General features: G+C 65.6%; 62 protein-coding genes, 2 tRNA genes and 1 pseudogene (1 of these 65 only partly in view). 40 read left to right on the forward strand and 25 right to left on the reverse strand.

Annotation, left to right across the window (positions count from 1 at the left end):
* Positions 1–124: 124 nt before the first annotated feature.
* Both RH831_RS00005 and RH831_RS00010 read right to left on the reverse strand, forming a co-directional pair.
* Positions 125–199 (reverse strand) — tRNA-Glu (locus tag RH831_RS00005).
* A 62-nt stretch (positions 200–261) separates the two neighbouring features.
* A complete protein-coding gene (locus tag RH831_RS00010; protein ID WP_310552256.1) occupies positions 262–1,614 on the reverse strand; it encodes a RimK/LysX family protein in 1,353 nt (450 codons plus the stop codon).
* Between the two features lie 93 nt (positions 1,615–1,707).
* On the opposite strand from RH831_RS00010, the gene RH831_RS00015 reads away from it, so the two are divergent.
* Genes RH831_RS00015 through RH831_RS00035 form a run of 5 tightly spaced genes read left to right on the forward strand, consistent with a single transcriptional unit; the run spans position 1,708 to position 6,198 of the window.
* Complete coding sequence (locus tag RH831_RS00015) at positions 1,708–2,730, forward strand: succinylglutamate desuccinylase/aspartoacylase family protein (RefSeq protein ID WP_310552257.1); 1,023 nt, start codon at positions 1,708–1,710, stop codon at positions 2,728–2,730.
* 45 nt (positions 2,731–2,775) lie between these two features.
* Positions 2,776–3,207 (forward strand): succinate dehydrogenase, cytochrome b556 subunit, encoded by a 432-nt coding sequence (sdhC, locus tag RH831_RS00020; RefSeq protein WP_310552258.1) that lies wholly within the window; start codon positions 2,776–2,778, stop codon positions 3,205–3,207.
* Positions 3,207–3,575 carry a succinate dehydrogenase gene (locus RH831_RS00025; RefSeq protein ID WP_310552259.1) on the forward strand — a complete coding sequence of 123 codons (369 nt, stop codon included), beginning with the start codon at positions 3,207–3,209 and terminating at the stop codon, positions 3,573–3,575. The genes sdhC and RH831_RS00025 overlap by 1 nt, the downstream gene beginning before the upstream one ends.
* Complete coding sequence (locus RH831_RS00030; RefSeq protein ID WP_310552260.1) at positions 3,575–4,369, forward strand: succinate dehydrogenase/fumarate reductase iron-sulfur subunit; 795 nt, start codon at positions 3,575–3,577, stop codon at positions 4,367–4,369. The genes RH831_RS00025 and RH831_RS00030 overlap by 1 nt, the downstream gene beginning before the upstream one ends.
* Before the next feature lie 2 nt (positions 4,370–4,371).
* Complete coding sequence (locus tag RH831_RS00035; RefSeq protein ID WP_310552261.1) at positions 4,372–6,198, forward strand: FAD-binding protein; 1,827 nt, start codon at positions 4,372–4,374, stop codon at positions 6,196–6,198.
* On the opposite strand, the gene RH831_RS00040 is transcribed toward RH831_RS00035, so the two are convergent.
* The 7 genes from RH831_RS00040 to RH831_RS00070 form a co-directional block, all read right to left on the reverse strand.
* On the reverse strand, positions 6,199–6,396 hold the full coding sequence (locus tag RH831_RS00040; protein WP_310552262.1) for a XapX domain-containing protein: 198 nt from the start codon (positions 6,394–6,396) through the stop codon (positions 6,199–6,201). It lies immediately after the preceding gene.
* Between the two features lie 38 nt (positions 6,397–6,434).
* Positions 6,435–7,721: a phosphoribosylamine--glycine ligase gene (gene purD / locus RH831_RS00045; protein WP_310552263.1), complete on the reverse strand. Its 1,287-nt coding sequence runs from the start codon at positions 7,719–7,721 to the stop codon at positions 6,435–6,437.
* Between the two features lie 72 nt (positions 7,722–7,793).
* Entirely contained in the window at positions 7,794–8,249 is a 456-nt protein-coding gene (locus RH831_RS00050; RefSeq protein WP_310552264.1) for a DUF5804 family protein, read from the reverse strand.
* Entirely contained in the window at positions 8,246–9,442 is a 1,197-nt protein-coding gene (locus tag RH831_RS00055; protein ID WP_310552265.1) for a tRNA sulfurtransferase, read from the reverse strand. Before RH831_RS00055 ends, RH831_RS00050 begins: the two co-directional genes overlap by 4 nt.
* A gap of 41 nt (positions 9,443–9,483) precedes the next feature.
* Complete coding sequence (locus RH831_RS00060; protein WP_310552266.1) at positions 9,484–10,689, reverse strand: methionine adenosyltransferase; 1,206 nt, start codon at positions 10,687–10,689, stop codon at positions 9,484–9,486.
* A gap of 72 nt (positions 10,690–10,761) precedes the next feature.
* The gene (gene cyaB, locus RH831_RS00065) at positions 10,762–11,298 is read right to left on the reverse strand and encodes a class IV adenylate cyclase (protein WP_310552267.1); all 537 of its coding nucleotides are present in this window, start codon (positions 11,296–11,298) and stop codon (positions 10,762–10,764) included.
* Between the two features lie 42 nt (positions 11,299–11,340).
* Positions 11,341–12,702, reverse strand: a complete 1,362-nt coding sequence (locus tag RH831_RS00070; protein WP_310552268.1) for an Nramp family divalent metal transporter — start codon at positions 12,700–12,702, stop codon at positions 11,341–11,343.
* A gap of 106 nt (positions 12,703–12,808) precedes the next feature.
* Here RH831_RS00070 and RH831_RS00075 point away from each other — a divergent pair, with 106 nt between their 5' ends.
* A complete protein-coding gene (locus tag RH831_RS00075; RefSeq protein ID WP_310552269.1) occupies positions 12,809–13,729 on the forward strand; it encodes a peptidylprolyl isomerase in 921 nt (306 codons plus the stop codon).
* Here the strand turns inward: RH831_RS00075 and RH831_RS00080 are convergent, their stop codons facing one another.
* Positions 13,730–14,383: a transcriptional regulator gene (locus RH831_RS00080; RefSeq protein WP_310552270.1), complete on the reverse strand. Its 654-nt coding sequence runs from the start codon at positions 14,381–14,383 to the stop codon at positions 13,730–13,732.
* Positions 14,383–14,994 (reverse strand): P-loop NTPase, encoded by a 612-nt coding sequence (locus RH831_RS00085; RefSeq protein ID WP_310552271.1) that lies wholly within the window; start codon positions 14,992–14,994, stop codon positions 14,383–14,385. The genes RH831_RS00080 and RH831_RS00085 overlap by 1 nt, the downstream gene beginning before the upstream one ends.
* 95 nt (positions 14,995–15,089) lie before the next feature.
* On the opposite strand from RH831_RS00085, the gene pyrB reads away from it, so the two are divergent.
* From pyrB to RH831_RS00125, 8 genes are all read left to right on the forward strand, one after another.
* On the forward strand, positions 15,090–15,989 hold the full coding sequence (pyrB, locus tag RH831_RS00090) for an aspartate carbamoyltransferase (protein ID WP_310552272.1): 900 nt from the start codon (positions 15,090–15,092) through the stop codon (positions 15,987–15,989).
* Entirely contained in the window at positions 15,986–16,450 is a 465-nt protein-coding gene (pyrI, locus tag RH831_RS00095; RefSeq protein ID WP_310552273.1) for an aspartate carbamoyltransferase regulatory subunit, read from the forward strand. Before pyrB ends, pyrI begins: the two co-directional genes overlap by 4 nt.
* Before the next feature lie 294 nt (positions 16,451–16,744).
* Positions 16,745–16,939 carry a DUF1918 domain-containing protein gene (locus RH831_RS00100; RefSeq protein ID WP_070364537.1) on the forward strand — a complete coding sequence of 65 codons (195 nt, stop codon included), beginning with the start codon at positions 16,745–16,747 and terminating at the stop codon, positions 16,937–16,939.
* A 6-nt stretch (positions 16,940–16,945) separates the two neighbouring features.
* A complete protein-coding gene (locus RH831_RS00105) occupies positions 16,946–17,362 on the forward strand; it encodes an RNA-binding protein (RefSeq protein ID WP_310552274.1) in 417 nt (138 codons plus the stop codon).
* 1 nt (position 17,363) lies between these two features.
* A complete protein-coding gene (locus tag RH831_RS00110; RefSeq protein WP_310552275.1) occupies positions 17,364–18,062 on the forward strand; it encodes an RNase P subunit p30 family protein in 699 nt (232 codons plus the stop codon).
* Positions 18,063–18,111: 49 nt separating this feature from the next.
* The gene (locus RH831_RS00115) at positions 18,112–18,588 is read left to right on the forward strand and encodes an Rpp14/Pop5 family protein (protein ID WP_310552276.1); all 477 of its coding nucleotides are present in this window, start codon (positions 18,112–18,114) and stop codon (positions 18,586–18,588) included.
* The gene (gene psmA, locus RH831_RS00120; RefSeq protein ID WP_310552277.1) at positions 18,589–19,302 is read left to right on the forward strand and encodes an archaeal proteasome endopeptidase complex subunit alpha; all 714 of its coding nucleotides are present in this window, start codon (positions 18,589–18,591) and stop codon (positions 19,300–19,302) included.
* Positions 19,303–19,341: 39 nt separating this feature from the next.
* Entirely contained in the window at positions 19,342–20,067 is a 726-nt protein-coding gene (locus RH831_RS00125; protein ID WP_310552278.1) for a ribosome assembly factor SBDS, read from the forward strand.
* Positions 20,068–20,071: 4 nt separating this feature from the next.
* Here the strand turns inward: RH831_RS00125 and RH831_RS00130 are convergent, their stop codons facing one another.
* Entirely contained in the window at positions 20,072–20,392 is a 321-nt protein-coding gene (locus RH831_RS00130; protein ID WP_310552279.1) for an FUN14 domain-containing protein, read from the reverse strand.
* A gap of 81 nt (positions 20,393–20,473) precedes the next feature.
* On the opposite strand from RH831_RS00130, the gene hflX reads away from it, so the two are divergent.
* Entirely contained in the window at positions 20,474–21,775 is a 1,302-nt protein-coding gene (gene hflX, locus RH831_RS00135; protein ID WP_310552280.1) for a GTPase HflX, read from the forward strand.
* On the opposite strand, the gene moaC is transcribed toward hflX, so the two are convergent.
* From moaC to RH831_RS00150, 3 genes are read right to left on the reverse strand one after another with little or no spacing between them, the layout of a single operon-like run.
* Entirely contained in the window at positions 21,776–22,261 is a 486-nt protein-coding gene (gene moaC / locus RH831_RS00140; RefSeq protein ID WP_071932745.1) for a cyclic pyranopterin monophosphate synthase MoaC, read from the reverse strand.
* On the reverse strand, positions 22,258–23,691 hold the full coding sequence (locus RH831_RS00145) for an NAD(P)H-hydrate dehydratase (RefSeq protein WP_310552281.1): 1,434 nt from the start codon (positions 23,689–23,691) through the stop codon (positions 22,258–22,260). The genes moaC and RH831_RS00145 overlap by 4 nt, the downstream gene beginning before the upstream one ends.
* Before the next feature lie 49 nt (positions 23,692–23,740).
* Positions 23,741–24,604, reverse strand: coding sequence for a DNA glycosylase (locus tag RH831_RS00150; RefSeq protein ID WP_310552282.1), 864 nt, complete (start codon positions 24,602–24,604; stop codon positions 23,741–23,743).
* An 86-nt stretch (positions 24,605–24,690) separates the two neighbouring features.
* On the opposite strand from RH831_RS00150, the gene RH831_RS00155 reads away from it, so the two are divergent.
* Positions 24,691–25,128, forward strand: a complete 438-nt coding sequence (locus tag RH831_RS00155) for a DUF555 domain-containing protein (RefSeq protein ID WP_310552283.1) — start codon at positions 24,691–24,693, stop codon at positions 25,126–25,128.
* 74 nt (positions 25,129–25,202) lie between these two features.
* Here RH831_RS00155 and RH831_RS00160 read toward each other — a convergent pair whose 3' ends face one another.
* Positions 25,203–25,445 carry a UPF0058 family protein gene (locus tag RH831_RS00160; RefSeq protein WP_070364526.1) on the reverse strand — a complete coding sequence of 81 codons (243 nt, stop codon included), beginning with the start codon at positions 25,443–25,445 and terminating at the stop codon, positions 25,203–25,205.
* A gap of 127 nt (positions 25,446–25,572) precedes the next feature.
* On the opposite strand from RH831_RS00160, the gene RH831_RS00165 reads away from it, so the two are divergent.
* Entirely contained in the window at positions 25,573–25,971 is a 399-nt protein-coding gene (locus tag RH831_RS00165) for a translation initiation factor IF-2 subunit beta (RefSeq protein WP_310552284.1), read from the forward strand.
* Between the two features lie 6 nt (positions 25,972–25,977).
* On the opposite strand, the gene RH831_RS00170 is transcribed toward RH831_RS00165, so the two are convergent.
* Genes RH831_RS00170 through RH831_RS00180 form a run of 3 tightly spaced genes read right to left on the reverse strand, consistent with a single transcriptional unit; the run spans position 25,978 to position 26,642 of the window.
* Entirely contained in the window at positions 25,978–26,160 is a 183-nt protein-coding gene (locus RH831_RS00170) for a hypothetical protein (protein ID WP_070364524.1), read from the reverse strand.
* Positions 26,161–26,200: 40 nt separating this feature from the next.
* Positions 26,201–26,467 (reverse strand): elongation factor 1-beta, encoded by a 267-nt coding sequence (locus RH831_RS00175; RefSeq protein WP_070364523.1) that lies wholly within the window; start codon positions 26,465–26,467, stop codon positions 26,201–26,203.
* A 1-nt stretch (position 26,468) separates the two neighbouring features.
* Entirely contained in the window at positions 26,469–26,642 is a 174-nt protein-coding gene (locus RH831_RS00180; RefSeq protein WP_070364522.1) for an HVO_2753 family zinc finger protein, read from the reverse strand.
* 99 nt (positions 26,643–26,741) lie between these two features.
* Here RH831_RS00180 and RH831_RS00185 point away from each other — a divergent pair, with 99 nt between their 5' ends.
* Genes RH831_RS00185 through RH831_RS00205 form a run of 5 tightly spaced genes read left to right on the forward strand, consistent with a single transcriptional unit; the run spans position 26,742 to position 30,517 of the window.
* The gene (locus RH831_RS00185) at positions 26,742–27,572 is read left to right on the forward strand and encodes an NOP5/NOP56 family protein (RefSeq protein WP_310552285.1); all 831 of its coding nucleotides are present in this window, start codon (positions 26,742–26,744) and stop codon (positions 27,570–27,572) included.
* The gene (locus RH831_RS00190) at positions 27,569–28,213 is read left to right on the forward strand and encodes a fibrillarin-like rRNA/tRNA 2'-O-methyltransferase (RefSeq protein ID WP_310552286.1); all 645 of its coding nucleotides are present in this window, start codon (positions 27,569–27,571) and stop codon (positions 28,211–28,213) included. Before RH831_RS00185 ends, RH831_RS00190 begins: the two co-directional genes overlap by 4 nt.
* A 45-nt stretch (positions 28,214–28,258) precedes the next feature.
* On the forward strand, positions 28,259–29,341 hold the full coding sequence (locus tag RH831_RS00195; RefSeq protein WP_310552287.1) for a glutamate--cysteine ligase: 1,083 nt from the start codon (positions 28,259–28,261) through the stop codon (positions 29,339–29,341).
* A gap of 34 nt (positions 29,342–29,375) precedes the next feature.
* Positions 29,376–29,981 carry a winged helix-turn-helix transcriptional regulator gene (locus RH831_RS00200; RefSeq protein ID WP_396275403.1) on the forward strand — a complete coding sequence of 202 codons (606 nt, stop codon included), beginning with the start codon at positions 29,376–29,378 and terminating at the stop codon, positions 29,979–29,981.
* Between the two features lie 44 nt (positions 29,982–30,025).
* Positions 30,026–30,517 carry a phosphopantetheine adenylyltransferase gene (locus RH831_RS00205; RefSeq protein ID WP_310552288.1) on the forward strand — a complete coding sequence of 164 codons (492 nt, stop codon included), beginning with the start codon at positions 30,026–30,028 and terminating at the stop codon, positions 30,515–30,517.
* Here RH831_RS00205 and RH831_RS00210 read toward each other — a convergent pair whose 3' ends face one another.
* Positions 30,518–30,826 (reverse strand): transcription initiation factor IIB family protein, encoded by a 309-nt coding sequence (locus tag RH831_RS00210; RefSeq protein WP_310552289.1) that lies wholly within the window; start codon positions 30,824–30,826, stop codon positions 30,518–30,520. It abuts the gene before it with no gap.
* A gap of 88 nt (positions 30,827–30,914) precedes the next feature.
* On the opposite strand from RH831_RS00210, the gene RH831_RS00215 reads away from it, so the two are divergent.
* The 10 genes from RH831_RS00215 to RH831_RS00260 all read left to right on the forward strand — a co-directional run bounded on the left by RH831_RS00215 (position 30,915) and on the right by RH831_RS00260 (position 42,283).
* A tRNA-Leu gene (locus RH831_RS00215) sits at positions 30,915–30,997 on the forward strand.
* A gap of 369 nt (positions 30,998–31,366) precedes the next feature.
* Positions 31,367–33,934, forward strand: coding sequence for a cation-translocating P-type ATPase (locus RH831_RS00220; protein WP_310552290.1), 2,568 nt, complete (start codon positions 31,367–31,369; stop codon positions 33,932–33,934).
* Positions 33,934–34,848, forward strand: a complete 915-nt coding sequence (locus tag RH831_RS00225) for a sodium:calcium antiporter (RefSeq protein ID WP_310552291.1) — start codon at positions 33,934–33,936, stop codon at positions 34,846–34,848. Before RH831_RS00220 ends, RH831_RS00225 begins: the two co-directional genes overlap by 1 nt.
* A 105-nt stretch (positions 34,849–34,953) precedes the next feature.
* Positions 34,954–36,765: a methyl-accepting chemotaxis protein gene (locus tag RH831_RS00230; protein ID WP_310552292.1), complete on the forward strand. Its 1,812-nt coding sequence runs from the start codon at positions 34,954–34,956 to the stop codon at positions 36,763–36,765.
* 49 nt (positions 36,766–36,814) lie between these two features.
* Complete coding sequence (locus tag RH831_RS00235) at positions 36,815–37,327, forward strand: multiprotein-bridging factor 1 family protein (RefSeq protein WP_070364513.1); 513 nt, start codon at positions 36,815–36,817, stop codon at positions 37,325–37,327.
* Positions 37,328–37,373: 46 nt separating this feature from the next.
* Complete coding sequence (locus RH831_RS00240; RefSeq protein WP_310552293.1) at positions 37,374–38,570, forward strand: alanine--tRNA ligase-related protein; 1,197 nt, start codon at positions 37,374–37,376, stop codon at positions 38,568–38,570.
* 68 nt (positions 38,571–38,638) lie between these two features.
* Positions 38,639–38,788, forward strand: a complete 150-nt coding sequence (locus RH831_RS00245) for a hypothetical protein (protein ID WP_310552294.1) — start codon at positions 38,639–38,641, stop codon at positions 38,786–38,788.
* A 38-nt stretch (positions 38,789–38,826) separates the two neighbouring features.
* Positions 38,827–39,600: a 3-methyl-2-oxobutanoate hydroxymethyltransferase gene (gene panB, locus RH831_RS00250; RefSeq protein ID WP_310552295.1), complete on the forward strand. Its 774-nt coding sequence runs from the start codon at positions 38,827–38,829 to the stop codon at positions 39,598–39,600.
* Between the two features lie 143 nt (positions 39,601–39,743).
* Positions 39,744–39,998, forward strand: coding sequence for an Hsp20/alpha crystallin family protein (locus RH831_RS00255; RefSeq protein WP_310552296.1), 255 nt, complete (start codon positions 39,744–39,746; stop codon positions 39,996–39,998).
* Entirely contained in the window at positions 39,995–42,283 is a 2,289-nt protein-coding gene (locus RH831_RS00260) for a CDC48 family AAA ATPase (RefSeq protein WP_310552297.1), read from the forward strand. The genes RH831_RS00255 and RH831_RS00260 overlap by 4 nt, the downstream gene beginning before the upstream one ends.
* A 1-nt stretch (position 42,284) precedes the next feature.
* Here the strand turns inward: RH831_RS00260 and RH831_RS00265 are convergent, their stop codons facing one another.
* The 3 genes from RH831_RS00265 to RH831_RS00275 are packed head-to-tail and all read right to left on the reverse strand — an operon-like array spanning position 42,285 to position 44,756.
* Positions 42,285–43,055 (reverse strand): hypothetical protein, encoded by a 771-nt coding sequence (locus tag RH831_RS00265; protein WP_310552298.1) that lies wholly within the window; start codon positions 43,053–43,055, stop codon positions 42,285–42,287.
* Position 43,056: 1 nt separating this feature from the next.
* Entirely contained in the window at positions 43,057–44,232 is a 1,176-nt protein-coding gene (priS, locus tag RH831_RS00270) for a DNA primase small subunit PriS (RefSeq protein ID WP_310552299.1), read from the reverse strand.
* A gap of 47 nt (positions 44,233–44,279) precedes the next feature.
* The gene (locus RH831_RS00275; protein ID WP_310552300.1) at positions 44,280–44,756 is read right to left on the reverse strand and encodes an N-acetyltransferase; all 477 of its coding nucleotides are present in this window, start codon (positions 44,754–44,756) and stop codon (positions 44,280–44,282) included.
* 56 nt (positions 44,757–44,812) lie between these two features.
* Between RH831_RS00275 and RH831_RS00280 the strand changes: the two genes are divergently transcribed.
* The 8 genes and pseudogenes from RH831_RS00280 (at position 44,813) to RH831_RS00310 (ending at position 51,661) form a co-directional block, all read left to right on the forward strand.
* Positions 44,813–45,268: an archease gene (locus RH831_RS00280; protein WP_310552301.1), complete on the forward strand. Its 456-nt coding sequence runs from the start codon at positions 44,813–44,815 to the stop codon at positions 45,266–45,268.
* A gap of 50 nt (positions 45,269–45,318) precedes the next feature.
* Positions 45,319–45,627: pseudogene (locus RH831_RS11860) on the forward strand (RtcB family protein); the annotation flags it as partial.
* Positions 45,607–48,204 (forward strand): RtcB family protein, encoded by a 2,598-nt coding sequence (locus RH831_RS00285; RefSeq protein WP_396275450.1) that lies wholly within the window; start codon positions 45,607–45,609, stop codon positions 48,202–48,204. The pseudogene RH831_RS11860 and the gene RH831_RS00285, both read left to right, overlap by 21 nt.
* Before the next feature lie 42 nt (positions 48,205–48,246).
* Positions 48,247–49,098 (forward strand): translation initiation factor eIF-2B, encoded by an 852-nt coding sequence (locus RH831_RS00290; RefSeq protein WP_310552302.1) that lies wholly within the window; start codon positions 48,247–48,249, stop codon positions 49,096–49,098.
* Positions 49,099–49,150: 52 nt separating this feature from the next.
* Positions 49,151–50,056, forward strand: coding sequence for a metal-dependent hydrolase (locus RH831_RS00295; protein ID WP_310552303.1), 906 nt, complete (start codon positions 49,151–49,153; stop codon positions 50,054–50,056).
* Between the two features lie 39 nt (positions 50,057–50,095).
* The gene (locus tag RH831_RS00300; RefSeq protein WP_310552304.1) at positions 50,096–50,740 is read left to right on the forward strand and encodes a hypothetical protein; all 645 of its coding nucleotides are present in this window, start codon (positions 50,096–50,098) and stop codon (positions 50,738–50,740) included.
* Complete coding sequence (locus RH831_RS00305; RefSeq protein WP_071932724.1) at positions 50,737–51,390, forward strand: hypothetical protein; 654 nt, start codon at positions 50,737–50,739, stop codon at positions 51,388–51,390. The genes RH831_RS00300 and RH831_RS00305 overlap by 4 nt, the downstream gene beginning before the upstream one ends.
* Positions 51,391–51,451: 61 nt before the next feature.
* Positions 51,452–51,661, forward strand: coding sequence for a dodecin (locus tag RH831_RS00310; RefSeq protein ID WP_070364500.1), 210 nt, complete (start codon positions 51,452–51,454; stop codon positions 51,659–51,661).
* On the opposite strand, the gene hisD is transcribed toward RH831_RS00310, so the two are convergent.
* Complete coding sequence (gene hisD, locus RH831_RS00315) at positions 51,658–52,929, reverse strand: histidinol dehydrogenase (RefSeq protein WP_310554123.1); 1,272 nt, start codon at positions 52,927–52,929, stop codon at positions 51,658–51,660. The two genes, RH831_RS00310 and hisD, sit on opposite strands and share 4 nt — an antisense overlap.
* Before the next feature lie 61 nt (positions 52,930–52,990).
* On the reverse strand, positions 52,991–53,367 hold the 3' portion of the coding sequence (locus RH831_RS00320) for a hypothetical protein (protein WP_310552305.1). Its footprint extends 193 nt past the window's final position; 377 of the gene's 570 nt are visible here — the last part of the coding sequence; its start codon lies beyond the right edge, outside the window — the gene reads right to left on this strand; it ends in the stop codon at positions 52,991–52,993.

Raw genomic sequence — 53,367 nt, forward strand, 5'->3', positions numbered from 1 at the left:
AGCGTCTCGCATGCTCTTCGGGATTTGAACCCGATGGCAAACGCTCACTTGCGTTCGCGTTTCTCTACTTCAAATCCCTTCCGTGTGCGCTTCACTCGGGGCAAAAACGCGCCCCTCGTTGCAGTGCTCCGTCAGGGATTTGAACCCTGGTCCTCGGCTCGAAAGGCCAAGATGATTGGCCGGACTACACCAACGGAGCGCATCCGATCATATCCAGGGTTTAGGTTTAAAACCGTCGAATCGGATCCTCGTCGCCGTTCCTCACTCCTCTCCAGTCTCCTCCTCTTCCTCCTCTGTCGTCCCGTTTCCGCTGTCAATGGTCCGCTTCACGTCGATCTGGTAGTGCTCCAGAATGTCCCGGCCGAGCAACAGCGAGTAGTCCATGTGGGACCGATCCTCCAGGCTGGCTGCCACGGTGTGCCGATCGCCACCGATCCCGACCACGATGTCCACGATGGGCCGTGACTTCCCCGTCTTCGTACTGCCCGAACGGACCCGCGTCATGCTCTTGATCGGCCCCGCGCCGATCTCGGCCGCCAGCCGGGTGTCGATGCTGGTGCGGGCGGCCCCGGTGTCGGACTTCGCCACGACCCGCTCGGTGCCGGACGTGCCGCTGACGAGCACCTCCTCGGTGTAGCCGATTACTTCCATCGGCTCCCGGGTGGTGGGTTTGGTCTGGGTGACGGTCTCGGGCATCGAATCGTCGAGGACGCCGGCCAACTGCTCGACCTGATCAGGATCGACCGATCCGCCCGCGGTCTCGATGGCCAGCGTCGCGATCGAAGCCGCGGGGTTGTGGCCGGTCGCCCTGAAGAGGCCTCTGAATCCGGCGGTGGGGTTGACCTCCAAGAGATGCCAGCCGTCGACGCCCTCGACGAGATCGACACCTGCGTAGTCCAGTCCGATCATGTCGGCGGCCTCGACGGCCATCGAAGCCGCTTGATCGGGAAGGTCCGGCACTGCTTCGACCTCGCCACCCAGTGCCACGTTCGTCCGCCAGTCGTTGTCCGGGGCCCACCGGCGCATCGCACCTTCGATCTCCCCGTCGACCACGTAGACTCGCAGATCGGACTGTCGCTGTTCGTCGGTCTGTTCGATGAGTTCCTGGAGGAACGCGTAGCGATCACCGACCCGGGGGTTGACCGACTCGTCGCGGCCGATCTTCCAGGTCCCACCGCCGTGGGTCCCGATCGCCGTCTTGTAAACCGCCTCGTCGCCGAACTTCTCGCGGAGCGCGTTCAGCCGGTCGGCATCCAGTGCCAGGGCCGCGTCCGGAATCTGGACCGCGGAATCGGCCAGCAGGGTCGCCGTCGAGAACTTGTGAAAGGCCGTGAGGACGTTCTCCGGGCGATTTAACATTGGCCGGAGCCGGCCGAGACTCTTTGCCAGCCCCAGCAGTTCGGCCGGCTGTTCCGTATTCGAGAGCAGCAGTCGGTTCACGATCACGTCCACGTCAGGTTCCAGGGTCGCCTGCCCGTCCTCGATCTCGACGACCAGGTTGTTCTGGCGGAGCCAGTACCCCTCGTGACCAAGGGCGTTGACGGTGTTGAGAATGGATTTCGTTTCTTTGCTGTTGTGAAGACCCAGAACGCCGACGGAAACGGGTTCGGTCATACGTCGACGACGACGCCAGGGATTATAAACCAACCCGCCGGCAGTGCCCCGAAACGGGGCAACGGCTTAACCCGTGCCGGGCGAAAGGCCGGCATGACAGCGGGCGCGTTCACCTACAGTGGTGGGAAAGTTGATCCGGGCGAGTCGAGTACCATCCGCTACCGGATCAGCGAGACCTACCTCGGCGATCCCGTCAAGATTCCAGTCTCCATCGTCAACGGGGCGGAACCGGGCCCAACACTGTTCATGACTGCGGCCGCCCACGGGGACGAACTCAACGGCATCGAGGTCGTTCGCGAGGTGGCACTCGACTGGGACCACTCGAAGCTCCACGGGACGTTGATTCTCCTTCCCGTGCTCAACGTCCCGGCCTTCCTGGCCCAGCAACGGTACCTCCCGATCTACGACCGGGACCTCAACCGATCCTTTCCCGGCGATCAGGAGAGCACGAGTGCCAAGCGGATGGCCCACACCATCTTCACGAACTTCATCGAGCCGGCGGATCTGGGACTCGACTTTCACACCTCGACTCGCGGCCGGACGAACATGCTTCACGCCCGCGGTGACATGGCCCGTGAAGACGTCTTCCGGCTCGCACACGCCTTCGGTTCACACGTGATCATCGACACGGAAGGGTCGGAGGGTACACTTCGGCGGGAGGCGACTGCGAGTGGCGCGCCGACGATTACCGTCGAGATGGGCGAGGCCCACCGATTCCAGCGCGGACTGATCGATCGGGCCCTCGAAGGCGTGGCGAGCGTGCTCGCCGAGTTCGAGATGTGGCCGGACGAAACGGTTCACTGGCCAGGGTGGCGCACGACAATTACCGCCGAGGAGAAAACCTGGCTCAGGGCCGAGAGCGGTGGCATCGTCGAGATGCACGCCGAACGGGGCGAACTGGTGGAGACGGGTGAGACGATCGCCACCATCACGAACCCGTTCAAGACCGAGCGGACCACAGTCGAGTCCCCCTGGACCGGGCTGCTGGTCGGCGTGCTGGAGAATCCGGTCGTCTACCCTGGAAACCCACTCTGTCACCTGGTCGAAGTGGACGAGGCCACCCAGGCAGTCATCGAACAGGGCGTCGCCGACACCCACGCCGCGGGCGAGGAGTAACACTCGGGAGAAAGTTCTTTGTGCGCTGCCGTCGCCGTAGCAGGTATGTCAGCGCCTTACGACCGTGGCCGGATCGAGGACTTCGGCCGCTTCCGGCGATTCTCGGCGGGGATGTGGGCCTGGGTCCTTCACAAGGCCACCGGCTGGGTTCTCATCGGGTACCTCTTCGCCCACATTGCGGTCCTCAGCACGGCGATTCCGGCGGCGGGGAACGCGGAGGCCATCGCTGCCGAGGCAGACCTCTACACGCGCACGCTCCAGGGACTGGAGGGGATTTTCCTGGTTCGCGTCCTGGAAGTCGGCCTGCTCACGGCGGCGGTCTTTCACATGGTAAACGGGATTCGGCTCCTGCTGGTGGATCTGGGAATCGGCCTCGAACGACAGGTCCAGACCTTCTACGCGTCACTCGTGGTGACGGCAGTGATCGTGCTCGCGAGTATCCCCGTCTTCCTTCCGCCGGAGGTCGTTCCCTGGTAATGACGGGGTCACGACCCACGTTCCGCCACGGATCTCTCGCCTGGTTCCTCCAGCGTGTCACCGCCGTGGTGCTCCTGTTCACGCTCGCCTTTCACTTCCTCTGGCTACACTTCGTGAACCACGCCGCCGAGGTCACGCTCTGGGGGTCGGCGCTCCGCATGGACCGGCTCTCCTATCTCCTGTTGATGGTCGTCTTCCTGCTGACAGCGGCCTTTCACGGGATCAACGGGATCTACAACGCGCTGGTCAACGAGGGTCTCTCCGGGCGGGCACGACGTGTCACCGCCTGGGTGCTGGCCATCGCTGGAACGATCCTGGTCGTCCAGGGACTCCGGGTTTCGGTTGCACTCGCGGGGGTGGTGAACTGATGGCGGAATCGGTCGACCCGGACACGAGCGGGCTCCAGGGTGGGGACACACAGCCCAAATCAGAGGGCGAGACGGTCGAGTTGCAGATTTTCCGGTACGATCCGGAGATCGAGTCCAAGACCGAGGCCCACTTCGAGGGGTTCCGTGTCCAGACCCACGAGGGGATGACAGTCCTCGACGCCCTGATCGAGGCCCGGGACGAACAGGACCCCTCGCTCACCTTCAGACACTCCTGTCGGCAAGGGGTCTGCGGGTCGGACGCGTTGTTCATCAACGGCAGGCAACGCCTCGGGTGCAAGACCCAGATCGACGAGCTCTCGACGCCGATCCGAATCGAACCGCTACCCCATCACCCGGTCGTCAAGGACCTCGTCGTGGACATGGACGACTTCTACGAGCGAATGCGGGCGGTCGAACCGTACTTCGACCCCGACGATCCACCACCCGGTGAACTCGAAGAGCGCAAACAGACCCGGGAGAACCGCGAGGCGGTCAAGCTGAGTACCCGGTGTATCTGGTGTGGGGCCTGTACCTCCTCCTGTTCCATCGCCGCCGACGAGGACGTCTATCTGGGACCGGCGGCCATCAACAAGGGGTATCGCTTCTACGCCGACGAGCGGGAGGGCGAGGATCGCAAAGCAAAGCGACTGGAGCTGTTGACCGAGACCGACGGCGTCTGGCGGTGTCAGACCCAGTTCTCCTGCACGACGGTCTGTCCCCAGGAGATCCCGCTCACCGAACACATCCAGCAACTCAAACGCGACGCGACGAAGGCGGACCTGAAATTCTGGTAACCATGTACGAACACGACGTACTCGTGATCGGCGGCGGCGGAGCCGGCCTGCGGGCAGCCATCGCGGCCCAGGAGGCCGGGGCTGACGTGGCCATCGTCTCGAAACTCCACCCGGTGCGGAGCCACACGGGGGCCGCCGAAGGCGGGATCAACGCCGCGCTGCAGGCCGGGGACTCCTGGGAGGCCCACGCGACGGACACGATGAAGGGCGCGGACTATCTGGCAGACGCCCCCGCAGTCGAGACCTTCGCCCGGCGAGCGCCCAAAGAAGTGATGCAACTCGAACACTGGGGGATGCCCTTCTCCAGGGACGAGGACGGGACGGTCTCCCAGCGCCCCTTTGGTGGGCTCTCCTTCCCCCGGACAACCTACGCCGGCGCGGAAACCGGCCACCATCTCCTGCACACCCTCTACGAGCAGGTCATCAAGCGCGGGATCACCGTCTACGAGGAGTACTTCGTCACTCGACTCGCGGTGACCGACGAGCCCGACCCGAACGAGCGAACCTGTCACGGCGTGACCGCGCTGGACCTCAAAACTGGAGCCGTGGAGGGGTTCAAAGCTACCGGCGGGGTGATTCTCGCCACGGGCGGCCTCGGGCAGGTGTACGACCACACGACCAACGCCGTGGCGAACACCGGCGACGGGATGGCGATGGCCTACCGGGTTGGCGTCCCCCTGGAGGACATGGAGATGATCCAGTTCCACCCGACGACCCTGCCCTCGACCGGCGTGCTCATCACTGAGGGCGTCCGCGGCGAGGGGGGCCGCCTCTTCAACAGCGAGGGCGAGCGGTTCATGTTCGAGCGCGGGTACGCCGCCGACGAGGGCGAACTCGCCTCCCGTGACGTGGTCTCCCGGGCGGAACTGACCGAGATCCAGGAGGGACGTGGCTTCGGCGATGGCCACGTCAAACTCGACATGCGTCACCTGGGCGAAGAGCGGATCATGGACCGGCTTGAGAACATCGTCGGCCTGGCCCGGCACTTCGAGGGCGTCGATCCGCTCGAAGAGCCCATGCCGGTGAAGCCAGGCCAGCACTACGCCATGGGTGGCATCGAGACCGACGAGTACGGTTCGACCTGTATCGAGGGACTCTATGCGGCCGGCGAGGCGGCCTGCGTGAGCCTCCACGGGGCGAACCGGCTGGGCGGGAACGCGCTCCCGGAACTGTTCGTCTTCGGGGCCGAAGCCGGCCGACACGCCGCGGGCGTGGCTCTGGACCCGCCAGCGATCGGGGTCGGGCCCGACCCGGACGCGGATCGGGAGGACCGCGAGTGGCCAACCGACCTGGGTACGGCAGGAGCCGAAACCGACGTCGTCCCGGACGGCCGGGATCTCGAACCCGGCGAACTCCTCGGCGAGGCCGTCGCTGCCGAGCGGGAACGCGTCGAGGAGTTATTAGAAGGCGACGGCGACCGGAGCCACGTCGAGGTCCGCGAGCAGGTCCAGGAGACCATGACCGCCCACGTCAACGTCTTCCGGGAGGCCGAGGGCCTGGAGACGGCCCTGGAGGACATCAGCGCCGCACGTGAAGCATACGAGGACGTCACGGTCACGGACCCATCACGAACCTTCAACACCGACCTCCAGCAGACGATCGAGACGCGGAACGTCATCGACCTCGCGGAGGTCATCACGATGGGCGCACTCGCTCGGCCCGAGTCACGAGGCGCTCACTGGCGGGCCGAACATCAAACGCGTCGCGACGAGGAGTGGCTCCGCCACACGCTCGTGAACTGGCGGGACGGCGACCCGGAACTCTTCTATCGGCCAGCGATCCTCGAAAGCGAGTCGGTCACCTACGAACCGGAAGAACGGTCCTACTGATCAGCGGAGGCCGAGGATCGCCAGCAGGTCCACGCCAATTTCGGTCCCCTCGATGGCGACGTAGCCGAGATAGATCCCCAGAATGCCCAGCACGCCGGAGATGCTCGGCGGCGCGGGAATCGGGGCCTTGAGCAGTCCGAAGACGACACCCGTGAGCAAGCCGGTGAGTAATGCCAGGACGGGAACGGCGGCGTTCATACCTCATCTGGACCATGACTCCCAAAAAGCGGTTCGGCTCAGCTATCGCCGCGAAGCGAGCGCATGTGCTCGATACGCGTCTGGATCAGGGCCTCGGTGCCGATGTCGTGGCGGACGTGAAAGCCCTCGCCGACAGCAGCGAGTGCGACCTCGGCCCGGTTTTCGGCGGCCGAGATGGTCTCGCCCCGCCCGAGCACCGCAAAGGACCGTGAAGTCGTCGTGTAGAGGCCGTCCTCGCGCTCGTCGACGGAAGCATAGAAGAGATCCGTGTCCTCGACTGTGTCCACGTCGACGGTCACCCTGGCCCCCGCGGTGGGGTCGGTCGGATAGCCCTCGGGGACGGCGTACTTGCACACCGTCGCCTGGTTCGCAAAGGAGAGGGGCGGCAGCGAGTCGCCCTCCCGGGCCGCCGTCAGAACGTCGAGGAAATCGGTTTTGAGCACCGGGAGCGTATTCATGGCCTCCGGGTCACCGAACCGAACGTTGTACTCGATCACTTTCGGGCCGTCGGCGGTGAGCATGAACTGTCCGTAGAGGACCCCGCGATAGTCGGCCATCGCGTTGACAGTCTCCCGGAGGACCTCGACGGCGGCCTCGTAGTCCGCCGCCTCCATGAACGGCAAGATGGCGCGGGCATCGCTGTACGACCCCATGCCGCCCGTATTGGGCCCCTCGTCGCCCTCGTAGGCGCGTTTGTGGTCCTGGACGGCCGGTGTCGGCCGGAGCGTCCCGTTGGCGACGAAGGCCTGAATCGTGAACTCCTCGCCCACCAGTCGCTCCTCGATGACCCACTCGTCGTACCCGCTCTCCCGCATGTACTCGAGTGCTTCGGCTTTCGAGACCTGATCGCCGGTCACTCGAACGCCCTTCCCACCCGTGAGCCCGCGGGGCTTGACAGCCACGTCGCCGTCGACCCGTTCGACGTACTCGACAGCCGCTTCCACCGATTCGAAACTCTCGAATTCGGGCCGGGCGTCGATCCCGTGCTCGACCATGAACTCCCGCTGGTAGGCCTTGTCCGTCTCCAGCCGGGCCTGGGCAGCGCGAGGGCCGAACGCGTAGATCCCGGCGTCTTCCAGCGCGTCCACCACGCCGGCAGCCAGCGCCGCCTCGGGCCCGATGATCGCCAGGGTCGCCTCGATCTCGGTTGCGAAGTCGACGATTGCCTCGGTGTCGGTCTCCGAGCCGATTTGAACCTCGCTCGCGAGGTCGGCGATACCCGGGTTCCGATTGCTACTGTACGCAAACAGCGTGGCCGTCGAGAGGGCCCGGGCGATCGCGTGTTCCCGGCCGCCACCGCCGACGAGAAGCACTCGCTCTTCCATGGGCGAGGAATGGACCCACGCTCGTGTAAGTTTTATCCTGTCGAACGGGTCGAAATGTCCACGATCTCGCAACTATCCTCGCTCGAACTCCCGCTCGGTCACCCTGACCACGACGGTCGCCTCGACGTCTGCGAGGTCGTACTCCGGGATCGAATCCGCCCGGCGGGTCACATACATCGGCTCGATGAGTTCCCGGTCCGCGAGGCCGTACACTTTGAGGTACTGGCCGGTGTCGTCCGGCGGGATCTCGCCGTTTCGAACCTGTTCGGCCAGGTCACGCGAGAGCCACTCCGAAGCCGAGACGGAGGGATCCCGGAGCAGCGTCCCTCGGGTGGTGCGGGCGAGATACCAGTCGAGGTCGTTCAGCAGCGAGATCGCCGCGCCCAGGCTCACGGTCTCGACGGCGATGGTGTTCTCGAAGGGGTGGTGGTGCTGGTAGGGGGCCAGCGCCGAGCGCGCGGTCTCGTAGGCCAACAGCGCCTCCTGGATGTCAGTATCGGGCTGGCCGCGGAGACAGACCTCGGTCATGGCTTGTGCAGGTCGACCGACGGCTCGATGGACTGTATGTCTGCTGCCGCCGCGGCCTGTCTCGCCCAGCCCGGCAGTTCGTCTGGTTCGGCTCCCTCGACGCGTTCGATGGGAGCCTGGGTCTCGGGCTGGTCGGGCGCGATCCGATTACATCCCGCGTCGACGGTTGCAGTTTCGTAGGTGCCGATGGCCCGGGCTTTCGCGATGATCTCCTGTTTGTCCAGCGCGAGCAGCGGGCGGTGGACTGGCCAGTCGGTCACCCGATCGGTAACCTGGAGATTGGTCACCGTCTGACTGGACTTCTGACCGATCGACTCCCCGGTGACGATTCCGCGGGCCCCGGTCTCGGCAGCGATCTCCCCCGCGACCATGAGCATGAGCCGCCGGACTGAGAGCATCCGGGTGTCGCCAACCCGGGCGTCGAGGGCCTGGAGTGGCTCGCCGATCGGCGCGATCCGCAGCGACCAATCCTGGCCAGGTGCAAAGGCGGCCAGCCGCGAGACGGTCTCGATGGCTCGGGCGCGGTGGTCGGCCCCACCGTACGGCCCGAGATCGAGATAGACGGGTATGACGGGTGCGCCACGCTTCATCGCGAGCCAGGCCGCCACTGGCGAGTCGATCCCGCCGCTCACCAGCGCGACCAGCGGTGCCTGGGTGCCGACGGGGAGCCCACCCGGCCCGTCGACCCGCTCGGTGAAGACGTAGGCCTCGCCGTCCCGCACTTCGACCTCGAAACGGTGATCGGGGTCGTCCAGATCGACTTCGGGCTCGAACTCGTCCGCGACGGCCGTCCAGATCGCGTCGCCCCCGACCCGGCCGACGTCCTGGCTCGTAAAGTCGTGGTCGCCGGCCCGGCTCGCGTCGACGGCAAACGAGCCCCCGTCGTAGGTCGCCCGCGCGGTCTCGGCCAGGGCCTCGCCAATCGCGTCGAGGGTCGGCTCGACGGTGCGTGCGGGGCTGGCCGACACGATCCCGAAAACGGTCGCCGCCGCCCTGGCGGCCATCTCGGGGTCCCGAGTCCGGACGAAGAGCCGGCCCCAGTGCTGCTCGACGCGGCCGGGAACGTCCCAGACGTCGAGGGTCGCCTCGAGGTTCGCTGCCAAGGTCTCCTCCATCCAGGACTGGACCCGACTGGACTTGACCCCGATATCCCCGTGACGGACGATGACCACGTCCGCTCCCGGTACCTGCATACCCCAAGAAAGACCCCGCGGTTAAAGCGCCCTTCGAAGGCTCAGAACGTGGATAGCTCGCCGCGGATGACCGCCGCGGTCAGGTCCTCCACGCTGGCCAGGGCGTCGTCCACGATCTGGCGAATCTCGGGGTCCACGTCGCCCAGTTCGTAGCCCGCCTCGGTAATGACGTGGAGGTCGGCGACGTGTGGCTGGTCGATCGGGCTCCCGATCTGACTGAGCAGCCGGACCCGGAGATCACGGATGCCCTCGACCTCTTCGACGACCTCCATGGCGATCTTCGTGGAGAGGAGGTTGTAGATCTTCCCGATGTGGTTGACCGGGTTCTTGCCGCTCGTGGCCTCCATGGACATCGACCGGTTCGGCGTGATCAGCCCGTTGGCCCGGTTCCCCCGGCCGACTGACCCATCGTCACCCTGTTCGGCGCTGGTGCCGGTCGTCGTGAGATAGATCGCCCCCGAAGCGGTGTCGTCCGCGGTGTTGACGTGCACCCGGACCTCCCGGTCCGTGTACTCGTAGGCCAGGTCGGTGACGTACGCCCGGATCGCGTCGATCTCGGCCTCGTAGGCCTCCATGTTCGGAACGTAAGTGTCCACGAGCGCCGCGGCGACGGTGAGATCGATCGTCGACCCCTCGCGCTTGCCCATCACCTTGATGTCCTGGCCCAGCGCGGGGTGGTCCTCGCCGAAGTCCTCGATCAGCCGTCGCTCGGTGTTGTACACGATCTGTTCGGTTTCCGAGAGCGGGGCGTGACCGACGCCGAAACTCGTGTCGTTGGCCATCGGAACGGTTCCGCCGTCCTCGGAGAAGACCTCCTGGAGGTCCCCCGAGCCCTCGCCGAGTCGAACGTCCACGATGACGTCCGTTTCGAGATCGAGGTTGGGCAGGTTCTCCCGGAGGTAGTTCCGGGCCGCCTTCAGGGCGATCGAGTCGACGGGGATCTCCTGGCCCTCGTAGCGTTTCGTGGCGCGGCCGACGATGAGGATGTAGATCGGCTCGACGACCTCGCCACCGCCGAAGGCCGGGGCGGCGTCACCGGCGACCAGCTGGGTCTCGTCGGTGTTGTAGTGAAGGACTTTCCCGACGCGGTCGAGATACGCCTGCGCAAGCGCCCGAGAGACGGCCTCGGCGATGCCGTCACAGATCGAGTCGGGGTGGCCGATCCCCTTTCGTTCGACGATCTCGATCTCCTGGTCCTCGACCGCGCCCCGGTCGAGGGACTGGATGCGGATGTTCCGATCGGTCATTGGAGAACCTATCCGATGGCCGCTCCTATAACTTGCGAAAACTTATTTGTCGGCGCTTATGTCCCTGGTGCATCAGTCGTCCAGGAGCATTCCGAGGTACGAACGGCGGATCTGAGCCTCGGGGTCGAGATCGAGGCGCGAGAGGACCGCTGCGACGGCCTCCCGGGTCGCTGCGAGGTCGGCTTCCCTGGCCTCGGCTTCGGCCTCCACGAACTCTCCGAGTCCCGAGACCGTATCGAGGGAGACGACGATCCCGTCGAGTTCGAAGCGTTCGCGGGTCTTCTCGACGGTCGCAGCCGGTTCGAATCCCAGGGCCGAAAGGGCCGCCTGCATCTCCTCGCGGGAGCCGACGGTCGTCTCGAACTCCTGGCGGGTTTTCGACGTGGCATCGACCTTCGGCCCCTTGTAGGTGAGTGCCGTGGTCGTCCCCTCGGGATCAGTCTCCTCGCGCAATCGGAGGGCTTCGTCCCGGGCCGCAAAATCGCGGTGCGGGGCGTCGAAGTACACGTCGACCTGCTCCACACGCCCCAGGGAGCGGGCTCCTTCCCGCTCCAGGGCCGCCCGAACAGGCTCGTGGGCTGCCTGTACCTTCATCTCGACTTCGTACATGCCCGGCCGGAGGGGCCCGGGGTAGAAAAGTGCGGGTTTCGATCAGCCGACGAGGCCGAGTCGACTCATTCCGCCCATGATGCCAAAGCCGAGCACGAGCAACATTGTGACGGCATAATAGATCGTGTGGGCCCGGTCGGGCTGGAAGGCCTCGGGGAGGTGTTTCCGGACGATGTAGTAGTTCGCGAAGTAGAAGAAGACCTGGAGGATCGCCATCAGCGCGGCGGAGAACACCATCAGGGTGACCGGCAACTGCCCGATGACCAGGATCGGAATCACACTCGCCGTCCCCATGAGCAGGATGAACCCGCGACGGAGGCGGTCGGTGTCCATCTCACGTTCCAGCACGAGCGGGAGCGTGTCGGCGTTGACCCGAGCGGCTCCGTCCATGACCGTGATGACGGTGGAGTAAAGCGCCGCGAACGCGCCGACGACCACCAGGTAGAACGTCCAGTCACCGAAGCCCTCCTGGAGAATGCTCCCGATCGCGATCGCGAGGTTCTGATCCTGTGGCGGCGTGGGATAGAGGACGGAGGTCGCCAAGAGAATCATGCTCACGAGGAGGAGGAAGCTAAAGCCGAAGGCGACCCGGAAGTCCCGGGTCCCGGTCCGCATCCAGCTCGCGATGTACTCCCGGAAGCGCTCGTCGGTCGGGTCATAATCCTTGCGGCGCAGGGCCCGTGCGCCCTGCTCTTTCGCGAGACTCCAGCTCCCGATCGTGACGGTGGTGCTCAGCCCGGTCGGGGCGTACCCCGCGAGGGCGGCGAAGATGCCCAGGAAGGCCGGCGCGGTCAGATCGGGCACCGAGAAGGCCGTCTCGGCGACCAGGGATGGCGACGGGGGCGAGACGAACACGCCCAGGACGATGAGGCCGCCGAGCACGAGGACGAAGAGTTTCATCAGGTTCTCGATCCAGGCATAGCGGGAGACGATGGTCAGGGCCACCGCGAAGCCGATCAACAGGAGATACAGTTGAATGGCCGAAAGCGAGGGCACCAGTGCCGCGAGGAAGGTCGCCGCGCTGAAGCCGACCGAGGCGAGGATGACCGTCCAGCCCACCAGGTAGACCAGCATCGTGAAGACCTGTCCCCAGTGGTCCGGCCCGGGGAGGTCCCCGTAGCCCTCAACTGGATTGCGCCCGATCCCGTAGTTGTACCGGATGCCCAGTTCCCAGCCCCCGTACTTCGCCAGGTAGATGATCGCGATAACCCAGACCCCGAACATCCCGTAGAGGCCACCGAGGGTCGGCGCCAGGACGATGTGACTGCCGCCGATTCCAAGCAGCGCCCAGAGAAGCGACGGGCCCAGGTGCTCGCGGATAAATCCGGGCCAGTCCTCCTCGGGATACGTAAGTTCGGGCATGTCCTCGGCTGTGGACTCACCCGACGCGTCGGCTGATGACATGAGTGTCTGTGACCTTGTCACGGGCAGGGGTCTAAACGTTGCGATGCGACGGAGCGGCTGTGGTCGGACCGTGATTCTTAAGGGTCGAACGGGACTCCCTTGGGGTATGAGTGACGAACAGACGGCCGAATCGGCCGATGATGCGGCGGAGACCGCCGAGGAGTCGGGACTCCAGAACGGCGACTTCGTAAAAGTGGCGTACACCGCCCGAACAGTCGAGGGCGGCGACCTCGTGGACACGACCGACGAAGAGATTGCAGAAGAAGAGGGCGTCGACACGGAGGGCCAGGAGTTCGCCCCGCGTACGATCGTGCTGGGTGACGGTCACCTCTTCCCCGCCGTCGAGTCCGACATCGTGGGCCAGGAGGTCGGTGACTCCGGCAGCGTCGTCGTGCCCGCCACCGAAGCCTTCGGCGAGTACAACGAGGACGAAGTCCGGACGGTCAGCGCCGAGAAGATCCCGGAGGACGACCGTTACCCCGGCGCACACGTCGACGTCGACGGACAGCACGGCCACGTCGAGACGATCATCGGCGGCCGCGCCCGCGTGGACTTCAACCACCCGCTGGCCGGCGAGGACGTCGAGTACGAGTACGAGATCCTCGACACCGTCGAGGACCAGGTCGAACAGGCCACGGGCCTGCTCCAGACCTTCTTCGACGTCGAACTGGACATGCACCTCGCGACCGACGAGGTCGAGGAGGAAGTCGAAGTCGAGGACGACGACGGCGAGACCGAAACGGAGCTCCAGACCGTCGAGAAGGAGACCCTCTACATCGAGAGCAACCCACAACTGCAGTTCAACCAGCAGTGGATGATGTCCAAACAGCAGATCCTCGGTGACGTCATCGAGAAGCTGGACATCGATCGGGTCATCGTCCAGGAGATCATCGACGGCGCGCCCGCGATGCCCGGCATGGGTGGCATGGGCGGCGGACTCGGCGACATCGAGGCGTCCCTCGAAGACGCCGACGTCGACGCCGACGAGATCATGGACGAACTCGACGTGGACGAACTCGAGGAGTAATCAGGCGATATCCCGGCTCGTATCGACCCGCACCCGCTCGGTGAGGTCGAGTTTGATCGACTCGCTGGGAATCTTCCCGCCGCGATACTTCTGCACGGTGAGCCGACTGTCTATCTCGCTGCCCTTTCGATCGACATCGAGATCCAGCACCACGTCCGCCATGTGCTGGGTGGTCTCCCGGTGTGCGGGCGGGTTCGGCCCCTCCAGGGCGTGCAGGAAGGCGATCCCGCCCGTGTTGATCATGTGGTTTCGAATCTCGTTGAGCAGTTGCTCGTAGCGGGCCCGATCGGCCCGTTCGAGGGGGTCGATGGGATCGATGATCACCGTCATGCCCTCGAAGGCGTTGCGAACGGCCCGGCGAGTCGAGTCGATCGGATCCTCGCCAGTCACGAGTTCGATCTTCGGCTCGCCAGTCGGTGCCTTGGCGGCCTCGATCGCGTCCGCGACGGCGTCCTCGGTCCGAATGGTGGTGAGATACAGCGTCTCCCGAGGCCGGGTCAACTCGTAGAGAAGCAACTCTCCCTGGCTCGCGGCGGGGGCCTGGTAGGCGACGACGCTCCCGGCCGGGAGCCCGCCGGCGAGTTCGCGGTCGAGGACCTCGACCCCGGTGGAGAGTTTCTCCGCCATCCCCTGAACCGTCGGTTCCCTGGACATTAAGCGTTCGCCCACTCGTCGAGGAGTCGATCGTACGCCACGCGAGCCTGCTCGTGGGCGATCGGGTCCGATACCGACGGGATGGGCAACAGCGGCTCCACCCCAAGTGCTTTTTCGACCGACGCCGGCACGTCCGCGGCACGGCTGAGAATTGCCCCGGCGACGGGCGCATCGACGGCGCGACTCATTCGGATCGACTTCACGCTATCCGTAACGGCCGCGGGGGTCTGCCGGGCGACGACGACCGCAGCGTCGGCGTGTCGCAGCGGCGTCACCGCGCGCTCGTCGGCCCCGGCAGCCCCATCGAGAATCACTGGGCGGTCGGTCCGGACCTGTCGGAGCGCGCGTTCCAGATCGGTCCCGGGGGTGGCCCCGACGATCGACACGCCGGGATAGCGTTCGGCGGGCGTGGCCGCCTCCTCGATCGGCGTGCCCGCTGCGAGAGCGGTCAGCCCGGAATCATCAGTACCCGCCCGAATATGCAAGTTCGGCATGTCCACGTCCGCGTCGAGGACGATCGGATCGCGACGGCGCTCGGCGAGCGCGACGGCCAGTCCCAGCGCGGTCGTCGTCTTGCCGGTGCCACCCTTTCCCCCAGTCACGGCGAGCATGAACCCCACTGGCCCGGTCCTCCCTGAAAAAGGGCCGGCCGGGGCGTGCCCACCAAACGGGAGATTCAAGACCGTTCCACGAGCGAGTGAGAGTAATGCGTCACGAGCACGTGATCTCCGCGAAACAGTTCTCGCGGGCGGATATCGAGGCGGTGTTGGACCGGGCCGCCGACTTCGCCGCCGACCCGCAGGCAGCAAGCGGACACGAGGGGGCCCTGCTCGCACTCGCCTTCTTCGAACCCAGCACCCGAACGAAGATGAGTTTCGAGACGGCCATCAAGCGCCTGGGCGGGGACACGATCGACATGGGACCGGTCGAGTTCTCGAGTGTGAGCAAAGGGGAAACGCTCGCGGATACGCTCCGGGTCATCGAGGGGTATGCCGACGGGATCGTGTTGCGTCATCCGATGGAGGGGGCGGCAACGATGGCCTCGGAGTTCGTCGACGTCCCGCTTTTCAATGCGGGAGACGGCGCCGGCCAGCACCCGACCCAGACGTTGCTCGACCTGTTCACCATCCGGGAGGAAGTCGGACTCGATGATCTCACTATCGGGATCATGGGCGACCTGAAGTACGGCCGCACCGTCCACTCCCTCGCCCAGTCGCTGACGAACTTCGACACCCGACAGCACTTCATCAGCCCCGACTCCCTTCGACTCCCCAGGAGTGTCCGATATGACCTCCACGAACAGGGTGCGCAGGTCCGCGAACACGAGGGCTACGAGGAGATCCTCTCGGAACTCGACGTGCTCTATGTCACCCGGATCCAGCGCGAGCGGTTCCCCGACGAGGACGAGTACCACGCCGTCGCCGGCAAGTACCGTCTCGACGCCGAGACCATCCGCGAGTACAACGAAGACCTGACCGTCCTCCACCCGCTTCCCCGGGTCGACGAGATCGCAGCGGACGTGGATGACCTGCCAGGTGCGACGTACTTCGAACAGGCCCACAACGGCGTGCCAGTCCGAATGGCACTCCTGGATATGCTACTATGACCCAGCCAGACACCGAACTCCGCGTGAGCAAGATCGAGAACGGGACCGTCATCGACCACGTCACCGCCGGCGAAGCCCTCCGGGTACTTGGCATCCTCGGCATCGACGGCACCGAGGGGGAGACAGTGAGTGTCGGCATCAACGTCCCGAGCGATCGTCTCGGGCGCAAAGACGTGGTGAAAGTCGAGGGGATGGAACTCAGCCAGGACGAGGTGGACGTGCTCTCCCTGATCGCGCCGGATGCCACCATCAACATCATCCGGGAGTACGAGGTCATCGAGAAGTCCCGGGTCGATCGGCCCGAATCAGTGGTCGGCGTGCTCACCTGTCCGAACACCAACTGCATCACCAACGCGGGCGAACCGGTGAACACACACTTTGACGTGCTTGATACCGGCGTACAGTGTCGCTACTGCGAGACCATCATTCGGGAGAACATCACCGACCACATCGAGACCTAGGCGACCCCGCTCGCCAGAAAGTGTATAACGTATTACCACTTAGTAAGTGGTATGGGACGCACAATCCTCAAAGTCGGCGTCGCGCTCATCCTGATCGCCCTGGTCTGGAAGCTTGTACTGGGCCGAGAAGACGAAGAGACCATCGACCGCATCGACTGACGACCACGGCGACGGACGAGTTCGAATTTTCACCCGGTTCTCGAGCCACGAGTCCCCGACCAGCACCAGCAGTTCGAATCGGTCACCGGAAAAGAGACCGGTTGACTTTAATGAGCCGGGGAAATATCCCGTGATATGCCATTCGAAGAAGACGACGAGGTGCTCCTGCACGACGAGCACAGCGAGTTCGACGGCGAGATCGGGACCGTGACACAGGTCGTCGAGACCATGTTCGGCGACGCCAACTACACCGTGTCCTTCGAGGACGGCCAGGAGGCCGGCGTCCCCGAGGACCACCTCGAGGCCGCCCCCGAGGAGACCGACGACTGAGCGGGCATGGGCCTTCCCTTCCACTACGTCGACCTCCGGGCCTTCTGCTACGAGACGGAGGCCGAGGACCGCGTGCGTTCGGCACTCCGGACGTTACTCCCGCCGGACGCCGAAATCGAGTCCTCGGTCGGGGAGGGCCATCACGGCGATCGAATCGTCGTCCTCAGCGCCCGACTGGAACGCACCGACGAGATCAAACACGTCTTCGACCGGCTCCAGGACGGCGTGAACATGACCGTTCTCCTGGACGAACTGGGGGATCGACTCGACGACAACAACGCCTTCTACGTGACACTGGACAAGCAGGCCGCCGCCCGTGGCGAGGTCACACGTGGCGACGGCATCACCCTCCGGGCGAAGGTCGAGGCCTACCCGGCCAACCGGGAGAACGCCCTCGAAAACGCCCGGGAGGCACTCTCCTGAGATGTACGAATCCGTCCGCGTTCACGAGGACGGGCCGACGACCCCCGACAGGTTCGGGCTGACCGTCAAAAACGCCGGGTTCGAGGGGCTGGTCGTCCGGAACCGTCAGTCGGTTCCGGCGGCCGTCGATCACGAGGCCATCGCAAAGAGACACGGCATCGACGTGGTCCAGGGCATCGAGATCACCGCCGACGAACCGCGGACGGCAAGCGGCGCGATCGGGAATCGCCGGCCCGAAGCCGAGGTGCTTCTCGTCCAGGGTCGCGATCCGGAGATGAACCGCTTCGTGGTCGAGCGAGCGCAGGTGGACGTCCTCGCCGACCCCATGGGCGGGGCCGGGGACATCAACCACGTAATCGCCCAGACCGCCGCCGAGAACGACGTCGCACTGGAGCTAAATCTCGGTCCCGTGCTCCGATCGAGTGGCGGCGACCGGGTCCGAGCGATCAAAGGCCTCCGAAAACTCCACGAACTCGTCGCTGACGCGGGCGCGCCGTTCGTCGTTTCTGGAGCCCCATCGAGCCATCTTCAGGTTCGCGGGCCGCGGGAGTTGTTCGCGGTGGGGGCCCAGATCGGCTTCGACCGCGAGACGATCCAGCAGGGACTGGCGACCTGGCGAACCATCGCCGAGCGGAATCGACACCGGCGGGACCCGGACACCGTGGGGCCGGGGGTCACCGTCTCAGAGCCCGAGAACTGAGACCACCTCGATCCGTGGAGTTACAACAGTCCACGTGTAACCCCTTGCCGTGCGCCACCTCCCGAAACACCTCCGACCGCGCTATCGCTATCTCGCCGTCGAGATAGAGACGTGGCCGGATGTCACCCTCGCGGAGCGACCCCTCCAGGAGAGAATCTGGACGGCGACACGGACGCTTTTGGGCGATCCCGGAAGCGCCGAGGCTGATCCGCGTGTCCTGGAGACCGACCTGTATCCCGGCGGTGGCTGGGCGCTCGTTCGGGTCCGGCGAGGGACCGTCGAGCAGGCCCGGGCGGCACTCGCCTGTGTCGATTCCGTGCAGGACCATCCGGTTCGGGTCGGCGTTCGGGGGGTGGGCGGAACAGTTCGAGCCACCAGGCGGTCGTTCCTGCAGGGACCGCCGGCCGTGACCGACTCGACGGCCGTGACCTTTCGTGACGGTGAGGCGGTCGCTCACCTGCGGGAGGACCGCGTCGACGTCGAGTGCGCGGACACCTTCGTCGGGGCAACACCCCGGGATCTCTAAATGCAAGGACAACAACAGCAAGCGTACGATCGTGGCATCACCATCTTCTCCCCGGACGGCCGACTCTACCAGGTCGAGTACGCCCGGGAGGCAGTCAAGCGAGGCACGGCGAGCATCGGGGTGCGAGCCAGCGACGGGGTTGCACTGATCGTCGACAAGCCGGTTCGATCCCCGCTGGTCGAACAGGACTCCGTGGAGAAACTCCACAAGGTCGACGATCACATCGGGACCGCGAGTGCGGGCCACGTCGCGGACGCACGCCGACTCATCGACTTCGCCCGCCGGGACGCCCAGGTGGAGCGACTGCGGTACGAACAGGCCATCGGGGTCGAAACCCTGACCAAGGACGTGACCGATCACATCCAGCAGTTCACCCAGATCGGCGGGGCCCGGCCCTTCGGCGTGGCCCTGCTGGTCGGTGGACTGGACGACGGCCAGCCGCGCCTCTTCGAGACGGACCCGAGTGGTACGCCCTACGAGTGGCAGGCGATCGCCATCGGCTCCGACCGGGAGGAGATCCAGTCGTATCTCGAAGCCGAGTACGATCCCGAGATCGAACTGGCCGAAGCCGTCGAACTCGGGCTCGAGGCCCTCGCGTCGGTCCAGGAGGAGCCACTCGATCCCGCTGGCGTGGGCGCGGCGACGGTCGACGCCGAGTCCGAGCAGTACATAACACTCACCGAGGAAGAGATCCGGGCGGCCCGCCCGGAGTGACGTGCTACATTTTTCACCCTCCACGCCGTAGCGCAGGCCATGATATCACTTGACGATGCAGTGACGGCGCGGCTCGAGTCCCACGGGGCGCGTTTCGAAGTCCTCGTCGATCCGGACGCGGCCCTCGCGATCAAACGCGGGGAGTTCGACGGCGACCTCGAGGACGTGATCGCCGCCCGGGACGTGTTCGAGAACGCCTCGCGGGGCGATCGACCGGCCGAGTCGGACGTCGAGAAGGTCTTTGACACCACAGATCCCATGGAGATCATCCCCCAGGTGATCGAGCGCGGGGAGATCCAGATCACCGCCGAGCAGCGCCGGGAGATGCTCGAACGCAAGCGACGCGAACTCATCGACCGCATCGCGCGCAACGCCGTGAACCCCCAGATGGACGACGCCCCACACCCCCCGGATCGAATCGAAAACGCCCTGGAGGAGGCCGGGTTCGACGTCGATCCGATGGAGCGTGTCGAATCGCAGGTCGAAGACGCCCTGGACGCGTTGCGACCCGTCATTCCGATCCGGTTCGACGAGGTAACGATGGCCGTCCAGGTCCCGCCGGACTATGCCGGGAGCGCCCAGGCCCAGATCCGACAGTTCGGAGAACTAGAACGGGAGGAGTGGCAGGCTGATGGCTCCTGGATCGGGGTCCTGACCTTCCCGGCGGGGCTGCAAAACGACTTCTACGATCTGGTCAACGAGCACACGAGCGGCGAGGCGGAGGTCCAGATCATTCGGGACGAGGACGAGATCGCCCGCCGCTGAAGAATTATCCCTTCTTGAAGCCGACGAGGAAGCCGCCGGTGAAGCCGGCCCCAACGGAGAGTGTCGAGAGGAAGGTGTTCACCCAGGGCGGCGGGGTCTCCATCGAGGCAGTCTGTGTCAGATCCAGGACCCCGCCCGTGAGGCGGTCCCAGTCCACGGTCAAGATGCCCCGCGATTCGAGGAACTTGAACAGCGCGAGTTCGAGGCCCACGATGACCGCGATCACCTTCGCGATCTTCTTGAAGGCAAACCCGATAATTGCGCCGATCACGGCCCCGCTACCGAATTCGAGGCCGAGTTGCGTCGGGTCCAGTTCGAGCGCCATACCACTCGTTGGGCCGTTCTCCGGTAAGTCCTTTGTGCCCCGCCTGGCCCTTAAGTGATCTCGGCCCCTACGAAGCGGCGAGTGACGGAAACCGACCGGGCGATCATCGCGAAGCGAGTCAGGGACGGCCAGCCGGACACGACCGAGATCCGACAGTTAGCGGCTGCAGCCGGCTACGAGGTCGTCGGCGAGTGCACACAGCGTCGAAAACCAGATCCGGCCCTGCAACTGGGCGCTGGCAAGGTCGAGGAACTCACCGAGCAGGTCGAGGCAACTGGCGCAAAGACGGTGATCTTCGACAACCGACTCGGCCCCTATCAGGTGTACAACCTCGGGAACGAACTCCCCGAGGGCGTGGCGGTCAAGGACCGGTTCCGGCTGATACTGGACATCTTCGGGCAGCGGGCCCAGACCCGGAAAGCCCAGCTCCAGGTCGAACTCGCCGAACTGCGCTATGAACTCCCGCGAGCCGAGGCCAAGACCAGCCTCGCCAAACGCGAGGAACGACCGGGGTTCATGGGCCTGGGCGAGTACGACGAGAGCCGCGAGCAGGACATCAAATCCCGGATCAGCCGGATCCGGGACGAACTCGAACGGATCGAGGAGACCGAGCAGGACCGACGCGAGAAACGCCGGGAGTCCGGGTTCGACCTGGTCGCCCTGGCAGGCTATACGAACGCCGGGAAATCGACCCTGATGCAGGCCCTGGCAGAGGATCTGGAGGTCGGGGAGAACGAGTCGATCCACCCCGACCTCGATCCGACGGCTGAGCGCGAAGACCGGCTGTTCACCACCCTCGGGACGACCACCCGGCGACTCGATCTCGAACGACGGGACGCCCTGCTCACCGACACGGTCGGGTTCATCAGCGATTTACCCCACTGGCTGGTCGAGTCCTTCAAATCGACCCTCGAATCGGTCTACCGGGCCGATCTCGTGCTGCTCGTCGTGGACGTGAGCGAGCCGATCGCGGAGATCCGCAAGAAGCTCATGACCAGCCACGACACGCTCTACGAGCGTAACGAAGCGCCGATCGTAACGGTCCTCAACAAGATCGACCGGATCGACGACGCCGAGCTGGAGCAGAAACGGGCGGCGCTGCGTGCGCTGGCCCCGAATCCGGTCGCGGTCAGCGCGAAAGCGGAGACGAACCTGGAGGAGTTGCGGGCGCGTATCCACGAGGAACTGCCCGACCGCAAGCGCGAACGGCTGGTCCTCCCGATGACCGAGGACACGATGAGCGTGGTCTCCTGGGTTCACGACAACGCCTTCGTCGAGGACGTGGAGTACCGTGATTCGGAGGTCATCGTGGACTTTCTGGCCCGACCGGCGGTCGTCGAACAGACACGTGCCAAGGCGAGTGACCTGGCGGCGGACGCCTGATCAATCGAGCGCCCGTTTTTCCTTCTCGACGACCCGAACGTCGCCGATAGCCGTGTCCGGATACTGCCCGTCGGCGTCTTTCTCGGCGGCCTTCACCATGTCCCAGATCACGTCGAGGCCGGTCGTCGTGCCCTGGAGGGCCTCCATCTCGCAGCCAGTTTTCCCCGTCGTCTCGACGGCCACGGTGAGCGTGATCGTCTCTCGTGCCACGTCAAAGTCGGTCTCGACGTTCGTGATCGGGATCTGATGGCACATCGGAATCGTCTCCCAGGTGTGTTTGACGGCCTGGATCGCCCCGACACGAGCCGTAGCCAGGACGTTCCCCTTGCCCACCGAATCGGCCTGAATCGCGTCGATCGTCGAGGGCTGGAGGTGGATCGTCCCACGAGCGACAGCCCGCCTGGCGGTGTCCGGTTTGTCCCCCACGTCGACCATCTGGGCCTCGCCCTCGGCGGTGGTGTGGGTAAGTTCGTCCTCGTCGCTCATGCCTGTTCACCCCCGAGTGCCGGCGGCAGCGTCCCAAGCAGATCGGAGGCGAGGAGCCCACCGTTCCGTGACTCCGCAGCGAGGTCGCCAGCCGTTCCGGTGAGGTAGGCCGCGACCGCCGCGGCCGGCACCGGATCGAGAGTTGCGAACGTCGCCCCCGTGACCCCAGCGAGCACGTCGCCAGTCCCACCCACGGTCATACCGGGGTTTCCGGTCCGGTTGATGCGCGTGCGATCACCGTCGGTGACCACGTCGTGGGGGCCCTTGAGGAGCAGCGTCTGGCCCAGATCGGCAGCGACCTGGGCAGCCGATGTGGCCCAGCCGTCACGGTCATCTGCGGACTCGCCGCCGAGTTGTTGAAACTCGCCACGGTGGGGAGTCAGAATCAGCGACGCGTCAGTCTCGACGGCCGAAACCACGCTGATCGCGTCCGCGTCGACGACCGCTTTGCCCTCGTAGGCCTCCAGAATCTGTCCCACGGCTTCACGGGTTGGATCGGCCGCCCCCAGACCCGGGCCGAGTATCATGACGTCCTGGTCGGCTGCGGCCTCCAGGATCGTCGAGACGTGCGTGGGCTCGATTCGAGTGCCGGGAAGCCCCCGAACGATCAGGTCCTCGCTGAAGCCCTGAACCTGATCGGCAACCGGTTCAGGCGTGAGAACCGTCGCGAGGTCAGCCCCGGCCCGGAGCGCGGCCTGAGCGGCAAGTGCGGGTGCGCCCGTGTACGGGCCCCCGCCGACCACCAGCACTCGGCCGAAGTCGCCCTTGTGAGCGTCCGTGGGGCGGGTGAGTCGTTGCAGGTCTCCCGGGCCAGTGAATCGCTCGGCGGCGGGTGGAATCCCGATGTTCGCGACTGTCACGTTCTCGTGGTCTGCCAGCCCGGGTTTCGTGTCGTGGAACGTGACGACCCGGTCCGCGACGACCGAATCACCTGGTCGCTCACCCGTATCCACGTCCATCCCGGAGGGGACGTCGACCGAGACGACCGTCGCCTCGCTGTCGTTGATGGCCTGGATCGCCGTGCGCTCCGGCTCTCGGGGAGTCCCGGAGACCCCGGTTCCGAGCACGCCATCGATGATCACCTCGGGCTCACCGATCGAGAGGGCACTCGCGTCCCGGATGACGTTCGTCGCCACCTCGGCGGACTGGAGGGCGTCGTACTTCTCCCGGGTGACCGCACTCCGGATGCGGTCCGGATGGCCCAGGAGGTGAACCGTCGGATCCAGATCGGCGAGAAAGCGGGCCGCCGTGAGTGCGTCCCCACCGTTGTTACCTCGACCAGCGAGGACCGCGACCTCGGGCGTGTCCCGGTCCAGATCCCGGACTGCCCGCGCCACCGCGTTGCCGGCCGACTCCATGAGGTTCGTCTCGCGAACGCCCAGGGCCACGGCGTTGCGGTCGACGATCGCCATCTCGGTGCTGTCGATCATGTCACGAGGTACACGGCCGACCCCACTAAAGGAAGTGGTCGGGCGGCGGCTACGGGTCCCCGCCCGTCCGGAGGTGTGTAAACAGATATGTCTGGGCGTAGCCCGGATTCGGGCCGAGTCGATCGCGGATCGCTCGCGAGGTCGACTCGTAGGAATCGCCCGCCGCGTCCGGGAAGTGCTCCTCGATCGCGGTGTTGATCCAGGTGTCGAGGGGAACCGGCTCGTCGAAGTCCATCGCGAACAGCAGGACACAGTCCGCGACTTTCGGGCCCACGCCGACGAACTGGGTCAGCGCTGCTCTCGCTTCCTCGTAGGGCCTGGCAGCGATCTCGTCCAGGGAGACCTCGTCGTCCCGAAGCATCTCGGCGGTCGCCTCGATGTAGGGGGCTCGATAGCCCAATCCCAGATCGCGTAACTCGGCTTCGCCCGCCCGTGCCAGGGCTGACGGCGTCGGGAACGCGTGAACGGTCGTGTCCCGCCAGGCGATCGGTTCGCCGTAGGCCGCTCTGAGGGCCGTGACGTTCTCGTGGATCCGGTCGACCCGCATCTGGGCCGAGAGGATGAAGGAGAAAATCGTGGGCACTACTGGCGCGTCGACCACTCGAAGCCCTGGATACCGGGCCGTCGCCGCTTCGAGCACCGGGTGGTCGGGAAACGCCGACTGGATCGCCGGGAGGTCGTCATCGAGACCGAGGCGACGGCGGACGATCCCGGCGGCGTCGGTCGACGAGCGCCAGGTGAGGCCGCCGGCTTCTTCTCGTACCTCGATCACGTCCGTCCCGGCCACGGTCCGAAACCAGGTGCCGTCGGCGGACTCGAGCCGTCGCCAGAGGAAGGTCTGCCCACTCTCCAGGATGACCTGAAGGTCGACCGAGCCACGGACGGACGTCGCATCGATGTGCCCGGATTCCATCGACAGACCTGGGCGTTTGCCCCCGGAAAGGCTGTCGGTTCGGGGCCAATCTATTTTTACCAAGGGCGTGCTATGCCAACATACCCATGGATTGTAGGGTCGTTGTCGAGGCCGCGGTTCCGGTGTACGACGTAGAAACGCCCGACGAGGCCGTCCGGATCGCGATCTCGAAGACGGGCGAGATGCTGAATCCCGACCTCAACTACGTGGAGATCGACATGGGGGAACGGACCTGCCCCCACTGCGGGGAGGAGCTGGAGCCGGCCTTCGTCGCGGCCGACGAGAGCCTGGTCGCTCTCGAACTCGAAATGACGGTCTTCAACGTCGAACGAACCGAACACGCCTCGCGGATCGCCCGCAAAGAGATCGGCCAGCGTCTGGAGAACATCCCACTCGAAGTCCTGGAGGTCGAAGTCATCGAGGAGGACGAGGACGAGGCGGCGGAGGAAGAGGAGTCGGCCGAGGAAACTGAATCGGACGAGGAAGACGTGTTACCGGAGTTCGACGAGCTCATCGAGGGGTGATCGCGGCGGTTTTCTACTCGCAGACCCGCCGCTGACTGGCGCGTGCTTCGCGGGTCGCGGGTCGGTGAGAACAGTTAGTCGGCCTTGGCCGTCACGGTCTCTTCTGCACTCTCGGCCTCGTCCATGGTGCCGGTGATGCCCTTCGCGAGTGCAAAAACAGCCGATTTGTGATCAGTTTTCGATTTGTGGATCGATGTCGGTCGGACGCCCTTGGATTCGTATTCGGAAAGTTCCAGTTCTCGTGTGGATACTCGCTCGTAGTAATTCCCGACCTCGGCGAGGAGTCCATGCAGGTGGATGAGCTCCTGTTTTTTCATGTGCACCCTATCGTAACGAGTACAGGGTTATAGTATTACTCTGAGGAGAGTTACCAAGCCTTGTACCCTGGATTCCCGGGACAGGCGGCCTGAAAGGCTTTTAGGGGGCCCGCCCGCTTGCATCGGTATGGACTACGACGAGCAACTCGAGCGAGCCCTCGAAGAGAAACCCGACATCGCCGAAAAGGAGAGTCGCTTCGAGGTCCCGGACCCGAAGCTTCGAACGGAGGGGAACGTCACGGTCTTCGAGAACTTCCAGGCGCTTTTGGACCGACTCGATCGGGAAGACGAACACGTCCTCAAGTTCCTGCAGGACGAACTCGGCACGGCCGCCCAGATCGATGAACGGGGCCGCGCACGGCTGACCGGGGAGTTCAACGAGTCACGCGTACAGGCCGTGATCGACGAGTACGTCGATCAGTACGTCATCTGCCCGGAGTGTGGGCTTCCCGACACCCATCTGACCCACGAACAGGGAGCGGAACTGCTGGAGTGTGACGCCTGTGGCGCCCGCTCCTCGGTCTAAAACCGGCTACGCGAGTTTCTTGAGGTTCTGGAGATCGCGTTCTGTCCGCATGAACTCGGCCGTCCGGCGGGTCGCGTGACAGTTCGGACAGCTAAAGTTCGCTTCCGGAGCCGGGAGTTCGCTCGGCGTCGCTTCCCAGGCCTTCTGGCACTCCGGACAGACCAACTGGACGTAGGCCTCGTGTGGCATGCACCCACACAGTCGGGGGCCGGGGAGAAAAGCTTGCTGCCTAAATCCGGCCGACTTCTTCGACGGCGACCGATTCGACGCCCTCGACGGTCCGGAAGGCCTCCTCGACGGCCTCGGTCCCGCCAGCGTCGTCGGGGACGATAACCGTGGGGTAGAGCGCGACGAGGCCGAAGGCGACTTCCTCCTGGTCCACGTCGTTGATCTTCGCGCCTTCCGGCAGCGAACTCTCCAGTCGCTCCGTAAGTACGTCCAGGTCCAGTTCCGGACTCTGGGGCATCACCTTGATGACGGCGGCGACTTTGCCCATGTTATGGCCCCCGGAAACCGCACTCGGGACACTCATAGAGGTTGCTCTGCTTGCGACAGGTGGCACACCGATAGATCTGGTGACCACACTCCGGACACTTGAAGGCCGCCGCGTTGGTCCCGGAGATGTTGATCCCACAGGAGACACATCGGCGGGCCCGGTCGGTCTCACTCATGATCGATACGTGTCTCTACCTGTCCCGTGCGGTTTAACCGTTGTCTTTCGACCGCCGCCCGACCGTCCCACTTAACCCGACTGCCCGGGAAGCACGCCCATGGAAGAGGCGTGGTTCGCGGAACTGGACGACGACCCCGCGAGCGCCACACGGGCCATTCGATCGGGAAGCGCGGAGACGCCCCGGGACTGGCCGGCGCTAGCAGTCGAATCGGGGTTCGCCCCGGACGAGTCGGGGTACTACGAATTGCTTCACGAGGCGACCGTCGCGGCCGCCCGCGAGGCGGTGAGTGAGCGGGAGCGGGCCGACGACCAGCAACTCGTGCACGCGGTCCGGGCGATGGACGACCTCACCGAAGTCAAAAACGAGCTCGCCGAACGGGCCGCGGAGTGGGCCGGCAGTCAGTTCGGTGAGTCCCGCGAGGGGCTTGACTACGTCCTCGAAGTCGCCGCGAGGGACCCCGAAGGACCGGTCGAGGCGGAAGTCGTAGCGTTTGCCGAGTCGGTTCGAGATCTCGAACAGCGAGGACAGGCCCTTCGATCGTTCGTCGAGACACAGGCCCCCGCCGTGGCCCCGAACCTCTCGAACCTCGCCGAGCCGTTCCTGGCCGCCCGATTGATCGCCCTGGCCGGCGGCCTCGAAACACTCGCGAAAAAGCCAAGCGGCACCGTCCAGGTGCTCGGGGCCGAAGACGCCCTGTTCGCCCATCTCGAGGGCCACGCGCCATCGCCCAAACACGGGATCATCTTCACGCACGAGTACGTGCGCGGGACCCGTCCCGAAAAGCGGGGATCGGCGGCCCGGGCCCTGGCCGGGAAACTGTCGATCGCCGCTCGCATTGATCACTATCGCGGTGAACTGCATCCGGAGCTGAGAGCAGATCTCGAGGAGCGAATCGCGACGATCCGCGCCGGAGGGGCTGCGCAATGAGTCTGCCAGCGGGCGTCGAACGCCGGGAATTCGACGGCGAGATGGCACTCGCGACGCGGGGTGAGCCGGTCTACGGCGAGCCGACGGCGGACGGCTGGCGTCGCTGGGACCCCCACCGCTCGAAGCTCGGAGCGTTGCTCGAGTTGGGGCTCGACACCGGGTTCGAGGCTGGCGACGGGGTCCTCTACCTCGGCGCGGCGAGTGGCACGACAGTGAGCCACGTCGCTGACGTGGCCGGGCCGACCTACGCCGTCGAGTTCGCACCCCGACCGGTCAGGGACCTCCTTTCAGTCTGTGAGAGCCGGCCAAATCTCTTCCCGCTGCTCGCGGACGCGCGGCAGCCAGCGTCCTACGGTCACGTGGTGGAGGCGAATCTGGATGTGATCGTCCAGGACGTCGCAACGACCGGCCAGGCTGCGGTCGCACTCGAAAACGCCCGCTTTCTCGCCCCGGACGGCCGGCTGCTGCTCTCGATCAAGGCCCGCAGCGAGGATGTCACCCGCGAGCCGAGTGCCGTGTTCGAGGAATCGATCGAAACTCTCGAATCTGGCTATGAGGTACTCACGACTCGCGAACTCGACCCGTTCCACGAGGACCACCTGGGAGTGATCGCGACGCCACGAGCTCCCCCGGCTGAATAACCGACTTCAGGAACTATTTACGTCGACCACCCTTCGATTCCCGCGATGGCGAACGGGTCCGGAACCGTCTTCGACGAGATGGGAACCCTCGGCGTCGAGGAGGAGTACTTCGTCGTCGACAGCGACGGCGTTCCAGTCGCGGGGTCGGACGAGTTGGTCTACGAGCACGACGCGCCGCCGCCGATCACCGGCGACGTCGATCACGAACTCTTCAAGTTCGTGCTGGAGACCCGCACCCGGAAACTCGATGGTCCCGAGGCCGCGCCAGCGGCGGTCCGGACCGTTCGTGAAACCCTCCAGGAGTACGCGGCCGAACACGGCTTCCAGATCGCGGCGGCGGGGGTCCATCCCGCGGCCGACTGGCAACTCCACGAGCACGCCGAAAAACCGCGGTATCGAGCCCAACTCGATCGGATTCAGTATCCACAACATCGCAACACGACTGCCGGGCTGCACGTCCACGTCGGTGTGGACGGCCCCGAGAAGGCTGTCTGGATCACCAACGAGATCCGGCGCTATCTCCCGATCTTCCTCGCGCTTTCGGCGAATTCGCCGTTCTGGAACGGCTTTGACACCGGACTCTGCTCGGCCCGGGCCAAGATCTTCGAGAACCTGCCGAACACCGGGATGCCGACGAACTTCGAGGACTTTGCGGCCTACGAGCGCTTCGAATCCCGGATGCTCGAGACGGACTCGATTCGGGACTCGGGGGAACTCTGGTACGACGTCCGGCCCCACACCGGCATCGGGACAGTCGAGGTCCGGATCCCGGACGCCCAGGATCGCGTTGGCCACGTGGATGCCTTCGTCGAATACGCCCACGCACTCGTCCTGGACCTCGCGGCCCGATACGAGGACGGCGAGTCCTCACAGGCGTTGCGCTGGGAACTCCTCGACGAGAACAAGTGGCGAGCCCTGCGATACGGCCAGGAGACGGACCTCATTCAGCCGGATGGATCGACGCTGTCTCTCGCCGAGATCGTCGACCGGGAGGCCGACCGCCTCGGGATCGAGGGCATCAAACGCGTGTACGAAGCCGAAAGCGGGGCGACTCGCCAGCGGCGTATCCTGGAGGAGTCAGGCCCCGAAGCGCTTCGCGAGGCGCTCCTCATCGAGCCGAGGGTTTAAACGGCCTCGTCACTTGTGTCCTCGTAGAGAGGACATGACAGACGAAGACACAGAAGACACCACGGAAGCGGAGTCCACGGACGTGGCGGGCGAGCCGGTCGAAGTGAAGACTGGAGATGACATAGGGGAGACTGGAGAAGACAGAGAAGAGACTGGAGAGGGCGAAGACGAGACCGAAGAGCCCACGACGGGCCGGGGCGCACGGGAGCGCCTGGAGGAAAGCGCCGACCGGGCGGTCGACGAACTCGACACCAAGGTCATCGACATCCTCTCCTGGGTCCTCGACACCGAGACCCGGGGCCGGATCTACGTCTACCTGCGACAGCACCCCTGGAGCACCAGCGAGGAGGTCGCCGAAGGAACTGGCCTGTACCCGAGTACGGTGCGGGAGGCGCTGGCCGAACTCGCCGAGGAGGACATCGTCGAGCGACAGAAGCGCGAGAGCGAGGGGGCCGGGAACAACCCCTACGAGTACAAGTCCATCGCGCCCAGCGACCTCGTGGGCTCGGTCGTCGGCCGCGTGCAGGAGGAGCTGAACACCATCTTCAACATGGATCAGGTGCTCGATTCGGAGGAAACTGAAACCACCGAGCCGGTGCAGATCGAGGTGCACGACGAGTCCGACGAAGACGAGGACTGAGCCGAAACCCAACCTCTAAACGCGCGGGCACCCTCCGGCGGAGTATGGACGTGGCGCTGGGGGGAACGTTCGATCCCATCCACGACGGGCACCGTCGCCTTTTTCGTCGCGGATTCGAACTCGGTGACCTGACTGTCGGCTTGACCAGCGACGACCTGGCCCCCGAGACGCGTCACGAACCCCGATACGTGCGACCCTTCGAGGAGCGGCAGGCGAAACTGCGTGAGGAACTGGCCGAGATGGCCGCCACCTACGATCGGGACTTTGCAGTTCGAAAGCTTACCGAACCCACGGGCATCGCCGTCGAGCCGCCGTTCGAGGCCCTGGTCGTCACGCCGGAGACCCAGGCCGGTGGCGAGCGCATCAACCGTATTCGACGGGAGCGCGGGCTCGACCCCCTGGAGATCGTCGTGGTCGAGCGGCTCCTGGCGGACGACGGGGAGATCATTTCGAGCACGCGGATCGTCCGCGGTGAAATCGACGAGCACGGCCACGTCACGGAGGGGCCGGAGAACGAGCGCTCGGCGGTCCGCTGATCACCAGGACGGCGGCTCGAAGCCCGCGTCCCGTAACAACTCCCGCCACTGTTGCTGAATCGTAAGCCGAGAGACGTCCCCGGCTTCAGCGACGACCGTCTGGGAGCGTTGATCGCCAGCGATGAGCGAGCCGGCATAGAGGCTCGCGGCGCGAAGCCCGGGTTTGGAGCGGTCTGGAGCCGGGAGCTGGGAGAGGTAGAGTTCGCGGGCGGCCGATCGGGCCTGGGAGTCGAGTTCGAGTCGGTCTGCGACCTGCTCCAGGGCCGCGAGGTTGGCTTCTTCGGCTCGTTCCGTGCCGGCCCGGTACATGAAAGACTGCAGTCGGGGCAGGGAGTTAACGGTGTTGCCAGGTGACTCGTGAGTCTTATTGTGAGCGGGGTCGAAAGTCGGCTGCAGAGCGCGGGTAGCCAAGTGGTCAACGGCGCAGCGCTTAGGACGCTGTGGGGTAGCCCTCCGCAGGTTCGAATCCTGTCCCGCGCAGTGCGAGGTCGAACGAAGTGAGACCTCGGGTGGCGAACGGGGAGGAACGACCCGTGAGCAGTGAGCGAGCGTAGCGAGCGAACGAGCAGGCACGGATTCGAAGCAGGGAGGAGCTTTGCTCCGACCGTGGTTCGAATCCTGTCCCGCGCAGTGCGAGGTCGAACGAAGTGAGACCTCGGGTGGCGAACGGGGAGGAACGACCCGTGAGCCCACTTTTTCCGAGAGGTTGCGTAGCAGCCGCTCGCAAAAACTTGGGGAAAAAGACCGCTAGCAGTCGTGGAGATTCGTGCTTGGAGTGCCACCCCAACCCAAAAACCGACGGTGCTGTTATCGTGACGGGAGTCCAACAGGCCAGGCGAACGCGAGCCTATGGCCTGGCACGACCGGCCCGTCGCGGCGGTGTTCGAGACACTGGATAGCGACGCCAGCGGCCTGACGGACACGGAAGCCAGGGCGCGACTCGAATCCGGCGGGCCGAACGAGATCGAGAGCGAGGGGGGCCGAACCCCGCTCGCGGTCTTCGTCTCGCAGTTCACGAGCGGGCTGATTCTCGTGCTGATCGGGGCCGCGATCCTCTCGGCGGCGATCGGCCACCTCGTCGATGCCGTCCTCATCGCCGTGATCCTGCTGGCAAACGGCCTCTTCGGGTTCGTCCAGGAGTACCGCGCCGAGCGGAGCCTCCAGGCCCTCGCCGAGATGGCCACCCCGGAAGCGACGGTGATCCGGAACGGCGAGCGAGTGGAACGCAGCCAGCGGGCAGTCGTCCCGGGGGACGTGATCGTCCTGGAGGGCGGGGACGCAATCCCGGCCGACGCTCGCGTGCTTGAGACCGCGAGCCTGGAAGTCGACGAGGCGCCGCTGACCGGCGAGAGTGTCCCCGTCGAGAAACAGAGCGGGAAACTGGCGGCAGCAACCCCGGTCGCGGAGCGGACAAACATGGTCTTCCGCGGGACAATGGTTACCCGCGGGCGGGGTCGAGCCGTCGTGGTCGAGACCGGGATGGCCACCGAGGTGGGGGCCATCGCGGACGAACTGGCCACCGCCCGGGAGCGCCAGACGCCGCTCCAGCGCGACCTCGACCGACTGGGGAAGCGGATCGGCCTGGGCGTGCTCGCACTCTCCGCGCTCGTCGTCCCGCTTTTGGTCTGGCGGGGAACGGCGCTCGTGGACGCCGCCCTGGCTGCCGTCTCCCTGGCCGTCGCCGCAATTCCGGAGGGACTGCCAGCCGTGGTCACCTTGACCCTCGCGCTTGGCGTCAGGCGGATGGCCGACGCGAACGCGCTGGTGCGAACCCTCCCGGCTGTGGAGTCCCTCGGTTCGGTCGACGTGGTCTGTACGGACAAGACGGGGACCCTGACCGAGGGGCGGATGCACGTCGATCGGTTCTGGGTCTACGACGAGAGCCACGAGCAGTTCGACGGCACCAGGCAAATAGAGACGCTGCTCACCATCGGCGCGCTCTGTAACGACGCCGATGAGGACCGGGGCGAACCCACGGAAAAGGCCCTCTACGAGGCGGCCCTCGAAGCGGGAATCGACGTGGCGGCACTGCGAGCGCGGCGACCGCGGACGGACGAGATTCCGTTCTCGGCGGATCGCAAACGCATGACGACGATCCACGAGGACCGGGTCCGGATGAAAGGAGCCCCCACCGTGGTTCTGGAGCGCTCGAACCGAATCCTGACCGCCGACGGCGTGAAACCCCTTGACCGAGAGACACGGGACCGGATCGAAGCACAGGTCGCGGCCTTCGCCGACGACGCACTCCGGGTCCTGGGCTTTGCGTACAAAGAAGCGGGGGCGGGGGACCCCGAGTCGGACCTGGTGTTCGTCGGGCTACAGGGGCTGATCGACCCACCCCGCCCGGAGGTCGAGGCCGCCATCGCAGAGACTCGGCGTGCCGGCATCGCAGTCAAGATGATCACGGGGGACAACCGGCGCACGGCGAGGGCAATCGGGCGGGCGGTCGGCATCGAGTCCGCCGTCCTCACCGGCCCGGAGATCGACACGATGGACGAGAAGACCCTCGCCGAGCAGGTCGCGGAAGTGGATATCTTCGCGCGCACGACCCCAACCCACAAGGTCCGGATCCTGCAGGCCTTGCAGAACAACGGCCGAACCGTCGCGATGACGGGCGATGGGGTGAACGACGCGCCCGCGCTGAAGAACGCCGACGTGGGCATCGCGATGGGCATCAGAGGCACCGACGTCGCCAAGCAAGCCAGTGACATCACGCTCCTGGACGACAACTACGCGACAATCGAGGGAGCCATCCAGCGCGGGCGGGCGGTCTTCGACAACATCTGGAAGTTCGTGGGCTATCTCCTCTCGGCGAACCTCGCGGAGGTGCTCCTGGTCCTGATCGCCTCGCTCTGGGGCTATCTCGTCCTCCCGGCGGTGCAGTTGCTCTGGATCAACCTGCTCACCGACGGCCTTCCGGCACTCGCGATCGGGGCAGACCCGGAGGCCTCGGACGTGATGAAACGCGGCCCGCGCACGGAGAGCGGCGTCATCGACCGGCCGATGCTGACGCTCATCGGGGGCTTCGGCGGAACGGCGACGGTCGTGCTGCTCGGCGTGCTGGTACTCACCCTCGATGGCGCTCCAGCGGTGACGTCCTACGCGATGACGATGGTGTTCACCGGCTTCGTCGTCTTCGAAATCGCGAAGCTGTATCTCGTCCGGTTCACCCGCGGGACGAGCCCGCTCTCGAATCCCTGGCTCTCGGCTGCGGTCCTCCTCTCCATCCTGCTACAGCTAGCCGTCCTGTACACCCCGCTGAACCGGTACTTCGGCACGATTCCGTTGAGCCTGAGCGACTGGGGCATTTTACTCGGCGCGCTAGGCCTGGCGATGCCTGCCTTCCTCACCGTCGCATGGGTAGTGCGGCGCTCCGTCACGGCCCAGTGGGAGCGAGATCGGACAGAGGGACCGTAATGCTCGTCGAACTCGCGCTGTTCGTCCTCGGGCTGGCAATGTTGGTCTTCGGAGCCGACCGGGCCGTGACTGCCGCTGCCGGGCTGGCCCTCTTCTACGGCGTCTCGCCCTTCTTCGTGGGCGTGACCGTCATCTCGATCGGGACCTCGGTCCCGGAGATGGTCACGTCGATCACCGGGGCGTACTTCGGGGCGGGCGATCTGGTCGTGGGCAACATCGTCGGCTCCGAGACCGCCCAGATCACCCTCGCGATCGCGATCGTCGCGTTCATCACCCCGATCGTGGCCAAGCGGCGAAACGTGCTCACCTACGGGAGTGCGATGCTCCTCGCGATGACGGTAATGCTGCTGGCCCTCGAAGACGGCTCGATCGGTCGCTCAGAAGGATTCCTCATGATGCTCGCCTACGTGCAGTTCGTCTACATCCTGTACACGAACGAGGGCGGGGCAGAGATCGGCGAAGAGATAGAGGGGCGACTCAGCCCTCGTGAGGCCCTGCCGTGGATCATTGGGGGACTGGCGCTGGTCGTGGTCGGCAGCCAGATCATGGTGACTAATGGCATGGAAGTAGCCCGTATCGTGGGGGTCCCGGAGTACACGATCGGCCTGTTGACCGGTCTCGGCACGACGCTACCGGAGATCGCCATCGCCGGACTCGCCGCCACCAGGGGCCAGCAGGGGATCTCGGTGGGCTCACTGCTGGGGAGCAACGTCACGGACCCGGTCTTCTCGCTGGGGATCGGCGCCCTGTTCTTCGAGATCAGTGTGAGCAACCCCGAGCAAGTGCTGCTCTCGGCGAGTTACATGGTGCTCGTCTCGGTGGCCGTGCTCGGACTCTTGTACTGGCGGCGGGGGATTTCCCGCCCACTCGCGGTGGTCTGTCTACTGCTCTATCTCCCCTCGCTGGTCATCTGAGCGACCATGTGGAGTGAAACCATGGCGCCCAAAGTTATCGCTGGTGAAAATTGGGCCATAGATCTTTATATCGCCCATCGGAGTTTTAATCGAACAGTTGCCACCATGCCCAGCCAGTACTCAAGTGGCCCGATGGGTCACTACGAACGGTTCCTCTGGGGCGTCATGGACGCCCTGGGCGTGACCGCCACCGTGGAGCGGAAGATGTTGATGGCGACGCTGCTCCAGTTCGGGGCCATCGTCACTATCTTCGTCCTCGGGGTCGCGCTGATCGGCGTCCAGGAGTTCCAGACCGTCTTCACGACTGGCGAGATCGCGGTCTTCGCCGCCGTGTTCGTCCTCGCCGTGGGAGCGCTCTTGAACACCTGGCTCATTCTCAAGCGTGATTTCGTCACGCCGATCGAGGAAGTGAAGAACGCCGCCGCAGCCATCTCCGAGGGCGAACTCGACGAGGGAGTCCCAGCGACCGACCAACGGGACGAGATCGGCGAACTCGTCCGCTGTTTCGACCGGATGCACGGCTATCTCGGGACGGTCAGCTCCCAGGCCGAGGCCCTCAGCCGCGAAGAGTTCGACGCCGAGGTTCTCGAAGCCGACGTTCCGGGCAGCTTCGGTGAGTCCCTCGAACAGATGGAGGACAACCTCCGGACCAGAATCGAGGACCTCGAAGCGAAACGCGAGGCTATCGAGCGTCGGAACGAGGAACTGACGGAGACCGCCGCGGCCTACCAGCAGACGATGGGGCACGTAGCCGACGGCGATCTCACGCGACGCCTCGATGCGGACACGGACCACGAGGCCCTGGCGGGGATCGCCGACTCGTTCAACCGCATGGTCGGCGAGTGGGAGGAGATGCTCGGTGAACTCCGGCAGTTCGCCGACCAGGTCGCCGACGAGAGCCAGGCCCTGGAGACCAACGCGGCCGAGGTCAGGAACGCGAGTGAGGACATCAGCGAGTCCGTCCAGGAGATCTCGGCGGGTGTCGATCAGGAGAGCCGGCGGCTCGACGAGGCCTCGAACGAGTCCGAGAACCTCTCCGCGACGATCCAGGAGATCACCGCGTCCTCGGACAACGTCGCGACCCTCACCGAGCAGACTGCGGAAGTTGGCGAGACCGGCCAGGAAGCCGCCCAGAACGCCGAGACAGAGATGGCCGCGCTCCGGGAGCGAAGCCAGTCGGTCACTGACGCAGTCAGGACGCTCAACGGGACCCTAGAGGAGATCGGGGAGATCACCGACGTCATCCTCGACATCGCCGACCAGACGAACATTCTGGCCCTGAACGCGGGCATCGAGGCGGCGCGGGCCGACGCCGGGGGCGACGGCTTCGCCGTGGTGGCCGAGGAGGTCAAGTCCCTGGCCCAGGACACCAAAGAGTCAGCCGAGGAGATCGAGGGCCTCATCGGCGAGGTCCAGGCCCAGTCCGAAGAGACCGTCACGGAGATCGACGAGATGGCGGATCGGGTCGAGAGCGGGACCGAGACCGTCGAGACCGCGACGGCCGCCTTCGGGGAGATGGCCGAGAACGTCTCCGAGATCAACACCTCGATCAAGGAGGTCAACGACGCAACTGCCGAACAGGCCGAATCGATGCAGGACGTGGTGGCGATGATCCAGGAGATCGCGGCCATCAGCGACCAGACGGCGACCGAATCCCAGTCCGTGGCCGCGGCGGCCGAAGAACAGGCCGCGACACTGTCGAGTGTCGCCGACAACGCCACGGACCTGGCTGACAACGCCGAGGGGCTGGAGTCCCGGCTCTCTCAGTTCGAGGTGCGGGGAACCAGGTCGAGTGCTGGCGGGTCGAACGCCGGGTTCGAGGGTGATACGGGCCCGTCCGCGAGCGGCAAAACGGGTGCCGGCGCGGACTCGATGGAGTGGCAATCGGTCGCGACGGACGGCAGCGGCGACGACTAGGGCCGAGTCAAACGGATTATTCAAATGCCCGGACCCAATACGGGGGAGTATGGCGAAGTATTCCACCGGCGGCACCGACGGCGGTGGCGACGGCGGGACCTGTGAGCTCTGCGGGACCGCCACCGACGACCTGCATACGGTGACCGTCGAGGGCGCGACACTGTCTGTCTGTTCGGACTGTGCCTCACTCGGCGAAACAACGGGCGGTCCGGCGGCGGACACTCCAAACGAGTCAGGATCGGAGACCGAACGGCGCAAGCGGGCCGCCCAGCATACCGCCCAGGCCTTCGACGCGGCCACGGGGGATTCGACCCACTGGGAAGAGGAGGGCACGAACTACGAGGGCGATCGGCTCCCCTACCTCGTCGCCGACTACGGCGAGCGGGTCCTCAGGGCCCGCCAGGAGGCCGGCTATCAGCGCGAGGAACTCGCCGAGTCCATGGACATCGACGAGAACGACCTGCTCGCCGTCGAACAGGGCCGGGCGACATCGGCGTCAGTCGGTGGCTCGCTGATCCGGGCCCTCGAAGCGGAACTCGACGTCGAGTTGATCGAGGAGTAGCCCGCGACCGACCCGCTTTTTACGGGGCGGCGAATTCGGCCCAGTAATGGCAGCCTCACGCGGGCCAACGGAGCCCGAAGTCAGAGCGTTCGAATCGACCGTCGAGTCGATCGACGGGACGGAGGTCGTCCTCGAGGAGACCTGGTTCTACCCCGAAGGCGGCGGACAGCCCGCCGATCGCGGCGCCATCGAGGGCGTGCCGGTCCTCGACGTCCAGTCCGTCGACGAGCAGGTCGTCCATACCCTCGAACGGGCCCCGGACTTCGAGGTCGGGGACACGATCGGCGCGGTCATCGATGATGAGTTCCGGACCTACGCGATGCGGGCCCACACCGCCAGTCACGTGCTTTACGGTGCGGGCCGGCAGGTCTTCGCCGACATCGGCTACGGCGGCTTTGGAATCACCGACCAGAAGGTCCGGGTCGACTTCGAGACGTCGACGGAGATCGACGATGACACGCTCGTCGAACTGGAGCGACTGACCAACCGCGCGATCTGGGACTCCCGGGAGGTTACCTGGGAGGAACTCCCGCGCGAGGAGGCCCTGGAGCTGGACGACATCGCCTTCAACACCGCGACGGAGGAGGGAGTGATGGCCGACGCGGACACCGTCCGGGTCGTGACCGTCGAGGACTGGGACGTGGGTGCCTGCGGGGGAACCCACGTCTCGAACACGCGGGAGATCGGCCCGGTTTCGGTGCTGGAACGCTCGAATCCGGGCGAGGGGCTCACCCGTGTGGAGTTCGCCGTCGGCCCAAGCGCCGTCGAAGAGCGGGCCGCGGAGCATCAGGCCGCGCTGCAGGCCGCAAACGAGATCGGGACGAACATTACCTCGCTGCCACAGGCCGTCACGCGACTCCAGTCCGAGGTCGAGTCCCTGGAATCGGAGGTCGAGGACCTCACCGACACGGTCCTCACCGCGGAGTTGCGGGACCTCGATGCGGTCGGCGACTGGCAGGTGGGCGTGATCGACGACCACGAGGCGAACGCGGTCGGGGAACGTGTTCAGGAACTCGCCGGGGAGGTCGCCCCCGTGCTGGCCGCGACGGGCGGGAACGGCCGACCCTTCGTCGTGGTCGGGACCGACGGGACGGCGGACGCCGCCGAAATCGTCGACGCCGTGACCGAGGAGTTCGGCGGCGGAGGCGGCGGCGGCCCAACCTTCGCACAGGGTGGTGGCCTCGACGCCGACGCCGCGGACGTGAAGGCCTTTCTCGTCGAACGAGCCGAAACGGGCAAGTAGCCGATTCCCGTAGTCGGAAGTATGCACGAACAGGGCCGGACAATCGAGCGCGTCTCGGGGTGGGACTGATGCCCTGGGGCGTTCACAGCGAGTACAACGACGACGGCGGGCCGGAGGTCGAAATCGACGAGGAGCAGGAGGACGTCGACCGAAGCGAGGAGGGCGAGGAGCGAACCGAGGCCTTCGACGTCGGCGAGGCGCTCTCCAAACTCGACTGAGACGTATTTTCAAGGTAGTGGCCGTGGGAGCTAGTCCCATGAGCGGCATCGCGGCGATCAACAAGGACACCGGGGACGCGCCGATCACGATGCTCACGGCCGCGGACGCCCCGACGGCCAAGATCATCGAGGAGAGCGGCATCGACGTCATTCTGGTCGGTGACAGTCTCGGCAACACCCTCCTGGGCTATGACTCGACGATCCCGGTGACACAGGACGAGATGGAGAGTCACACCGCCGCCGTCGTCCGGGGAACTGAAACTGTGCCCGTCGTCGCCGACGTTCCCTTCCTCTCCTACGGGGCTGATCGGGCCGAGAGCATCCGGAACTGCGGCCGGTTCATCAAGGAAGCGGGCGCCGATGCCGTCAAACTGGAGAGTGGCCCCCACACCGTCTCGCTCACGGACCGACTGACGGACATGGGCATCCCGGTGATGGCCCACGTCGGAACCCGACCACAGCACGAGAGACAGACGGGTGGGCTCGGCCAGACAGGGGGAAGCGAGTCCGAAGCGGACGCCATCGTCTCGCTCGCCGAAGCCCACGAGTCGGCGGGCGCGTTCGCCGTGGTCGTCGAGCACGTTCCGGACGAGGTCGGGCAAACCGTCACCGAGGCGCTCTCGGTCCCCACGATTGGCATCGGGGCCGGCCCGGCCACTGACGGCCAGGTGCTGGTGCTCGCCGACGTGCTGGGACTCTCCGAGTCGGTGCCACCCTTCGCCGAGCAGTTCGGGGACGTCAGGCGCGAGATGCGGGCCGCGATCGAGGGCTACCAGGACGCAGTGACTCGCGGAGCCTTTCCCCGCGAGTGACTTCTGTCGGACAGACTGAATCAGCGCCAATCCGGCGCACGTTCCGGACCGCAATACCATCGTGCTTTCATCGCCCCGACGCCTTCGGCGGGTTAATTAGCGATAGATTTTTATAGAAGAACAAATTACATCGAGTTAGCAACATGGAGAGAAATGCGCAGGTTCGGTCGGACGTACCGGTGCGGCGATACCAGACCGAAGGCGGGGCACGGATCGTCGCCGACCTCGGGGCGACGGTGGCCGACGCGAGCGTCGAGGTCCTCGGAGACGTGGCGCTCGTGGTCGTCGAACGGGCCGATGGGGAGGATCGGCAGTTCGAGATCGACCTGCCGACGGGTAGCCTCGCGGATACGTTTATCAGGAACGGCATCCTCACTATCGAGGTGAACGAGGCATGAGCGACACGCTCAAACTGGTTGTCAAGCCCCTCAAGCAGAAGGACGCGGGGCGGGGACTGGCAGCCATCGACCGGCGAGCGATGGAGGAACTGGACTTGGAGAACGGCGATTACATCCTCATCGAGGGGCCGAACCAGGGGCGGGCCGTCGCCCGCGTCTGGCCCGGCTATCCCGAGGACGAGGGCAAGAACATCGTCCGGATCGACGGTCGCCTCCGCCAGGAGGCCAACGTCGGCATCGACGACCGCGTGGAGATCACGAAAGCCGACATCAAGCCAGCCACATCCGTGACGATCGCCCTGCCGCAGAACCTCCGGATTCGTGGCAACGTCGAGCCGATGCTCCGGGAGAAACTCTCCGGCCGCCCCGTCACCACCGGACAGACGGTCCCGGTCTCGCTCGGCTTCGGTGGCATCGCCAGCGTCTCGGGCCAGCAGATCCCGCTCAAGATCGCGGACACCAACCCCGAGGGGACCGTCGTCGTCACCGACTCGACGGAGATCCACGTGAGCGAGCGCCCCGCAGAGGAGATCACCGCCGAGACCGAGACCGTCGACACCCAGACCCCCAGCATTACCTACGAGGACATCGGCGGCCTGGACGACGAACTCGAACAGGTCCGGGAGATGATCGAGTTGCCGATGCGCCACCCCGAGCTCTTCCAGCAGCTCGGCATCGAGCCGCCCAAAGGCGTGCTCCTCCACGGGCCGCCCGGCACGGGCAAGACCCTGATCGCGAAGGCCGTCGCCAGCGAGATCGACGCGCACTTCCAGACGATCTCCGGGCCGGAGATCATGTCCAAATACTACGGGGAGTCCGAGGAACAGCTCCGGGAGGTCTTCGAGGAGGCCGAGGAGAAGGCCCCCGCAGTCATCTTCATCGACGAACTGGACTCCATCGCGCCGAAACGCGACGAAACGGCCGGCGACGTCGAGCGACGGGTCGTCGCCCAGTTGCTCTCCCTGATGGACGGGCTCGAAGAGCGTGGCGACGTGGTCGTCATCGCTGCCTCGAACCGCGTGGACGCGATCGATCCCGCGCTCCGTCGTGGCGGTCGCTTCGACCGGGAGATCGAGATCGGCGTCCCGGATCGGGACGGCCGTACCGAGATCCTCCAGGTCCACACCCGCGGAATGCCACTGGCCGACAGCGTGGACATCGACGAGTACGCGGAGAACACCCACGGCTACGTGGGCGCGGACATCGAGCAACTGGCCAAAGAGGCCGCGATGAACGCCCTGCGGCGCATCCGTCCCCAGATCGATCTGGAGGCCGACGAGATCGACGCCGAGATCCTGGAGGAACTCACGGTCACGGACCGTGACTTCACCGAGGCCATGAAGGGCATCACGCCCTCCGGGCTTCGGGAGGTCTTCATCGAGGTCCCCGACGTGACCTGGGAACAGGTCGGTGGCCTCGAAGAGACCAAAGAGCGCCTGCGCGAGACCGTCCAGTGGCCCCTGGAGTTCCCCGAGGTCTTCGAGCAGATGGACCTCGATTCGCCGCGTGGAATCCTCCTGTATGGCCCGCCCGGAACGGGGAAGACCCTCCTCGCGAAAGCCGTCGCCAGCGAGGCCAAGAACAACTTCATCTCGGTGAAAGGCCCCGAACTGCTGAACAAGTACGTGGGCGAATCCGAGAAGGGGATCCGGGAGATCTTCCAGAAGGCCCGGCAGAACGCACCGACCGTGATCTTCTTCGACGAGATCGACGCCATCGCGGGCCAGCGCGGCCGGCAGATGGGCGATTCGGGCGTGGGCGAACGCGTGGTCTCCCAACTGCTGAGTGAACTCGACGGCATCGAGTCCCTGGAGGACGTGGTCGTGATCGCGACGACGAACCGTCCGGACCTGATCGACGACGCCCTGCTCCGTCCCGGCCGGCTGGACCGGCACATCCACGTGCCGATCCCCGACGAGGCGGCCCGCCGGGCCATCTTCGAGGTCCACACGGAGAACAAACCCCTGGCCGACAGCGTCGATCTGGACGAGTTGGCCCGTCGCACCGAGAACTACGTCGGTGCGGACATCGAGGCGGTCTGCCGCGAGGCGACCATGCAGGCCACCCGGGAGTTCCTCAACAGCGTCGATCCCGAAGAGGCCACCCAGGGCGCGGCCAACGTTCGTGTGACCGCCGAGCACTTCGAGCACGCACTCGAAGAAGTCTCACCCTCGATCGACGACGAGATCAAGCGCCGCTACGAGGAACTCGAAGAACGGTTCACGAAGGCCCGGGCCGAATCCGAAGCCGGGGTCGACGACCAGTTCGGCCGGAGCTTCCAGTAACTCACTCCACTCGTTCTGCAGCGTCCCGCTCGACGAGCGGGTCGGCGTTCTCCCGTGGCAAATCGACCACGTCCGAGGGGTGCAGTTCGTAATCCTCGGCGTCCACGCCGAAGATCTCGCCCACCTCGCTCGTGACTCGAACCGTCTGGCGCTCCAGGCCGTCTTCGTCGCTTGTCGTCTCCGGCTCGCCCGCAGCCGCGTCTTCAGCGCCCTCGTCCTCGGTCTCCTCCGATTCGGACGCCGCGTCCGGGCCCATGACCGCGGCGGGGCTCGTCTCGATATCCTCCGACGGGGGATCCGGCGGGACCCGGTCGGAATCCGTGTCGGATTCGGTATCCGGCGTGTCAGTTTCGGTCGAGTCCGTCGGCATTGTGGCCGGCGAGCGATCCCCAGCGACCGTTTCGAGGACGGTTTGCTGGTTCGCCTGGATGCGATCGACCAGATCCTCGTAGAGGTCCCGCTCTTCTGCAGTTAACCCGTCGGCGCCACCCCCGTTGCCCGTCGCCGTCAGGGTAGCCTCGTCGACCAGCTTGCCGATTCGGCGCTGATAGATCGCCTCGACCACGTGCTCGGCGGTCTCGATTTCGCGGGTCAACTCGCTCACGCGATCGGAGCGGAAAGGATCGACCGCCTCCGCGGCGGCGTCGGCCCGCTTCTCGCGCAGGGATTCGAGGTAGGCAGCGACGTCGGCATAAAAGGACTCCCGGAGCTCCTGGAGGCTGTCCGTCGCTCGCTCCTGCCGTTGGACGCGGTGTAGCTCCGATAGATCCATGTTATTCTGTGGGCTTCTCGGCCTGGCCGCGGGTCATGAGGAAGATGCCCGCGTACTCGGGTACTGTCTCGTTGCCCGGGCTCACACTAAGGCTTTCCCCGTCGAAGGTGACCGTCGTCGCCTCGGTGACCTCCACTGTTATCTCGTGCCCGCGGAAGGGTTCTGGCACGGCGTCGCTAAGTGGGTCGAAATCGGGGACGGCCGCCCGCTCGATGGGAACGACCTTGAGCCCAGTCCCACCGTGGAGGGATCCGGGGAGTCGAATCAGTCGATGTGTGTCGGTCGTGACCGGTTCGTCGATCGGCGAGGATTCCGCCCGGACAGTCTCCTCGACCATCGCCCGGGCGACCGGCAGGAACGCCGGATGCACGTCGACGTTGCCCGCCTCCACGGCCGCCGTGTTCTCCTGGAGAACCGAGAGGACCGCCGTGGCGTTCTTCTCGCCGATCCCGTCGAACTCGGTTAGCCGATCGATCGCGTCTGGTTCCTCGAGTGCCAGCAGTTGATCTGTGAGTTCCTGGATGTGCTCCACCACGCGGCGACCCCAGCCACCCGCCGTGGGGATCGACCGCCTGTTCGCCGGGGTCTTTCGCCCCCGGCCACTGACCGGCTCCTCGGTCAGCAGTGATTCCAGGGAGAGCCCGCTGCCCCGGACGTACTCCACGACCTCCCGGCGCTGCTCGCGATCCAGGTTCCGAACCGACTGGTCCCGGACGTGGACGTGATAGCCGCGCCCGCCGGAGAACGTGATCGTCAGGTCTTCGAACCCGAAATCGGTCTCCAGGAGATCCAAGAGCCGCATCAGTGCCCCTTTACAGGCCTCGAGCATCTCCGCGTAGGTATCCGTGCCGGGATCGACACTCGGCAGGTGATCGGCGTCCAGGTCGAAGACCAGATCCGAGCCCTGCCAGCCCTTCTCGTCCATCGTTCGCGCGCTCGGGTCCGCGTAGTGGCCGGCCGAGAAGTAGACGTGTCGGGGTCGCTCGCGGACCAGAAACGAGTCCAGCGAGCCCAGGTCGTGCACCGATCGGTGTCGGACCATGGTCGTCCCGGGCCCGGACTCCCAGGGGATGTACCCCCACTCGCGGGCGGTCACGTCCGGTGGGTCAGCCGGGGGCTCCCGGCGGTAGAAATCCCGGAACCGACCCCGGAGATAGGACCGCGTGCGCTCCTCCATGGGTCCTCCCGTACTCGACGGCACGGTAAAGAGGTTTCTTCACCGGCTCACCGACCGAACAGTTCGGTCAGCCGTTCGAGGAGTCGATCGCTGTCCCCAAGTCGGAGGTAGTACGCGTCGACCCCGTCCTCGTAGTAGTCCTGGATCCGCCGCACCCGCTCGAAGCCCAGATGCTCGTAGAACTCCAGGGCGTTTCGATTCGACACCCGCGCGTGACAGGACACGCCCGTCGCGTCCTCGGCGATGGCCGCGATGAGTCGTTCGCCCAGCCCCCGACCACGGTAGTCCGGGTCGATACCCAGAAACAGGATGTAGCCGTCCCCACGGGCCGCGGCGAAACCGGCCAGGGTCTCGCCGTCGAAAAACGCGTGCACGGTCGCCTTCCGGTAGGCATCCGCGAAAAAGCCCCACCGCTGTTTGAGGAGCCCCTCCTCCTCGCGGATGGCCTCCTTGAGCTCCCAGGCCGCCTGGAGGTAGTCATCCTCCCCTGGCGGGACGACCCGCCGTTCCAGCGTCACGCTCACTAGTTGCTGCTATCCCGTCCCGAAACATAATACCTCCGCCCACCGGCAGGTATCATATGGGGATGGACAGTCACGCAGGGGACGGGCAGCCGGCGTCGGGCGAGTTCGAACTGCGATCACACACCGCCGACGTGGCCGTGGAAGCGACCGGAGACAGCATCTCCGCGGTTTTCGGGGCCACCGCAGAGGGACTGGCAGCGGCCCACGTCGATACCCTGCCCGAAGACGGCGGCTCGACACACGAGTTTTCGGTAACCGCCGAGAGCCAGACCGCACTGCTCTTTGACTACCTCGACCGGCTGATCTACCTGCGGGATGTCGAGAACGTGTTGCCAGTCGACAACGAGGCCAGGGTTACGGAAGCAAACGGCGAGTGGCAGGTTGAGGCGCGGTTCCGGGGAGTCCCACTTGAGTCGATCACTGCCAGGGAGGTGAAAGCGGCCACGTACTCCGAAATGGACCTCAGTCAGCAACACGGCCGGTGGCACGCCTACGTGGTCCTGGACGTTTGAAATCGATCCGACCGGCCAAAGCTTTGTACGCCCGGGCCTAGCTGTCATCTATGAAGACATTCGAGACCGACGGGCTCACCCTGGAGCAGGTCGCCCCCTTCACCTGGGAGATCGAGCAGACCGGCGGGATGAACGTCCCCGCCCGGGTGTTCGCGAGCGAATCGCTGCTGGAAGAGATCGCCGATGACAAGTCCCTCGAACAGCTCCAGAACGTGGCCCATCTGCCGGGCATCGAGTCCCCCGCGCTGGCCATGCCTGACGCCCACCAGGGCTATGGATTTCCGGTGGGGGGCGTCGCTGCCATAAGTGCTGAAGATGGAGTAATCAGCCCTGGCGGTGTGGGCTACGACATCAACTGCCTCGCCGGGGACAGCGAGGTCGTCCTCTCGTTCGGCCGCCGTCGGCAAATCGAGTCCCTGGCGACGGATTTTGCCGCCGAGAACGCACGGGTCATCGGCGATCGACCCATCGATTCCTCGATTCAGCTGTTCACCACGGACGAAAAACCCGTTCGCAAGGTGACGACCGAGACTGGCGATCGGATCGAGGCCAGTCCCGATCACCCCTTCAAAACCCCGAACGGGATGGTCACCGTCGAGGAGTTGCAGGAAGGCGACACCGTTTCGGTGCATCCGTTCGAGGGATTGCCGGACGAAACCCCACCCGCAAAAACCGTGCTGACCGCCGAGGACTTCGCGGACGAGGATCCACAACTCGTCCGTGCCCTCGAAAAACGGGATCTGTTACCGCTCAGGACCGACGACGACGCCTTCAATCACCTCCTGAAACTGCTCGGGTTCCACACCGGGGACGGTTCATTCAGCGGTTCACAGACCTGGTTCTACGGGGACCCGACGGACCTCGAATCGATCCAGGACGACATCGAGGCACTCGGGTTCACCCCCTCGAAGATCTACGAGCGCGAGCGGACACACACGATCGACGGCGAATCCTTCGAGCGAACCGAGTACAGCGTCCGGGCAACGGCGAGTTCCGTTGCCGCGCTGCTCAAACGGCTCGGCGCTCCGGAGGGACGCAAGGTCGAGTCGGCCTTCGGGGTCCCTGCCTTCCTCGATCAGCTTGCAGATTGGCAGCAGGCACTCTACCTCTCGGCTTTTTTCGGGGCCGAGATGAGTCGTCCCGATACCGCCTCGGCCACGAACTTCTACGCGCCGACCGTCTCTCACAATCGACTGGAGCGTGTCGAATCGGCGGGGAAGGACTTCCTCGCCGACCTCAAGTCCCTGCTCGCCGATCTGGGGATCGAGACGAACGAGATCGAAACGGTCGAGCGCACCGAACGAGCGGGCACAACGAGTGTCCGGTTCCGATTCGGCGTTTCGAGTACACCGGACAACTTGATCCGGTTTTTCACGCGGGTAGGGTACCGGTACAACGAAGCAAAGCAAAAGCGAGGGCTCCAGGCGGCCCAGTACCTGAAGGCAAAGGAACGACACATCCAATCACGCGCGTCGATCGCAAACGAGGCGGCCACACTGGCCGACGGCGGCGAATCGATCGGATCGATCGAGGACCGTTTCGACGCGGTGAACAGACGGTTCCTGGAGCGGAGTATCTACGACCAACGCGAGGGCCGACCGCGGCCGGCCGCCGATTTCCCCGACTTCGAGACGTTCGCCGACCGCCATCCGGTCGCCGAGGACATGACCATCCCGGTCGAAATTGCGTCGATCACATCCGCCGGAACCAAGCCAGTCTACGACATCGGCGTCGAGCACGACGCTCACAACTTCGTCGCGAACGGGTTCGTGGTCTCGAACTGCGGCGTCAGAATGATCCGAACGAACCTGACCCGCGAGGACCTCGCCGGGAAGGAAGAACAACTCGTCGACGCCCTCTTCGAGGCAGTCCCGTCGGGCCTCGGCGCGGGTGGAGTGATCCAGGGGACGACGAGCACGATCGAGTCGATTCTCGACCGGGGCATGCAGTGGGCCCTCGATGAGGGGTATGCCGTCGAGTCGGATCTCGAACACTGCGAGGACAACGGCTTCCGCGAGGAAGCCGACCCGAGCATGGTCTCCGAAGAGGCCAAAAACCGGGGGCGCAAGCAGATCGGCAGCCTCGGGAGCGGGAACCACTTCCTCGAAGTGCAGGAGGTGACCGACGTCTACGAGGAAGCGGTCGCAGACGCGTTCGGACTCGAACCGAATCAGCTGGTCGTCCTCATCCACTGTGGGTCACGCGGGCTGGGCCACCAGGTGTGTACGGACTACCTCCGGAAGATCGAGAAGCGCCACGGCGACCTGCTCGAATCCCTTCCGGACCGCGAGTTGGCCGCCGCACCGGCCGGGAGCGAACTCGCCGCGGAGTACTACGGCGCGATGAACGCGGCGATCAACTTCGCGTGGGTCAATCGGCAGCTCATCACCTACCAGACCAGACAGACCTTCGCCGAGGTCTTCGACCGGGACTGGCAGGACATGGGGATGGAACTGCTCTACGACGTGGCCCACAACATCGCCAAGAAGGAGATCCACGAGATCGACGGCGAGGACAAAGAACTGTACGTCCACCGGAAGGGAGCCACGCGGGCCTTCCCCGCGGGCCACCCCGACGTTCCCGAGCAGTACCGCGACGTGGGCCAGCCCGTGATTATTCCGGGCTCGATGGGAGCCGGCAGCTACGTGCTCCGGGGCGGCGAGCACTCGATGGAGCGATCCTTCGGCTCGACGGCCCACGGCGCGGGCCGGCTGATGAGCCGAACCCAGGCCAAACAGGAGTTCTGGGGCGAGGACGTCCAGGAAGAACTCGAGAGCCGAGATCACATCTACGTCCGCGCCCAGAGCGGAGCCACGATCGCCGAGGAAGCCCCGGGAGTCTACAAGGATATCGACGAAGTGATTCGAGTCTCCAAAGAACTGGGGATCGGCGACCCGGTCGCCCGGACCTTCCCGGTGTTGAACATCAAGGGGTGAGCCTGTCGGGAGCTTTTTGCCGAGTCGGAGCCGAGAGTTCGTATGATCGATGAGACCGCCGAGGAGATCCGTTCGATGCGGACCCACAGCTCCTCGGTCGTCGCGGCCAATGCCGCCCACGCCCTCGAAGAACTGCTCGACCGGGAGTACCCGAGCGTCGAGGAGTACCTCCGCGAACTGGAACACAACAGTTCCGCGCTGCGCCGAGCCAACCCCTCACACGCCTCGCTGGTGACGACCCAGCGGGAGATCATCGAGACGGTCCGGGAGGCCGACCCGGACACCGTCCCCGCAGCCAAGGCCCGCACCGAAGGAGCCATCGAGGCGGTCGTCTCCACGATCGAGACGGCCAAACACCGGGCCGCCGAGGCCACGGCCGACCGGATCGAGGACGGCACGACCATCCTGACCCACGACTACTCCTCGACCGTGCTGGAGGCACTCGAATCCGCAGCCCGGGACGGGAAACACCTCCAGGTGTTTGTCACCGAGGCCAGGCCCCGGCACCTCGGGCGCAAGACCGCCCGCGTGCTGGGCGAGATCGACCGGATCGAGACGACACTGATCGTCGACAGCGCCGCGGGCTATTACCTCTCGGAGATCGACGAGGTCATCATCGGGATGGACTGCATCGTCGAGGACGAACTCTACAACCGCGTCGGCACCTACCCCATCGCCGCCACGGCGGCCGACCGGAACGTCCCCGTCACCGTCACCGGTTCGAGCGCGAAGGTCGTCGAGGAGGGCTTTCGCTTCGAGAACGACTTCCGACCGCCAAGCGAGGTCATCCGCGAACCACCGGAGGGGTTCGACGTGGCGAACCCGGCCTACGACGCGACGCCGATCCGGCTTATCGACACGGTGGTCACCGAAACTGGCGTCACCGGCCTGTGAGTGACTCACACCGAGAAACGGCTTTAAGCGGTCGGCGACCATACCAGATACCATGTTCGTCGGCCACGCCGCGCTCGCCCTCGCCCTGGTCGGCCTCGGGGCATACGGATTCGGCTTCTCCCGCGAGCGAGCGCTGGCACTTGGGGCCGTCGCGGCTGTCGCGGCGACCCTCCCGGACGTCGACGTCCTCTACGCGCTCCCCACACTTCTCGGGGGCGTGAGTCTGGGCGGTGTCCCAGTGGAAGCCTTCTGGGACGGAGCCGCGGCCCACCGATCGATCACACACTCGCTCGTCGTGGGCGTGCCAATCGCGGCGACGGTGGGGCTCGTGGCCGCCCGGGGTCGGTACCGACTGGCTGGTCTGGGACTCGCCCTGGGGCTCACTGGAGCGCTGTTGACGCTGCCAGCGGGCCAGCCGACGATCGTCGTTCCGTTCGTCCTCGGGGCCGTCGTGCTGGGGGTCGCAGCCGCCAGGCTATCGGTTCCCTGGCCCGCCGTGACTCTGGCGGCGGGCATCGCCCTGTTCAGCCACCCGTTCGGTGACCTCGTGACTGGCGATCCGCCCTGGCTCCTCTATCCAGCCGGGTTCGAGGTCCTCACCGGCCGGGTCACGCTCGCCCCCGATCCCACAGTCCACCTGCTGGCGGCCTTCTTCCTGGAACTCGGGGCGATCTGGGTCGGGCTCGCCACCGTGACGTGGCTCCGGGGCGATTCGATTGTCGAGCGAGTTCGGCCCCGTGCCGCCCTCGGGGCAGTCTTCGCACTGTTCGCCTTCGTGATTCCAGCCCCCACACTCGCGGAGTCCTATCAGTTCGTCTTCGGGGTCACGGCCGTCGGCCTGATCGGGCTCGTTCCCCGAAACCGCCGGGCGCCGCTGTCCTGGGCGATCACCGGCCTCACGGCGATCACGCTGGCTGCCGTGGCCTACACCGGCGCGTATCTCCTCCTCGGTCTCTGAGACGAAGCTTTCCTAACCGTCCCACGCGAAGGACACCCAATGGCACGAACCGGTGAGCTCGCTGCGGTGATGAGCGAGACCCGCCTCAACGCCGCGCTGGGCTGGCTCCTGCTTCTGGCGATCGCGCTCGTCGGAATCGAGAGTGCGATCGACGCGGACTGGGTCTGGGTCGCGATCGCCCTGATCGTCCTCGGGCTCGCGGTCTTTCCCCCTCTCACGTTCCGGAACCCGCTGGTTATGTTGCCCTGGGAGGTACTGGGGCTCGTGATCCTGCCGCTTTTCGTCCGTGGGTTCTTCGGCGGCCTGCTCGGGACCATTGCAGCTTACCTGGGGGTCGCGGCAGTGGCCCTGGTGGTCGCGGTGGACCTGGACGTGTTCACACCGGTTCGGATGACCACCTGGTTCGCCGTGATCTTCGTGGGCGTCACCACGATGGCGACGGCGGGTATCTGGGCGGTGCTCCGGTGGCTCTCCGATATCTTCCTGGGGACGACGATGGTGTACCCGACACCGCCACCGGTCACCCCGGCCGTCGAGCAGATCGCGCTGGAGGCGCTGATGTGGGACTTCGTCGGCGCGACCCTGGCCGGCCTGTTTGCCGGCGTGATCTTCGCGTGGTACTTCAGACGACTCGCCGCCGGCCGGAGCCGCCTCCCCCCGGAAATCGCGGAGGCGATCGAATGAAAATCCGCGAGCGCCTGGGCATCGACCGAAAACGGCAGGCCCAGATCAGTCGACTCATGCAGCTCTCTCTCGTGGGCTTTCTCTTCGTCGGACTCTACGAGATCGACGTGGGTATCATCGTAAACTCGACGCTGGGGCTGGTGATAACGACCCTTCCCGCGATCATCAGCCGTGACTACCAACTCCCGATGGACCCAGCATTGACCCTCTGGATCACCGCAGCGGTGTTCTTACACACGCTCGGTGCGGTCGGCTTGCCGGGTATGGAGCAGAACGTCTATCAGTCGGTGTGGTGGTGGGACCACCTCACACACATGGTCTCGGCCTCGCTCGTGGCCGGGGCGGGCTACGCAACCGTTCGGGCCCTCCAGGGACACGTCGAGAACGTCGAGTTCCCGCGACGATTCGAGTTCGCGCTCATCGTCGTCCTGGTGATCGCCTTCGGCGTGCTCTGGGAGGTCGCGGAGTTCGTGATCGCCGAACTCTCCCTGTGGCTCGGCGCGGAACCCGTGCTCACCCAGTACGGGGTCGGCGACACTATGCTTGATTTGATCTTTGACGTGGTGGGAGCGGTGCTCGTCGGCATCCTCGGGAGCACACGTGTCGACGCCATGACCGCGATGCTGGCGGGACATCTCTCGCGAAGCTGACAGTCCCGAACCCCCTCACCGGCGCGTAGTTTTATCGGTGATCAAACCATACACTCACTCGATGGTCTTCAAGAAGATCACCCTGACCGGGACGAGCGAGGAGAGTTTCGAAGCCGCCGCCGACAACGCCGTCGACCGGGCGGAGATGACACTCGACAACGTCATGTGGGCCGAAGTAACCGAGATGGGCGTCGAGGTCGCCTCCGTCGAGGGCCGACAGTACCAGGTCGAACTGGAGGTCGCCTTCGAACTCGAAGAGCCCGAGGCCTAGTCCTCGAGCCTGACCGAGACACTCGCCTCGTGGGCGTCTAATCCTTCGGTTGCGGCGAGGGTCCGGATCGTGTCCGCAAGCCCCGAGAGCGAGTCGTCGTCCAACCGCTGGACGGTCGTCGCCCGAAGGAAGGTATCGACGGAGAGCCCACCGACGATTTTCGCCTGGCCACCGGTCGGCAGGACGTGGTTCGTCCCAGTCGCGTAGTCCCCAGCAGCCACCGGCGTCTGGTGGCCCAGAAACACCGAGCCAGCGCTATCGATGGCATCGAGTACCGCCTCGTCGTCGGCCGTCTGGATCGAGAGGTGCTCGGCCGCATAGGCCTCGGCGAACGTCGCGGCCGCCGTCAGCGAATCGGCGACGAGGATCGCGGATTGGGGGCCATCCAGGGCCGCCTCGATGGTCTCGGCGCGGTCGCGCTCCGGGATCTGGGCGTCGATCGCGGCCCGGATGGAATCAGCGACCGCCGCGTCGTCCGTGATGGCGACCACCGAGGAGTCGGGATCGTGCTCGGCCTGGGCGAGCATGTCCGCCGCCACGGCGGCCGGATCGGCGGTGTCGTCGGCGATCGCGAGCAGTTCACTGGGGCCCGCCAGGAAGTCGATCGCCGCGTCGCCCTGGACTTCGGCCTTCGCCGCGGTCACGAACCGATTGCCGGGCCCGGCGATCTTCTGAACTGGTTCCACCGACTCGGTTCCGTAAGCCAGCGCCGCGATGGCCTGTGCCCCACCGATCTGGTAGACCGCATCGGCCTCAGCGACGTCGGCCGCGTAGAGGGTCGCCGGGTGGATCTCCTCGGCCGGCGGCGTCGCGACCACGACCTCCTCGACCCCGGCGACCTTCGCGGGAATCACACCCATGAGCACGCTCGACGGGTACGCGGCGGTCCCACCCGGGGCGTAGATCCCGACTCGATCGAGGGGCCGGAACCGACGACCCAGTTCCCGGCCGTCAAAATCCGCACGCCAGTCCTCCGGCACCTCCGCGGCGTGGAACTCGCGGATGTTCGCGGCGGCGGTTTCGATCGCTGCTTTGATGTCGGAATCCAGTGCCGAACCCGCCTCGTCGATTCGCGCTGTGACCTCGATCGACTCGACCTCGACGCCGTCGAAGCGACTGCTCAATTCCTTGAGTGCGGCGTCGCCGTCGGCTCTGACCTGTTCGATGATCTCCCGGACGGTCTCCCGTTCGGCCTCGACCCCGGAATCCCGATCGACGAGCGCGGCCCGACGATCGGCATCCAGATCCGAAAGCTGCATCGGCGACAGTTGCATACCTGTCTTCTCGAAGGGCGGCAGGAAAACGGTTGGCATCGGCCCCGAGTTGGGCCTACTCCGAAATGTAGGGGTTCTCTCGCCAGTCGACGCCGCCGTCCTCGCCGTCCCCGCCCGGTTCGACCGGTTCCTCGACGACCTCGACGGTGGCGGCGGTCGGCTCACCGTCGACGATCTTCAGGGGTTCGAGGGTGCCATCCACCGCGGTGATCGCGGTGAGGGTGCCCTCGGTGTCGAGCAGCGCGATATCGCGCAGGACGGTGAACATCTCGTACTGCAGCGCCGTGTTCTGGAGGACCGCCTCGCGGTCCCCGCTGAAAGAGGCCATCGTGACGAGTTCGCTCGGGATCTCCTCGTCCTCGTCGAGAGAGTTCCAGCGGCGGCCCCGCGGGGGCTCCTCCTCGTAGACGCGTTTCTCCTCGATGCTCGCTT

Origin of the sequence: Halodesulfurarchaeum sp. HSR-GB, from assembly GCF_031432215.1 — an archaeon.
Taxonomy (GTDB): Archaea; Halobacteriota; Halobacteria; order Halobacteriales; family Halobacteriaceae; genus Halodesulfurarchaeum.

What these genes read in the sequence shown, in the direction of transcription:
- RH831_RS00010 (WP_310552256.1), bottom strand. Translation starts at nt 1,614, where the DNA reads ATGACCGAACCCGTTTCCGTCGGCGTTCTGGGTCTTCACAACAGCAAA.
- RH831_RS00015 (WP_310552257.1), top strand. Translation starts at nt 1,708, where the DNA reads ATGACAGCGGGCGCGTTCACCTACAGTGGTGGGAAAGTTGATCCGGGC.
- sdhC (WP_310552258.1), top strand. Translation starts at nt 2,776, where the DNA reads ATGTCAGCGCCTTACGACCGTGGCCGGATCGAGGACTTCGGCCGCTTC.
- RH831_RS00025 (WP_310552259.1), top strand. Translation starts at nt 3,207, where the DNA reads ATGACGGGGTCACGACCCACGTTCCGCCACGGATCTCTCGCCTGGTTC.
- RH831_RS00030 (WP_310552260.1), top strand. Translation starts at nt 3,575, where the DNA reads ATGGCGGAATCGGTCGACCCGGACACGAGCGGGCTCCAGGGTGGGGAC.
- RH831_RS00035 (WP_310552261.1), top strand. Translation starts at nt 4,372, where the DNA reads ATGTACGAACACGACGTACTCGTGATCGGCGGCGGCGGAGCCGGCCTG.
- RH831_RS00040 (WP_310552262.1), bottom strand. Translation starts at nt 6,396, where the DNA reads ATGAACGCCGCCGTTCCCGTCCTGGCATTACTCACCGGCTTGCTCACG.
- purD (WP_310552263.1), bottom strand. Translation starts at nt 7,721, where the DNA reads ATGGAAGAGCGAGTGCTTCTCGTCGGCGGTGGCGGCCGGGAACACGCG.
- RH831_RS00050 (WP_310552264.1), bottom strand. Translation starts at nt 8,249, where the DNA reads ATGACCGAGGTCTGTCTCCGCGGCCAGCCCGATACTGACATCCAGGAG.
- RH831_RS00055 (WP_310552265.1), bottom strand. Translation starts at nt 9,442, where the DNA reads ATGCAGGTACCGGGAGCGGACGTGGTCATCGTCCGTCACGGGGATATC.
- RH831_RS00060 (WP_310552266.1), bottom strand. Translation starts at nt 10,689, where the DNA reads ATGACCGATCGGAACATCCGCATCCAGTCCCTCGACCGGGGCGCGGTC.
- cyaB (WP_310552267.1), bottom strand. Translation starts at nt 11,298, where the DNA reads ATGTACGAAGTCGAGATGAAGGTACAGGCAGCCCACGAGCCTGTTCGG.
- RH831_RS00070 (WP_310552268.1), bottom strand. Translation starts at nt 12,702, where the DNA reads ATGTCATCAGCCGACGCGTCGGGTGAGTCCACAGCCGAGGACATGCCC.
- RH831_RS00075 (WP_310552269.1), top strand. Translation starts at nt 12,809, where the DNA reads ATGAGTGACGAACAGACGGCCGAATCGGCCGATGATGCGGCGGAGACC.
- RH831_RS00080 (WP_310552270.1), bottom strand. Translation starts at nt 14,383, where the DNA reads ATGTCCAGGGAACCGACGGTTCAGGGGATGGCGGAGAAACTCTCCACC.
- RH831_RS00085 (WP_310552271.1), bottom strand. Translation starts at nt 14,994, where the DNA reads ATGCTCGCCGTGACTGGGGGAAAGGGTGGCACCGGCAAGACGACGACC.
- pyrB (WP_310552272.1), top strand. Translation starts at nt 15,090, where the DNA reads ATGCGTCACGAGCACGTGATCTCCGCGAAACAGTTCTCGCGGGCGGAT.
- pyrI (WP_310552273.1), top strand. Translation starts at nt 15,986, where the DNA reads ATGACCCAGCCAGACACCGAACTCCGCGTGAGCAAGATCGAGAACGGG.
- RH831_RS00100 (WP_070364537.1), top strand. Translation starts at nt 16,745, where the DNA reads ATGCCATTCGAAGAAGACGACGAGGTGCTCCTGCACGACGAGCACAGC.
- RH831_RS00105 (WP_310552274.1), top strand. Translation starts at nt 16,946, where the DNA reads ATGGGCCTTCCCTTCCACTACGTCGACCTCCGGGCCTTCTGCTACGAG.
- RH831_RS00110 (WP_310552275.1), top strand. Translation starts at nt 17,364, where the DNA reads ATGTACGAATCCGTCCGCGTTCACGAGGACGGGCCGACGACCCCCGAC.
- psmA (WP_310552277.1), top strand. Translation starts at nt 18,589, where the DNA reads ATGCAAGGACAACAACAGCAAGCGTACGATCGTGGCATCACCATCTTC.
- RH831_RS00125 (WP_310552278.1), top strand. Translation starts at nt 19,342, where the DNA reads ATGATATCACTTGACGATGCAGTGACGGCGCGGCTCGAGTCCCACGGG.
- RH831_RS00130 (WP_310552279.1), bottom strand. Translation starts at nt 20,392, where the DNA reads ATGGCGCTCGAACTGGACCCGACGCAACTCGGCCTCGAATTCGGTAGC.
- moaC (WP_071932745.1), bottom strand. Translation starts at nt 22,261, where the DNA reads ATGAGCGACGAGGACGAACTTACCCACACCACCGCCGAGGGCGAGGCC.
- RH831_RS00145 (WP_310552281.1), bottom strand. Translation starts at nt 23,691, where the DNA reads ATGATCGACAGCACCGAGATGGCGATCGTCGACCGCAACGCCGTGGCC.
- RH831_RS00150 (WP_310552282.1), bottom strand. Translation starts at nt 24,604, where the DNA reads ATGGAATCCGGGCACATCGATGCGACGTCCGTCCGTGGCTCGGTCGAC.
- RH831_RS00155 (WP_310552283.1), top strand. Translation starts at nt 24,691, where the DNA reads ATGGATTGTAGGGTCGTTGTCGAGGCCGCGGTTCCGGTGTACGACGTA.
- RH831_RS00160 (WP_070364526.1), bottom strand. Translation starts at nt 25,445, where the DNA reads ATGAAAAAACAGGAGCTCATCCACCTGCATGGACTCCTCGCCGAGGTC.
- RH831_RS00165 (WP_310552284.1), top strand. Translation starts at nt 25,573, where the DNA reads ATGGACTACGACGAGCAACTCGAGCGAGCCCTCGAAGAGAAACCCGAC.
- RH831_RS00170 (WP_070364524.1), bottom strand. Translation starts at nt 26,160, where the DNA reads ATGCCACACGAGGCCTACGTCCAGTTGGTCTGTCCGGAGTGCCAGAAG.
- RH831_RS00175 (WP_070364523.1), bottom strand. Translation starts at nt 26,467, where the DNA reads ATGGGCAAAGTCGCCGCCGTCATCAAGGTGATGCCCCAGAGTCCGGAA.
- RH831_RS00180 (WP_070364522.1), bottom strand. Translation starts at nt 26,642, where the DNA reads ATGAGTGAGACCGACCGGGCCCGCCGATGTGTCTCCTGTGGGATCAAC.
- RH831_RS00185 (WP_310552285.1), top strand. Translation starts at nt 26,742, where the DNA reads ATGGAAGAGGCGTGGTTCGCGGAACTGGACGACGACCCCGCGAGCGCC.
- RH831_RS00190 (WP_310552286.1), top strand. Translation starts at nt 27,569, where the DNA reads ATGAGTCTGCCAGCGGGCGTCGAACGCCGGGAATTCGACGGCGAGATG.
- RH831_RS00195 (WP_310552287.1), top strand. Translation starts at nt 28,259, where the DNA reads ATGGCGAACGGGTCCGGAACCGTCTTCGACGAGATGGGAACCCTCGGC.
- RH831_RS00200 (WP_396275403.1), top strand. Translation starts at nt 29,376, where the DNA reads ATGACAGACGAAGACACAGAAGACACCACGGAAGCGGAGTCCACGGAC.
- RH831_RS00205 (WP_310552288.1), top strand. Translation starts at nt 30,026, where the DNA reads ATGGACGTGGCGCTGGGGGGAACGTTCGATCCCATCCACGACGGGCAC.
- RH831_RS00210 (WP_310552289.1), bottom strand. Translation starts at nt 30,826, where the DNA reads ATGTACCGGGCCGGCACGGAACGAGCCGAAGAAGCCAACCTCGCGGCC.
- RH831_RS00220 (WP_310552290.1), top strand. Translation starts at nt 31,367, where the DNA reads ATGGCCTGGCACGACCGGCCCGTCGCGGCGGTGTTCGAGACACTGGAT.
- RH831_RS00225 (WP_310552291.1), top strand. Translation starts at nt 33,934, where the DNA reads ATGCTCGTCGAACTCGCGCTGTTCGTCCTCGGGCTGGCAATGTTGGTC.
- RH831_RS00230 (WP_310552292.1), top strand. Translation starts at nt 34,954, where the DNA reads ATGCCCAGCCAGTACTCAAGTGGCCCGATGGGTCACTACGAACGGTTC.
- RH831_RS00235 (WP_070364513.1), top strand. Translation starts at nt 36,815, where the DNA reads ATGGCGAAGTATTCCACCGGCGGCACCGACGGCGGTGGCGACGGCGGG.
- RH831_RS00240 (WP_310552293.1), top strand. Translation starts at nt 37,374, where the DNA reads ATGGCAGCCTCACGCGGGCCAACGGAGCCCGAAGTCAGAGCGTTCGAA.
- RH831_RS00245 (WP_310552294.1), top strand. Translation starts at nt 38,639, where the DNA reads ATGCCCTGGGGCGTTCACAGCGAGTACAACGACGACGGCGGGCCGGAG.
- panB (WP_310552295.1), top strand. Translation starts at nt 38,827, where the DNA reads ATGAGCGGCATCGCGGCGATCAACAAGGACACCGGGGACGCGCCGATC.
- RH831_RS00255 (WP_310552296.1), top strand. Translation starts at nt 39,744, where the DNA reads ATGGAGAGAAATGCGCAGGTTCGGTCGGACGTACCGGTGCGGCGATAC.
- RH831_RS00260 (WP_310552297.1), top strand. Translation starts at nt 39,995, where the DNA reads ATGAGCGACACGCTCAAACTGGTTGTCAAGCCCCTCAAGCAGAAGGAC.
- RH831_RS00265 (WP_310552298.1), bottom strand. Translation starts at nt 43,055, where the DNA reads ATGGATCTATCGGAGCTACACCGCGTCCAACGGCAGGAGCGAGCGACG.
- priS (WP_310552299.1), bottom strand. Translation starts at nt 44,232, where the DNA reads ATGGAGGAGCGCACGCGGTCCTATCTCCGGGGTCGGTTCCGGGATTTC.
- RH831_RS00280 (WP_310552301.1), top strand. Translation starts at nt 44,813, where the DNA reads ATGGGGATGGACAGTCACGCAGGGGACGGGCAGCCGGCGTCGGGCGAG.
- RH831_RS00290 (WP_310552302.1), top strand. Translation starts at nt 48,247, where the DNA reads ATGATCGATGAGACCGCCGAGGAGATCCGTTCGATGCGGACCCACAGC.
- RH831_RS00295 (WP_310552303.1), top strand. Translation starts at nt 49,151, where the DNA reads ATGTTCGTCGGCCACGCCGCGCTCGCCCTCGCCCTGGTCGGCCTCGGG.
- RH831_RS00300 (WP_310552304.1), top strand. Translation starts at nt 50,096, where the DNA reads ATGGCACGAACCGGTGAGCTCGCTGCGGTGATGAGCGAGACCCGCCTC.
- RH831_RS00305 (WP_071932724.1), top strand. Translation starts at nt 50,737, where the DNA reads ATGAAAATCCGCGAGCGCCTGGGCATCGACCGAAAACGGCAGGCCCAG.
- RH831_RS00310 (WP_070364500.1), top strand. Translation starts at nt 51,452, where the DNA reads ATGGTCTTCAAGAAGATCACCCTGACCGGGACGAGCGAGGAGAGTTTC.